The organism is Treponema medium (assembly GCF_017161265.1).
Lineage (GTDB): Bacteria > Spirochaetota > Spirochaetia > Treponematales > Treponemataceae > Treponema > Treponema medium.
The window spans coordinates 1,038,085-1,095,755 of sequence record NZ_CP031393.1 but is presented as its reverse complement, the minus strand read 5'-3'; the positions used below and the strand labels follow the sequence as shown (position 1 = coordinate 1,095,755).

54 protein-coding genes and 1 tRNA gene (2 of these 55 only partly in view) are annotated in these 57,671 nt (G+C 44.3%); 37 read left to right on the top strand and 18 right to left on the bottom strand.

Annotated elements, in window-relative coordinates; all coding sequences use genetic code 11:
• The 4 genes from DWB79_RS04925 to DWB79_RS04910 all read left to right on the top strand — a co-directional run.
• Positions 1–175, top strand: the end of a protein-coding gene (locus tag DWB79_RS04925) for an omptin family outer membrane protease (RefSeq protein WP_016522939.1). The gene continues 866 nt to the left of window position 1, outside the view; 175 of the gene's 1,041 nt are visible here — the last part of the coding sequence; its start codon lies beyond the left edge, outside the window; its stop codon occupies positions 173–175.
• Positions 176–177: 2 nt separating this feature from the next.
• Positions 178–1,695 carry an RNA polymerase factor sigma-54 gene (gene rpoN, locus DWB79_RS04920; protein WP_016522938.1) on the top strand — a complete coding sequence of 506 codons (1,518 nt, stop codon included), beginning with the start codon at positions 178–180 and terminating at the stop codon, positions 1,693–1,695.
• A 154-nt stretch (positions 1,696–1,849) separates the two neighbouring features.
• The gene (locus DWB79_RS04915) at positions 1,850–2,713 is read left to right on the top strand and encodes a hypothetical protein (protein WP_016522937.1); all 864 of its coding nucleotides are present in this window, start codon (positions 1,850–1,852) and stop codon (positions 2,711–2,713) included.
• Positions 2,714–2,787: 74 nt separating this feature from the next.
• Positions 2,788–3,675, top strand: coding sequence for a carbon-nitrogen hydrolase family protein (locus tag DWB79_RS04910; protein ID WP_016522936.1), 888 nt, complete (start codon positions 2,788–2,790; stop codon positions 3,673–3,675).
• A gap of 217 nt (positions 3,676–3,892) precedes the next feature.
• On the opposite strand, the gene DWB79_RS04905 is transcribed toward DWB79_RS04910, so the two are convergent.
• Complete coding sequence (locus DWB79_RS04905) at positions 3,893–4,153, bottom strand: hypothetical protein (protein ID WP_084762273.1); 261 nt, start codon at positions 4,151–4,153, stop codon at positions 3,893–3,895.
• Positions 4,154–4,281: 128 nt separating this feature from the next.
• Here DWB79_RS04905 and DWB79_RS04900 point away from each other — a divergent pair, with 128 nt between their 5' ends.
• Positions 4,282–4,932: a master DNA invertase Mpi family serine-type recombinase gene (locus DWB79_RS04900; RefSeq protein ID WP_016522934.1), complete on the top strand. Its 651-nt coding sequence runs from the start codon at positions 4,282–4,284 to the stop codon at positions 4,930–4,932.
• 456 nt (positions 4,933–5,388) lie between these two features.
• Here DWB79_RS04900 and DWB79_RS04895 read toward each other — a convergent pair whose 3' ends face one another.
• From DWB79_RS04895 to DWB79_RS04885, 3 genes are read right to left on the bottom strand one after another with little or no spacing between them, the layout of a single operon-like run.
• Complete coding sequence (locus DWB79_RS04895; RefSeq protein ID WP_016522932.1) at positions 5,389–9,243, bottom strand: Eco57I restriction-modification methylase domain-containing protein; 3,855 nt, start codon at positions 9,241–9,243, stop codon at positions 5,389–5,391.
• 24 nt (positions 9,244–9,267) lie between these two features.
• A complete protein-coding gene (gene rhuM, locus DWB79_RS04890) occupies positions 9,268–10,284 on the bottom strand; it encodes a RhuM family protein (protein ID WP_016522931.1) in 1,017 nt (338 codons plus the stop codon).
• An 18-nt stretch (positions 10,285–10,302) separates the two neighbouring features.
• Positions 10,303–13,878 carry an SNF2-related protein gene (locus tag DWB79_RS04885; protein WP_016522930.1) on the bottom strand — a complete coding sequence of 1,192 codons (3,576 nt, stop codon included), beginning with the start codon at positions 13,876–13,878 and terminating at the stop codon, positions 10,303–10,305.
• Positions 13,879–14,040: 162 nt separating this feature from the next.
• Here DWB79_RS04885 and DWB79_RS04880 point away from each other — a divergent pair, with 162 nt between their 5' ends.
• The 12 genes from DWB79_RS04880 (at position 14,041) to DWB79_RS04825 (ending at position 22,615) form a co-directional block, all read left to right on the top strand.
• The gene (locus tag DWB79_RS04880) at positions 14,041–15,096 is read left to right on the top strand and encodes a lipoprotein TP_1001-related protein (RefSeq protein WP_016522929.1); all 1,056 of its coding nucleotides are present in this window, start codon (positions 14,041–14,043) and stop codon (positions 15,094–15,096) included.
• Positions 15,097–15,159: 63 nt separating this feature from the next.
• Positions 15,160–16,158, top strand: coding sequence for a VWA domain-containing protein (locus tag DWB79_RS04875; protein ID WP_016522928.1), 999 nt, complete (start codon positions 15,160–15,162; stop codon positions 16,156–16,158).
• Positions 16,158–17,120: a vWA domain-containing protein gene (locus tag DWB79_RS04870; RefSeq protein WP_016522927.1), complete on the top strand. Its 963-nt coding sequence runs from the start codon at positions 16,158–16,160 to the stop codon at positions 17,118–17,120. The genes DWB79_RS04875 and DWB79_RS04870 overlap by 1 nt, the downstream gene beginning before the upstream one ends.
• A 79-nt stretch (positions 17,121–17,199) precedes the next feature.
• Positions 17,200–17,796, top strand: a complete 597-nt coding sequence (locus tag DWB79_RS04865; RefSeq protein WP_252722501.1) for a tetratricopeptide repeat protein — start codon at positions 17,200–17,202, stop codon at positions 17,794–17,796.
• On the top strand, positions 17,748–19,463 hold the full coding sequence (locus DWB79_RS04860; protein WP_016522925.1) for an SH3 domain-containing protein: 1,716 nt from the start codon (positions 17,748–17,750) through the stop codon (positions 19,461–19,463). Before DWB79_RS04865 ends, DWB79_RS04860 begins: the two co-directional genes overlap by 49 nt.
• Positions 19,464–19,543: 80 nt before the next feature.
• Entirely contained in the window at positions 19,544–19,774 is a 231-nt protein-coding gene (locus DWB79_RS04855) for a hypothetical protein (protein ID WP_016522924.1), read from the top strand.
• A 437-nt stretch (positions 19,775–20,211) separates the two neighbouring features.
• The gene (gene infC / locus DWB79_RS04850) at positions 20,212–20,733 is read left to right on the top strand and encodes a translation initiation factor IF-3 (protein ID WP_016522923.1); all 522 of its coding nucleotides are present in this window, start codon (positions 20,212–20,214) and stop codon (positions 20,731–20,733) included.
• Positions 20,734–20,748: 15 nt separating this feature from the next.
• Entirely contained in the window at positions 20,749–20,955 is a 207-nt protein-coding gene (gene rpmI / locus DWB79_RS04845; RefSeq protein ID WP_016522922.1) for a 50S ribosomal protein L35, read from the top strand.
• Positions 20,956–20,979: 24 nt separating this feature from the next.
• Positions 20,980–21,339: a 50S ribosomal protein L20 gene (gene rplT, locus DWB79_RS04840; protein WP_016522921.1), complete on the top strand. Its 360-nt coding sequence runs from the start codon at positions 20,980–20,982 to the stop codon at positions 21,337–21,339.
• A gap of 3 nt (positions 21,340–21,342) precedes the next feature.
• A complete protein-coding gene (locus DWB79_RS12275; protein ID WP_016522920.1) occupies positions 21,343–21,819 on the top strand; it encodes a cell division protein ZapB in 477 nt (158 codons plus the stop codon).
• 2 nt (positions 21,820–21,821) lie between these two features.
• Positions 21,822–22,160 (top strand): cell division protein ZapA, encoded by a 339-nt coding sequence (locus tag DWB79_RS04830; RefSeq protein ID WP_016522919.1) that lies wholly within the window; start codon positions 21,822–21,824, stop codon positions 22,158–22,160.
• Positions 22,157–22,615 (top strand): YaiI/YqxD family protein, encoded by a 459-nt coding sequence (locus DWB79_RS04825; protein ID WP_016522918.1) that lies wholly within the window; start codon positions 22,157–22,159, stop codon positions 22,613–22,615. Before DWB79_RS04830 ends, DWB79_RS04825 begins: the two co-directional genes overlap by 4 nt.
• On the opposite strand, the gene DWB79_RS04820 is transcribed toward DWB79_RS04825, so the two are convergent.
• Entirely contained in the window at positions 22,554–23,837 is a 1,284-nt protein-coding gene (locus DWB79_RS04820) for a GAF and HD-GYP domain-containing protein (protein WP_016522917.1), read from the bottom strand. The two genes, DWB79_RS04825 and DWB79_RS04820, sit on opposite strands and share 62 nt — an antisense overlap.
• Before the next feature lie 199 nt (positions 23,838–24,036).
• Between DWB79_RS04820 and DWB79_RS04815 the strand changes: the two genes are divergently transcribed.
• From DWB79_RS04815 to DWB79_RS04800, 4 genes are all read left to right on the top strand, one after another.
• Complete coding sequence (locus DWB79_RS04815) at positions 24,037–25,476, top strand: aminoacyl-histidine dipeptidase (protein WP_016522916.1); 1,440 nt, start codon at positions 24,037–24,039, stop codon at positions 25,474–25,476.
• 221 nt (positions 25,477–25,697) lie between these two features.
• On the top strand, positions 25,698–27,119 hold the full coding sequence (locus DWB79_RS04810; RefSeq protein WP_016522915.1) for an alanine/glycine:cation symporter family protein: 1,422 nt from the start codon (positions 25,698–25,700) through the stop codon (positions 27,117–27,119).
• Between the two features lie 310 nt (positions 27,120–27,429).
• Positions 27,430–29,085 (top strand): ABC-F family ATP-binding cassette domain-containing protein, encoded by a 1,656-nt coding sequence (locus DWB79_RS04805; protein WP_016522914.1) that lies wholly within the window; start codon positions 27,430–27,432, stop codon positions 29,083–29,085.
• Between the two features lie 409 nt (positions 29,086–29,494).
• A tRNA-Lys gene (locus DWB79_RS04800) sits at positions 29,495–29,567 on the top strand.
• Positions 29,568–29,829: 262 nt separating this feature from the next.
• Here the strand turns inward: DWB79_RS04800 and DWB79_RS04795 are convergent.
• From DWB79_RS04795 to yqeC, 4 genes are read right to left on the bottom strand one after another with little or no spacing between them, the layout of a single operon-like run.
• Positions 29,830–30,123, bottom strand: a complete 294-nt coding sequence (locus DWB79_RS04795; protein WP_016522913.1) for a hypothetical protein — start codon at positions 30,121–30,123, stop codon at positions 29,830–29,832.
• A gap of 11 nt (positions 30,124–30,134) precedes the next feature.
• Positions 30,135–30,680, bottom strand: coding sequence for a 4'-phosphopantetheinyl transferase family protein (locus DWB79_RS04790; protein WP_016522912.1), 546 nt, complete (start codon positions 30,678–30,680; stop codon positions 30,135–30,137).
• Positions 30,681–30,689: 9 nt separating this feature from the next.
• Positions 30,690–31,547, bottom strand: coding sequence for a selenium-dependent molybdenum cofactor biosynthesis protein YqeB (gene yqeB / locus DWB79_RS04785; protein ID WP_245541337.1), 858 nt, complete (start codon positions 31,545–31,547; stop codon positions 30,690–30,692).
• Positions 31,498–32,268 (bottom strand): selenium cofactor biosynthesis protein YqeC, encoded by a 771-nt coding sequence (yqeC, locus tag DWB79_RS12005; protein WP_084762271.1) that lies wholly within the window; start codon positions 32,266–32,268, stop codon positions 31,498–31,500. Before yqeC ends, yqeB begins: the two co-directional genes overlap by 50 nt.
• 459 nt (positions 32,269–32,727) lie before the next feature.
• On the opposite strand from yqeC, the gene rsmI reads away from it, so the two are divergent.
• The 14 genes from rsmI (at position 32,728) to DWB79_RS04715 (ending at position 45,840) form a co-directional block, all read left to right on the top strand.
• Positions 32,728–33,402: a 16S rRNA (cytidine(1402)-2'-O)-methyltransferase gene (rsmI, locus tag DWB79_RS04780; RefSeq protein ID WP_040859049.1), complete on the top strand. Its 675-nt coding sequence runs from the start codon at positions 32,728–32,730 to the stop codon at positions 33,400–33,402.
• Between the two features lie 47 nt (positions 33,403–33,449).
• Positions 33,450–33,734, top strand: coding sequence for a flagellar biosynthesis anti-sigma factor FlgM (locus tag DWB79_RS04775; protein WP_016522908.1), 285 nt, complete (start codon positions 33,450–33,452; stop codon positions 33,732–33,734).
• 103 nt (positions 33,735–33,837) lie between these two features.
• Entirely contained in the window at positions 33,838–34,986 is a 1,149-nt protein-coding gene (locus tag DWB79_RS04770) for an iron-containing alcohol dehydrogenase (protein WP_016522907.1), read from the top strand.
• A gap of 3 nt (positions 34,987–34,989) precedes the next feature.
• Complete coding sequence (locus tag DWB79_RS04765; protein WP_016522906.1) at positions 34,990–35,919, top strand: TrmH family RNA methyltransferase; 930 nt, start codon at positions 34,990–34,992, stop codon at positions 35,917–35,919.
• 21 nt (positions 35,920–35,940) lie between these two features.
• Positions 35,941–36,426, top strand: a complete 486-nt coding sequence (locus DWB79_RS04760; protein WP_016522905.1) for a divergent PAP2 family protein — start codon at positions 35,941–35,943, stop codon at positions 36,424–36,426.
• A 3-nt stretch (positions 36,427–36,429) separates the two neighbouring features.
• Positions 36,430–37,887 carry a hypothetical protein gene (locus tag DWB79_RS04755; RefSeq protein WP_016522904.1) on the top strand — a complete coding sequence of 486 codons (1,458 nt, stop codon included), beginning with the start codon at positions 36,430–36,432 and terminating at the stop codon, positions 37,885–37,887.
• On the top strand, positions 37,884–39,161 hold the full coding sequence (locus tag DWB79_RS04750; protein WP_016522903.1) for a 4Fe-4S dicluster domain-containing protein: 1,278 nt from the start codon (positions 37,884–37,886) through the stop codon (positions 39,159–39,161). Before DWB79_RS04755 ends, DWB79_RS04750 begins: the two co-directional genes overlap by 4 nt.
• Positions 39,151–40,173 carry an RnfABCDGE type electron transport complex subunit D gene (locus DWB79_RS04745; protein WP_016522902.1) on the top strand — a complete coding sequence of 341 codons (1,023 nt, stop codon included), beginning with the start codon at positions 39,151–39,153 and terminating at the stop codon, positions 40,171–40,173. The genes DWB79_RS04750 and DWB79_RS04745 overlap by 11 nt, the downstream gene beginning before the upstream one ends.
• On the top strand, positions 40,170–40,637 hold the full coding sequence (locus tag DWB79_RS04740; RefSeq protein WP_016522901.1) for a hypothetical protein: 468 nt from the start codon (positions 40,170–40,172) through the stop codon (positions 40,635–40,637). The genes DWB79_RS04745 and DWB79_RS04740 overlap by 4 nt, the downstream gene beginning before the upstream one ends.
• 2 nt (positions 40,638–40,639) lie before the next feature.
• The gene (locus tag DWB79_RS04735) at positions 40,640–41,236 is read left to right on the top strand and encodes a hypothetical protein (protein ID WP_016522900.1); all 597 of its coding nucleotides are present in this window, start codon (positions 40,640–40,642) and stop codon (positions 41,234–41,236) included.
• Positions 41,237–41,247: 11 nt separating this feature from the next.
• Positions 41,248–41,811 carry a hypothetical protein gene (locus DWB79_RS04730; protein WP_016522899.1) on the top strand — a complete coding sequence of 188 codons (564 nt, stop codon included), beginning with the start codon at positions 41,248–41,250 and terminating at the stop codon, positions 41,809–41,811.
• 137 nt (positions 41,812–41,948) lie between these two features.
• The gene (locus tag DWB79_RS04725; protein ID WP_016522898.1) at positions 41,949–42,572 is read left to right on the top strand and encodes a TP0733 family outer membrane beta-barrel protein; all 624 of its coding nucleotides are present in this window, start codon (positions 41,949–41,951) and stop codon (positions 42,570–42,572) included.
• Between the two features lie 15 nt (positions 42,573–42,587).
• A complete protein-coding gene (locus tag DWB79_RS04720; RefSeq protein WP_016522897.1) occupies positions 42,588–43,613 on the top strand; it encodes a hypothetical protein in 1,026 nt (341 codons plus the stop codon).
• Positions 43,606–45,840, top strand: coding sequence for an AAA family ATPase (locus tag DWB79_RS04715; RefSeq protein ID WP_016522896.1), 2,235 nt, complete (start codon positions 43,606–43,608; stop codon positions 45,838–45,840). The genes DWB79_RS04720 and DWB79_RS04715 overlap by 8 nt, the downstream gene beginning before the upstream one ends.
• A gap of 50 nt (positions 45,841–45,890) precedes the next feature.
• On the opposite strand, the gene DWB79_RS04710 is transcribed toward DWB79_RS04715, so the two are convergent.
• The 5 genes from DWB79_RS04710 to DWB79_RS04690 all read right to left on the bottom strand — a co-directional run bounded on the left by DWB79_RS04710 (position 45,891) and on the right by DWB79_RS04690 (position 50,588).
• Positions 45,891–46,781 (bottom strand): DUF4340 domain-containing protein, encoded by an 891-nt coding sequence (locus DWB79_RS04710; protein ID WP_016522895.1) that lies wholly within the window; start codon positions 46,779–46,781, stop codon positions 45,891–45,893.
• Positions 46,778–48,346 (bottom strand): Gldg family protein, encoded by a 1,569-nt coding sequence (locus tag DWB79_RS04705; RefSeq protein WP_016522894.1) that lies wholly within the window; start codon positions 48,344–48,346, stop codon positions 46,778–46,780. Before DWB79_RS04705 ends, DWB79_RS04710 begins: the two co-directional genes overlap by 4 nt.
• The gene (locus DWB79_RS04700) at positions 48,343–49,077 is read right to left on the bottom strand and encodes an ABC transporter permease (RefSeq protein ID WP_016522893.1); all 735 of its coding nucleotides are present in this window, start codon (positions 49,075–49,077) and stop codon (positions 48,343–48,345) included. Before DWB79_RS04700 ends, DWB79_RS04705 begins: the two co-directional genes overlap by 4 nt.
• Positions 49,074–49,976 carry an ABC transporter ATP-binding protein gene (locus tag DWB79_RS04695; RefSeq protein ID WP_245541298.1) on the bottom strand — a complete coding sequence of 301 codons (903 nt, stop codon included), beginning with the start codon at positions 49,974–49,976 and terminating at the stop codon, positions 49,074–49,076. The genes DWB79_RS04700 and DWB79_RS04695 overlap by 4 nt, the downstream gene beginning before the upstream one ends.
• Positions 49,977–50,054: 78 nt before the next feature.
• Positions 50,055–50,588 carry a nitroreductase family protein gene (locus DWB79_RS04690; protein ID WP_016522891.1) on the bottom strand — a complete coding sequence of 178 codons (534 nt, stop codon included), beginning with the start codon at positions 50,586–50,588 and terminating at the stop codon, positions 50,055–50,057.
• A 215-nt stretch (positions 50,589–50,803) separates the two neighbouring features.
• Between DWB79_RS04690 and DWB79_RS04685 the strand changes: the two genes are divergently transcribed.
• The gene (locus DWB79_RS04685) at positions 50,804–51,451 is read left to right on the top strand and encodes a YoaK family protein (RefSeq protein ID WP_016522890.1); all 648 of its coding nucleotides are present in this window, start codon (positions 50,804–50,806) and stop codon (positions 51,449–51,451) included.
• Positions 51,452–51,516: 65 nt separating this feature from the next.
• On the opposite strand, the gene DWB79_RS12170 is transcribed toward DWB79_RS04685, so the two are convergent.
• Positions 51,517–51,801: a CC/Se motif family (seleno)protein gene (locus DWB79_RS12170; RefSeq protein WP_276324582.1), complete on the bottom strand. Its 285-nt coding sequence runs from the start codon at positions 51,799–51,801 to the stop codon at positions 51,517–51,519.
• A 392-nt stretch (positions 51,802–52,193) separates the two neighbouring features.
• Here DWB79_RS12170 and DWB79_RS04675 point away from each other — a divergent pair, with 392 nt between their 5' ends.
• Positions 52,194–53,003 carry a hypothetical protein gene (locus DWB79_RS04675; protein ID WP_016522888.1) on the top strand — a complete coding sequence of 270 codons (810 nt, stop codon included), beginning with the start codon at positions 52,194–52,196 and terminating at the stop codon, positions 53,001–53,003.
• Between the two features lie 4 nt (positions 53,004–53,007).
• Here DWB79_RS04675 and DWB79_RS04670 read toward each other — a convergent pair whose 3' ends face one another.
• The 3 genes from DWB79_RS04670 to DWB79_RS04660 all read right to left on the bottom strand — a co-directional run.
• Positions 53,008–54,405, bottom strand: a complete 1,398-nt coding sequence (locus DWB79_RS04670) for a glycoside hydrolase family 3 N-terminal domain-containing protein (RefSeq protein WP_016522887.1) — start codon at positions 54,403–54,405, stop codon at positions 53,008–53,010.
• Between the two features lie 27 nt (positions 54,406–54,432).
• Positions 54,433–56,364 carry a sodium-extruding oxaloacetate decarboxylase subunit alpha gene (gene oadA, locus DWB79_RS04665; RefSeq protein ID WP_016522886.1) on the bottom strand — a complete coding sequence of 644 codons (1,932 nt, stop codon included), beginning with the start codon at positions 56,362–56,364 and terminating at the stop codon, positions 54,433–54,435.
• Between the two features lie 836 nt (positions 56,365–57,200).
• Positions 57,201–57,671, bottom strand: the end of a protein-coding gene (locus DWB79_RS04660) for a glycosyltransferase (RefSeq protein WP_016522885.1). The gene runs 714 nt beyond the window's last position; 471 of the gene's 1,185 nt are visible here — the last part of the coding sequence; its start codon lies off the right edge, out of view; it ends in the stop codon at positions 57,201–57,203.

Sequence of the window (57,671 nt, the reverse complement as noted above, 5' to 3'; positions counted from 1 at the left end):
TGCAGTATTCTGTAATCTTTTTTATCAATATTGTATTTCAATAGAAGGCAACAGTATCGTTTATAACGGTATCACCTCAACTAAACCCTCTTTCTATACACCACCCAATTCTGCAGGCACTTCTCTACGTGGTTGTACCTGCTCAATCGGGTGTGCTTTCCGGATAGGGCGGTAACTATGCAGCAGATGGGGCAAACGCTCGGGCAACGGCTTGAGCAGCGGATGAGTCAAAGTCAGATCCAATCATTAGATATACTGGCAATGCCGGCTATCGAACTCCGTGAAAGAATTGCGGAAGAGCTTGCAGAAAATCCTGCCTTGGAACCCATCCGCGGAACACAACAAACATCTCTACCGCAAAAAGGTCAAGCAAAACAAATTGACTGGAAAGAGACATATTACCACAACGACCGAATCCCGTCAGCGTTTTCAGCAGAAGCAAGCGATGCGTTCCAGACTTTTTTGGAGAACATTCCAGCGCCTCAGCGGCAAAGCTTGCAAAGTCATCTTTTGGAGCAACTGTTTGTTCTCAAGCTCGATCCGCTTACATCCTCTTTTGCCGAACGGATTATCGAGAATTTAACGAATGACGGTTTCCATGTCGTCCCGCTAAACGAACTTTTTAAAACGGAACTCTTAAAAAAAGAAAATGAGAAAGATCTCGCTTTGACGCGGCATAAAATATCGCACGCATTATCGATCGTCCGACAACTTGATCCTATCGGGTGTGCAACGCAAGATTTTAAGCAATCGCTTTTGGTGCAAGCAAAAATATTATTCCATGATAAGACGAAAATCGACCCTGTGTATGCCTATACTATCGATATCTTAGCAAATCATTTTTCTTATTTAGAAAAAGCCCGTCCGTACTCCCTTGTTCGTGCGGTCAATGAGAATGCGGACATCCCTTATAAACTGACACAAGAAAATGCAGAGGATATCCTTGCATTGATTGCTTCGTTACATCCTTTTCCCGGAAGAACGCTCGCTGCTGATATAGCACCCAATGAGTATATTATACCAACAGCCTTCATCGAACGGAACGATCAAGAATTTACCGTAAAAATAAATAATCTTGAAGTACCGCTTCTTACCGTTTCATCTGAATTTCAGGACTTAATAAGCCATGCGAAAGATACCACTGCTAAAAACTATATAAAAGAACAGATTCAAAAGGCAAAAGCTTTTATTGGAAGTTTGAACCAGCGGGAGAAAACAATTATCGATGTACTGCGCAAAATAGTTTCGGCGCAAGAAGCATTCTTTTTAACCGGAGATAAACGGCGATTGGCGCCGCTTACTCAACAGCAGATAGCAAAAGAACTGGATATCCATGAATCTACCGTATCGAGGACGGTTGCCGGAAAATATGTACAATGCCAATGGGGTACCTTTGAAATACAATATTTTTTTACCAATGCCATAGCGGTGCAGCCACAGTCCGGTACTCCTTTGCAGTCTGCAGCTTCTTCGCAAGCCGATGTTTCCGCTTCGTCCGGTACTCCTGCGACGAGGGAAGGGGTTAAGGATTGTATTAAAGAACTGCTGCTCGAAAACGCTGCAAAAGGGGTAAAGCTTTCTGATCAAAAAATTTCCGACTTATTGCAGGAGAAATACGGTATTTCCGTTGCCCGCCGTACCGTCGCAAAATACCGGAAAGAACTCGACATCGGCTCATCATATAACCGCGCGTAGCGGTTCAATACAATTCTTGACAGTATTCTATTTTTTACGCTTTAATAAAGCTTATACAATAGAAAGGCTCTACGGAACCACTTTTCAGAGGCCTTTCTCAGATTACTTTATAGGAATGGCTCGCCAGCCTATCTCTTTCAAGCGAGGTTCATCTATGAAACTAAATCGCATCGTTTTTTTTAGCTATCTTATATTTTTCAGTTCTTTTCTTTTTGCGCAGACGGAAAATACGGCTATGCCCGACCCCAATAACCCTAATTGCATTTATGAAAAAGCACAGCTGGGCGAATTTTTTATCCACATGGCAAAAATTACCAACCCTTCAAAGGGTTCCGCTCCGGCAGTTGAAGTGTTGTTTAATTCCGATTTTCAATGGGAACCTTGCAATCCTGATGACGGTTGGGGACGGGATGACAAAACATATCGCTACCATGAAGAAGAAGTTCCCGGCACTCCCGTTTTTTTCAGCATCACTAATAAGCTAAACGACGTAACCTATTATCGCATAGAAGGGGTTCATCCCTTTGCTCTCCCCCTGTATGATGACCCAGCTGAAGCGGAAATGCTCAAACGTTTCATTTTCTTTAAATTTACGGCTTATGCAGCGAAGGGTGGGCATTTTGAAAATTACCTTAACAATTTAATGTGGGCGGTGGATACCAATACGAAGCTGCTTTACCCGTATGGAATGCCGAGCGATTACAAAAAAATAATTGGAAACAATTATATTCCGCGAAACTGGTTACCTTATGAAACACACCCGAATACGGCTGATGCAAAGTTGAAATTTTATGAATATGATCCCATCGGCTTTATTTCTCTTGAGAAAGACTATAATTTTTTAGGCGTAAAAACAAATGTGTATTTATATGATTGGTGGAACGAATCGGTTGGTGCAGGCTCTTCTATGAAAACAGTAAAACAAAAACGCTTTATGCCCCGCATTTCTGATGAGGCACTTGAAGACTGGACCATCCGCGATGCAGCAAAGCCGGTGAGATCACCTTACAGGCGGTAGTGAGAGTTATGGATACAACTTTCGAGGTAGAAATAAGAAGGTTCTTAAAGATGTAATACAATAAGGAAAAATAAATGTCTAAAATGAAAATAGCTTTACTACAATTAATGCCGGGGACATCTCTTGTTGAAAATATGCATATCGGTATATCAGCTTGTCGCAAGGCAAAAAATATTGGGGCAGATATAGCATTATTTCCTGAAATGTGGAGTATTGGTTACGAAATACCTGAATCTGTCAATGAATTACAGAGTAAAGCAATTAGTAAGAATGATACGTTTATACGTTCATTCTCGGATTTAGCGAAAGAATTACAAATGGCTATCGGTATAACATTTCTTGAAAAGTATGAGCCATTACCAAGAAACAGTATATGTCTGTTTGATAGATTTGGCAAAGAACTATATACCTATGCAAAAGTACATACATGTTCTTTTGGAAATGAAAAAACGTTAATGCCCGGTAATGATTTTTATGTATCTGTATTAGATGCAGAGCATGGTTGTGTAAAAATAGGTTCAATGATTTGTTATGATAGGGAATTTCCTGAGAGTGCACGAATACTCATGCTCAAAGGTGCAGAAATAATACTTGTACCGAATGCCTGTCCAATGGAAATTAATAGGATTTCACAATTAAGAGCAAGAGCATTTGAAAATATGGTTGGCATTGCAACTGTTAATTATCCAAAAGGGAAACCTGATTGTAATGGTCATTCTACAGCATTTGACGGTATTGCCTATAATATTGATGAACCATATTCGCGAGATACATTAATAATAGAAGCCGGGGAAGAAGAAGGAATATATATAGCAACTTTTGATATAGAGGAATTAAGAAAGTATAGAAGTAGAGAAGTTCATGGTAACGCATACCGGCAGCCGGCAAAATATAAGATTTTATTATCAGAAGAGAAACAAGAGCCGTTTATCCGTAAAGATTATAGAAGTTCAGTAAACTAACACCTGCTTCAACGTTATATTTGTTTTGTCTCGAAAGTTGCTTAAAGAGCCTGTACAGCACCGTATGTTTCACAGCAACTTCGCTTTATGCTTACGCTGTCGGCAGAGTCATAAACGCAGGCGGAACGAATGTTAAGTGCTCTCCTGATTTTCCTTGTCCGTACTTGAAAGCATTACCTTCTAATACGCATCCTTTTTATCATTCTGAAATTAAACATTACTCAATGTCCCCATAGGTAGAAATGTCAATAGGTTCAGAAACAAGGCTTTTATTGAAATTTTCCATGCTTGTATCCATCATTTTTAGAGTATTTACTGAAACTTGAAAAGGTTTTGTAAGTTCTCGCGGTTCAAGCAATATTCTGCCATCATCATATTCTTCTACATGGAAGTATTCGTAGGAAGCGTTTCGCAATGTTACCCTTTTTTTTGACTCGATTTTTGCATCATAATATTTTAAGACTGGTATCGACATAATATACCCTCTTATCAGTGGGGAATTCCTCTATTAAACTATAAGCTTAAAGATAAAAAAATCAACACCCCGACGCAATTGAAATGAAAACTGATATACTGGCGTTTATATTACTTGATTGGAGAAGCAGTATGACATACGGGTATATCAGAGTAAGTACGGATAAGCAGACGATTGAAAATCAGAAATTTGAAATTACCAATTTTTGTAAACAGGAAAAGTTGAGTGTAGACGGATGGATTGAAGAAACTATTAGCGGAACAAAAAATTATGATAAGCGTAAGCTGGGGGAACTTTTAAGGATAATCAAAAAAGATGATTTAATCATTTGCGCTGAGCTTTCTCGTCTTGGACGTAATTTGTTTATGATCATGGAAATCCTCAATATCTGTATGAAAAAAGAATGCAGGGTATGGACGATTAAAGACAACTATCGCCTTGGGGATGACATACAAAGTAAAGTTCTTGCATTTGCGTTTGGTTTGAGTGCAGAAATAGAACGGAATTTGATTAGCCAACGGACAAAAGAGGCGTTAAAACTGCGAAAAGCAGAAGGAGTAATATTAGGAAGAAAAACAGGATCAAGAAATGTTCATCTCAATAAAAAATGTTTGCAAAACCATAACTTTATTTTAAGACAATATAATAACGGTGTAAGTATTCCGATAATTGCCGAAATAATTGGTGTTGCAAAAGGTACGCTATATCGCTATTTGGCTTATACTGAAATTAGATTGCCGGAAAAAAAAGAAAATGATACATGGATACGAGGTATTTATTAGACCTAAAATATCCTCCAATTTTTGAAGACTGATATTAAAGCACGATATCAAGGATATACGTTCTTCTTTAAGGAGGGATTTTGTTGGAATAACGTTCTAAATCCTAAAGCAAGATTACTCAAAGTTAAAATGAAATCTGCATCGGTCAATGATGTCGGCTCAATGTCATTAAGTACTTTATTAAAAAATATTCCGAATTATTATCTTGTATGTATCTTGAATTCCGACTTTATATTCGATTATTATCGAGAATTTATAAATTGCACTGTGAATATTCAAATAAACGATATCAAGCAGATTCCTATTATTATACCGACTAAAGAAAGTTTAAAAATGATATCTAAAATCTTTCAGGAAGCTATAGACTTAAAAAAGTCCGTGGTATCTGGTATATCCTTTGAGGAAAATAACTCTCTCGAAGAAATTGAAAAGCAGATTAATACATTCATTAATACTTTATATGCAATATAATTCTTCAACTAGTTTATCAAGTTGTTGTTGAATAGGAATTAACATCTTTTCAGAAGCATATACAGATAGTCCGGATAAAAACTGGTCTCTTTTTATTTCAATTGCTTTCTCATAGATATACTTGAACTGTAATAACTGTTTATTATTTGGAATTACAAGAGGAATTTGCCTTGCATCATTAATTTGAAATGTTTGTGTATTATTTATAAAAACATCTACATAATTGCTCATAAAAGTTGAATTAATAACACTGATAATAAAATATTCCGGAACACTATCAAGTAGTCCATACATACTCATACTTTTTACATCATTTATACTCTTTGTTTTCAGTCTGCATTTTAAAAAAGTTGTATTAATGTCAGTCCAACAAAATCCCTCCTTAAAATTAAACTGAGGATTTCTAACGACGGGCATTCCGACACCTTTTTTGCCTGAATTAGTCTTCAAAAATTGGACATTTTCTTTAGACCAAGCAATTGCAAAAGGTGTTTCCAAGTACCAACGATTTCCATCTTTATCTCCCTTGTCGTATGGAACATAGAACGGCTTTTTTGTATCAATTCCATTTTCTTTTTCGTCATCTGTAAGTGTTTCAACATCTGCAATTTCAGCATCATCGATAAGCTTATAGATATAGCCCTGCCCAAAAATATCACGTCCATATTTTTCTTTTATTGAATCAAATTGTTCTGCTATTTCAGTTTCAGAAAGTGATGCTAAATATTCTTTAATATTGTTTATATTGCCTAATTCTTTTGCCAATTGTGGTTCAGCTTCCATCGCTGCTATTAACTTTTTAGGTCTGCTATTTAGAACATTGGCAGCCCACTTTGAATTTTTTCGTATAGCAATGTATTTACCATTGTTTCCAGTAGCAAGCCCTTGACCGCCCTCTGTCAGACATCCAAGAAGCGCTATATCACCAGGTTTTAAGCTTTCGCGATATTTTTTCAATTCAACTGCATTTTCTGAAATTTTTTTACTGGTCTCAATTTTATTCCACCATCGATCATAAAGTTCCTTTACTCTGGCTCCATATAATTGCCAGATTTTTAAGTTTTTCTCTGTAGGTTTAAAAATAACCATATTTTGGGTGTTTCTATATACTTCTTGCAGAACAGGTTCAAATATTATTGGCTTGTGCAAATTTTCAGATCCGTCAAGAAACTTAATAGTATTTGATTTTTCAAACTGAGTATTCGAAATTTGAATAATGCACGTATCAACAAGAACAGTCTCAAATGGATTGGCGGTATCAAAGACGTATTGAATATTTTTATCAAGAATTAAATTACGCATATTTCGTTTTGTTTGAGTAGTCCAAAATGTTTTTGGAATAATGTAATTCAATGACCCATTTTCTTTTGTTAGTTCTAAACCTTTATATGTAAAAAGATTATATGTATCATCGCTAAATCCAAACTCTGATTCATATTTCTTTTTTGTATCTGTAGAAATACCTTTTGTTGATATATAGGGCGGGTTCCCAATCACAATATCAAAGCCATCTTTAACATTGAACATCCAATCAGCGTCAAAAAAAGAACTTACAGCATTCTGATTATATGGATTCCATACAGCACGCTCTCGTAACTCGTGATCTGTAGATTTATCAAGAGATTTCTTAGTTTTTGCATCTGCTAATTGTTTTCGTTTATCTTTTAATAGCTTTTTCAAATTCTCTCGTTCTTCCTCATTTTTATCTTTTTGAAATAATGTTGTAGGTGCTGAATCGAAAAGACTTTGTTCCATTTGTGCGTCAACCATAATAACTGGAAGGTCTTTAATCTTCACTTCGATAATTTTTATATCACGTTCGAGTGTTTGAACCAGTATCGGATTTATACTTAAAAACTGTGTTGCAAGCATATCTATAATTTCTTGACGTTTTTTTCTATCTTGTTCCCTACATTCATACTTTTCTTTTGCAGTAGATGCTTTAAAATGCTGTGTTCTAATGTATGCCAGTTCATTTTTCAGTTGAGAAAGCGAAGTATTAACAATATCAAGATACTGTGCATCTTCTTGTCTTAATCCGATTAAAGTGTCTGCAGCAACAAATTTGGTTTCAAGATTTGGAAGATGGCTAATACCATAATTATCTTCTGCACTATTATTCTTTTCTTGTTCACAGATAAGGCTGATAAAGAATCTGAGTTTACAAATCTGCACAGCAATCGGTTGAATATCGATACCATAAAGACATTGCTCAATTAAAGTTAATTTTAGTTGATAAACAGATTGTTGAGACTCATGGCTACCGTTACACTTTTTAATAATATGCACTATTTTATGAAGCGCACTCATAGGAAAAGCTCCAGAACCACATGCAGGATCTAATATCTTAACCTTTTTAATAGCCTGTACAATACTATTTTGATTAGCGTAGTCATAATGTTCGATTTCATCATTAAATAATGTATCAATTTGCTCAGGTGTGATTCCTGTTACGGTATGTAAAAGATAGTGCTTGAGCGATTCATCTATCATAAAATCAACAATTTCACGAGGTGTATAGAATGAACCAGAAGCTTTTCGTGCTGTGTCGCGCGTTTCAGGATTATAGGTTCCTAAAAGATTTTCGAATACCTTCCCAAGTAACTCAGGATCGAGCGCAATTTGTACATCGTTTTGAGTATTTTCTTCAACAGTAAAATTATATCGATGAAAAAGATGCAGTAATCCTTCATGGTCATTATCATTTTGCCAAAATAACTGATTGGGAATAAAAGCCATCCATTCCGGCTCACGACTAAATCCATCTGTAAAACACTCTATATTTTTTGTCTTAGTTGCGTCGTCTTTTAGTTCATCAAGACATTCAAACAGACCTCCATTTAGAAAAGGCACAGGCTTAAAGCGTTCAATAATTTTTTCTCTTGGCTCCTTAAAAAATGTCGCTTTACTGTTATCACGATAAAATATTTTTACCCCAAACTGCGTATTATAGGCTATTTTTGTATCGTCAGCAAAAGCGCGATCTTCTATTTTTTTATTCAGTGTTGCAAAAAAGAGATTCTGGATAATGGCATTGTAGTAGTTACCGGATTCTCTACTATCTGGTATAAAATCTGTAAGAACTTTTTGCAGTTCATTTACATCAAAAATCCAAGACGGGATTAAATCTTTTTGCTTAATAAACCAGACAAACATAAGCCGGGTAATCAAACGAATCATGTTTAATTCATTATTTGCCTTTGATTGTTTAACGTTAAAATTCCCATTTGAGTCGCGTGTTGTATCTCCGGAAGGAAATGTAACAACCGATAAAGCCCATTTATACCATTTAAAGAGCTCTGTAAAAAATTCTTTACTCAGCGCTTCCACACTGAATGCATCTAACATATCTGCTACGGTTATATCGCTATCGTCGGCTTTTTTTGCCAGCTTCTGGAAACGTTCTGCAATAGTCCGGCAAGGATGTCCTGTTCCGCACAGGTACGTATACCGCTTTGCACTAGTACTGGTTTTAAGGGTTTCAGCTCGGTGCACAAAACTTACCCGCCACTCATTTTGATTATCAGCAAAATGGAAAAAGATCAGAGCGGATGTATTATCTTCCATAATTTTACGGATACAGTTTTGAATACTAACTCGATTTCGTTTTAAGTGCACCGAAGACTGCACTGTTACATCGGCAAATGTTATAGGAAATGTACCTGAAATCTGTGCTATGATTGAAGCTTGTAAAATAGTCTGTTTATCGGATTCTGCTAAGACAATCGGCGTCGTTTCCCGCAAATCTTTTGCTGTTTTGAAAATAGGAAGGATTATCTCTTCATATATCGTGTCTTTCCCGGGATAAGCTTGTTCAAAAATAGTGCGAAAGTCTATCATAGTGTGTTCCTTAAAAAATTTTATTTATTTTTTTGCCTTTAGCTGTTTTTCTAAATTTTCCAATGCCGCCAATTCAAGACTATCCGATTTATCTGATTCAGCAGCATAAAAAGTCTTGCGCTTTGCATCAAATTCAAGATATATAGCCTCAACTTTCTTTTCCATTTGTTGATGAGAACGAATACCTTTGTCATTTAACAACAAGAAACCATTATCAACTAAAATTTTATCGAAATTCTCCTTCCAATAAAGCATTGTCAAATCTTTACGCATCTTTGCGCGTAATTCTGCTGTTTCTAAGAAAATAATGACAATTCGATTTAAGATATCAAGCTCATCCTTTGTAAGATAGTTTTTTGAAATATAGATATCTTGTTTTCTCACTATAGATCCTTTCCAGCTCGTTAGTGCCATATTAGGCTTTGAACTATCAGCACGACTTAAAATAAGTTCTGCAGCAGTTTTATGTGTAACTGCATAAATGAGCTTATTTTGAGTAACAGCAAAAAAGTTTTGAGTTGCTTTATCGGAACTATCGTAATCAGAAGAAAGAGCAAACAAATCACGAACTTTTTGATAAAATCGTTTTTTCGATGCTCGTATATCGCGAATACGCTCTAGCAGTTCGTCAAAATAATCAGGTCTTCCATCCGGATTTTTAAGGCGATCATCATCCATTACAAAACCTTTATGTAAAAATTCAGTCAAATTTTGATTTGCCCACATCCTGAATTGTGTGCCGCGTTTACTGCGAACTCTAAAACCAATAGCTAAAATCATAGGCAGCGCATAATAGGTAATTTCATAGTTTTTGCCGTCAGAGGCAGTTGTCAAGTAATTCTTGACAACTGATTTTTCATCCAGTTCTTTATCATTGAAAATATTTGCAATATGTAAACTGATATTTTGTTTAGAACTCTCAAAAAGTAAAGCAATCTGTTGCTGATTCATCCATATCATACCATCTTGCGCGTATAATTTTACATTGGTTTTACCATCTTCAGTATTATAAATAATTATTTCATCTTTTTGTTTTATCATACTCGTTCTTCCTTCTCGTTATTCCGTGATAAGCGCTATTGAAAGCGCTGCATTTGCGTCTGTTTGATCGGTATGTTGACATGCTAATTGATAGAGTTCTGTAATGGCTGCTTCCTTATTATCAAACAGCCCATCATCGTCAAAATCTGCTTTTAATACTTTTTTTGCTAATGTTGAATTATGGTGCATAAGTGCATCAGAAATGACATCGAGCATGTTACGCAATTTAGTAGACTTACTCCCTGTGTATAATGTTTGGATTTTACTTCTCGCTTGTGTTATCTCTTTGTTCTGCTTGTTTTTTCTGCCCCGAATAATCAATGCTGCATTTTGCTTATCTTTTTTATAGCATTCCATAATTGCTTCCTGGAGATCCTTTAGTGTGTCTCTATTTATATTGGTCTGTACTGTATCAAATTGTATAAGCGGTTTTAATGCCTCAAAAAACTCCAGTTGGCTCACTTGTTTTACTGCTTCATTTTGAGAAGCAAGATACAAGAAAGATTGTGTAGTACTTTTCCGGTCAGTATGCTCATGTACGGCGGAAAAAGAACCGTGTTCTCCCGTCGTTATAGAAGAAATAACAAGATTGTTTATAGCTTTTAGCCGAGCATACTCCTCCGGATGTTCTTTTTGAAATACCTGTAATTCTGCGATAAATGGCATAATTGGACTTTCTTCATCATCGTCTATTGTGGATAGTGACGGTGGGAAATGTCTAACCTGTTCTTTTTTTGAATAAATTTGAGAATCTTCGCCAAATAACTCATGAAAAGCTTGCAATTTTATATATGTTCTATTTTTAATATTGATATGTGCATCGCCTAATGTAGAAGGATAAAAATTATAATTCCATATTGTTTTTGCGTCCGTACCGATACGGTTAATTCGTCCAAGCCGTTGCATAAGACGTGTCGCATTCCACGGAGAATCATAATTGAGGATTGAATTCGCACGATGTAAGTTTACCCCTTCCGATAGGACATCGGTGGTAATCAGTATCTGATAGTCATCCCGCTGTTCACCTTTGTAATTTGCATCAAAGTTTGCAGCAATGACATCTTTCATTTTATCACGATTTGCCGCAGTGATTGAAAGGACATTACACTGTGGTATCGGCATTTCGCCTAATTTTTGGACCAATGCCCTTTGTGTTGCAATGCATTCGGTAAAAATAATGAGCTTTCGGTTTTTATTTCTACTTTTTTTCAAAAACTGATTCGCCGTTTCAAAAATGAATGTACTCATTTTCGGGTCTGATGTTTGTTTATCCCATTTGCTGCATAAATCTGCGATAAGATGTAAATCATTACGGAGCAGAATAATATAACTTTCATCAAAATCAGTTCTTTTATATTCTCGATTGCTGCCGGTATCGCCATACCCGGAATCTTTTTTGTTTGCTTTTTTTGCTTTATCGGCAAGTATATTAAGACACTGCTCAAATCCGCCCTGTTTTTGCATGGCACCATCGGAGAGTTCTTTATTTACATCTATATCAGGACAAATAAAAATACGGTCTACTTCCCACATTTTAATCATATTTTCTGTGTAGCGGAAGAGATTATGGAGCGATTCCTTAAAAGCTGCTTGGCTACTTTCAAGTCGTTTAACCAAAAATATTTCCATCAACTGTGCAAGCCGGTCTGCAGTATTGCTAACCGTTAAGTTTCTGAACTCATATAATGCCCGATGCTCATCGCTTTTCAGAAATTCAATAGTACGGTAGCGATAATAGCCAAGTCCGTCTTTGCCAGCTTCCGTTCCGAGATCAAGTAGTTGATTTCCTGCTTCGTCCATCTCAATATGACTAACCTGCGGTGCAATAATATTGATGGTTGTGTTAAAAAGCTGCTCCAACGCTCCTTTCATCTCATAAGGGATTTCTATAGGTTTGTGTATTTGAGGAAACTGCAAATTTTGCGTCTTCATATCATCTTGATAGTTTTTTTCAATATCTGTTCGTGTCCGTCTGATGATGAGCGGCTCAACAATATGTTTACGTATATCTTTATTATCCTCAATAAGATTTTTAGTATCTTCTTCTAATTCTTCTTTTGTTTTACGGATTTTTTTTCCATTGATTATTTTATAGAGCTGAATATATTTTTTATAACGGTCTTGCTTTTCTGCAAAGTAACCTTCTAGATCGTTTCCGAATGTACCAAGATTGCACAGGGTTGCATTTTTATGTTCGCGCTGGAACAAATAAATCTGATTCCGTAAATCATACGGAGCATTATTTTGCGGAGTTGCCGAAAGAAGCATTACATAAGGCTGAGGCTGTATGTTTCCTATTAAGGTATCAAGCTTTCGGTACATAAGGGTATCGTTATTTCTAAAGCGATGGCTTTCGTCAACGACAATCATGCTGTATTGTTGTTTTTTTACTACTAAATCAAAATCATGTCCATCAACATAGTCATCACTCTCGCCGCTGTCATCAAGATGCCCGATTGTAGTAAGGTTAATACGCCGTACAATTTTGTTCTGAGGAACTTCGTTTTTGTCAAAATAGTTGATTGAATCAGTCCAGCTTTGTTTAATTGCCGGAGGGGTAATAATGAGTACCGGATGAGCAAAGTTTGTCTCTAAAAGATGCCGCTTTACAATCATCAATGCAGTAAATGTTTTGCCAAGCCCGACAACATCGGCAAGGATAAACCCATGATGCCGCTTCATAATTGAAAAGCCTTGGTTCACTGCGTGATTTTGATAGGTAAGCTGTTTGAAGTCCGGATCGTGGGGAATATAGGAATCCGGATTGATTGTTCCATCGCCGTTTATTACTTCATCAAATTGATCAATCAAAAACTTTATATAGGTTTGATAGGGAGAAAGGACGATATACGGCGTTTCCTGGTGAGCTTGCGCGTGGCGTTCTGTCCTTTCAGTTTCTATTCCTATCTCCGATTTTTTTAAGACCTCCTCCAAAAACGCTCGTGTCCAATCAGATGCTAATGCCCATTTTTCATTGAACCATGTAGTATGCCCTTTTGAAAGATTTATCCCGTCCGGCTTTGCCGAAATTATTTGGGTGTGTGTTTCAAGGTAATCCAGTTCTGAATTTTCTTGTAAGCCTTTTTGGGTAAAATTACTACTGCCGATAATCCCGTATGCGATGCCGGTTCCGTATAAAATATAACACTTGGAATGGAAAAACTGCCGCTTATCATCCTCGCTTACACCGCGAAAAATGCGTATCTCTATTTTCGGGTCATTGAGTCCTTTATGTTGTTCCTTGCAAAAATTCAGTAAAAGCTGTACAGCGGGAATGTATTCAGATTTTACCTTTAAATCGGCAAGATCGGTTTTGATAAAATCCTGCGGATAGTCGGCATCCTTATATTTGACATCGGCACTGTACTGTGCAAAAAGATACGGGTCTTTCCCGATAAGAATCCGCACCCGCGTATCTGCCGACCGCTCTAAGAATGCGCGAAGTTCTGCTGCAATCAGCTGTGTTCCCGGAATATCCCAGTACCCTGTTGCAATGTCGATATGGGTAATGTCGGGGATCTTGATGAGTTCTTTAAGCGTATCAACAAGCTTTAAATGTTCGGAATTATCAATCAGTGTACTGTGTATAGGCATAATACTGTTCCTCGAAAGAAACAGTATACCATAAATTTACCCCATAAGAAAATTTTTCACACTTTTTTCAAAAAATTTCCTTTTTTCCCTCAAAATTCTTAGCCGAAAAGCCGTACGTGTCGCATATAGAGATTAGCTTATAGATATTTAGGAGGCTAACGAATGAAAAAACTCTTTTTTCTTGTATCAATTATCTGCGCGTTGTGCGAAGCAGGGTGTGCAGGTTTTTCCAAACAGCCGATTTTTACCGAGATTATCGGAGAAGAAGCCGAACCTGTCAAAATAGTCAAAACCGCACGGATGGAAAACAATGCCGTGCAGATGTACTTCACCGGTACGGCGGAATTTCTTTCGGCGGAAATCTTTATACCGGAAACGGGAGAAACGCAGGCGTGCAGTACCGAACGTATGGATATCCCCGACGGCTTTACCGATTCCGAAGGACAATCCGGTAAGGTAGATACCTACACCGCCTTTGCGCTTACTCCAACAGCCCCAATCGGAATCGGCGCTCCTTTTGTACTGCGCGGTTCCGTATCGGATACCAAGCACAGCGTTCTTGATTTTGCGCTGCCGTTTGAGGGAGCCAATACGCGCCCTGCAAAACTGCGGATAACCGAAATCCGTCCGTTATACAGCAGCAAACCGAAAAGTGAATTTATTGAGTTCATCGTAATGGAAAGCGGGAACCTTTCCGGCATCACTATCACGAATGTCGGGGATAAGCAAAACCCGCACTATCGGTTCCCCGCCGCAGAAGTTTCCGCTGGTGAGACCATCGTATACCATTGGCGTTCCGTCGAAGAAGGTATCCGCGATGAACTTACCGCTAAAATTATTTCAGGCGGAACGCAATCATGCCCTGCTGCGCGCGATTTTTGGGGACCGTATACGAGCATTCCAAAACGGAACGCCAATGTGATTCTGATAAAAGCCGGAGCAAATGGCGATATTCAAGATGCCATTCTCTACTGTACCGAAAAAGAATTTGCCAAGCGAGGCGCAGCTCCTGCATGGAACGATGAAGAACTGGTACGGGAAGCGGAAGCAGCCGTTGCAAGCGGCGTATGGCGAAGCGGCGCCATTTTAAAGGCAGCCGTTATTGCACCGATAACCGCCTCAAAATCGTTAGTACGCGATGCAAAGTCCGGCGTCAATAAAGCCGAAAGCTGGACACTCCGCGATTCAAAAAAGGTTACGATGGGGAAACCGTATTAATTGGTTACCCTTGCATAAACGCATACAGACCCGTAAAATTAAAGCCGTGATAAGGATATCCGTGTGCTGAATTTTCAACGACCGCTTTCTTTTTTCCTCTTGCTGTTACTGCCGGCTTTTGTGCTGCTCCGGCGGACGGGGAGATTGCAAGCGGTATCAATATCGCTGCCTCTTGGAAATTGGAATGGGTTTGTCCCCGAAAAAAATCTGCGGGTGTATTTTGCGCACCGTATCTCCCAGTACACCCTTGCGGCAGCCTTTGTATTTGCCGTCGCAGCGCTTGCGGAACCGGTACGGCAAACCTCCGAAGCAATGTATGCCGGTTCGGGACAGGCGCTGATGTTTGTCATCGACACCAGCCCCTCGATGGCGGCACAGGACATGGGAACACAGACACGGCTTGAGGCGGCGAAGCAGATTATCAAGTCCTTTGCGGAAAAATATGAAGGTGACTCGTTAGGGCTTACCGCGCTGGGAAGTTCCGCCGCCGTACTCATTCCGCCGACAATCGATCGGCACACGTTTCTGACTCGTTTGGAGCAACTGCAAGTCGGTGAATTCGGCGACGGAACGGCAATCGGTATGGGGCTTGCCTCTGCCGTGCTGCATCTGACACAGTATTCCGCGATTCCCTCACATATCATTCTCTTTACCGACGGAGATAACAACACCGGCGAGGTGCATCCCCGCGCGGCCGCGGATATCATCAAACATAAAAAAATCGGATTTTACATTATCGGATTGGGGAAGTCGGGATATGCGCCGGTTAAGTATATCGATCCGATTCAAAAAAAAGAAATTTCCGGTACGCTCAACACCGTGTTTAATGAAGCGGAGTTACAAAAAATCGCCGGTTACGGTAACGGCCGCTATTTTTCGGCACAGTCACCCGAATTATTAACGGATATTTTTAATCGATTTATTCAAAAAATACCGGCGACGCCTCCTTCAATGACCATACGTAAATACGCGTACCTTGACGGGCTGTTTTTATTGATTGCAATGAGCTGCGCGGTAGGAGCATGGCTGCTCCGCAGAATCGGAATGCAGGCGGTGTCATAATGATTGAATTTGAAAAACCGTTTTTCCTGTTGTTCATCATTGCTATTCTGCCTGCCTGCGCCGTTACGCTGTATCGCATAAAAAAATTAAAAGAAAGCTACGCTGCGGCGGGAGAGATTCACGCCATTATACGGACACTGCGAATCCGAACGGCGTTTTGGAGTATCGGCTGGCTGTTTCTCAGTATTGCTGCAGCCGTACCGCTCTGGGGCACAAAACAAACCACCGTAGTCAAACACGGAAATGCGGTCATCTTTGCCGTCGATATTTCGCGTAGTATGACCGTCGCCGACATCGCACCGAACCGGCTTGAATTTGCAAAGCGTTATGTTTCCTTTTTGATAGAACGCTTACCGGAAACTGCCTGCGGACTCGTTACGATAAAGGGACTGGGTACGCTTGCCGTACCGTTGAGTTTTAATCATCAAAGTGTACTGACTGCAGCGGAAACGCTGTCGCCGTTCAATGCAACTTCGGCCGGTAGTAATCTTGAACATGGGCTGCGTATCGCATTGGAGGCATTCCCCGAAAATCGATTAACCGGAAAAACGGTTGTGCTGTGTACCGACGGCGGTGAAACAATCGGTTCGGTGCCACGTATTCTTCCGCGGTATCGGCAAGAAAATGTTCAACTGATTATTATCGGCTTTGGAACGGAAACAGGCGGCACACTCTCCATCCTGAATGAAAAACACGAATCGGTCGTGCAAAAAAGCGCGTTGGAGGAATCTATTCTTAAACGCTATGCGGAGCAAGCATTGAACGGAAGTTTTTATATTTCTGCTGCTGACCTCGGTTCGGCGCAAAAGGTGCTGCAATCGCTGACGGAAGGCGATGCCGAAAGTGAGAAAATACGATATGTGCAAAAACCGGTACGGCGGACATTCGAGTGTACGGCGATGGCGCTCCTCTTTTTTTGTCTCGGTCTTTGTGCGGGAGGTATCCGTGCTAAAAAAATGTAGGCGTCCGGCTGCCGTCATATCACCCATATCATCACGTTCAACATTATTATCATCGTTATGTAGATCATCATTTTTGTCGGTGAGTTTTATTTTTTTACTGATAACGATGGTCGGTCTATCGGGATGCAGCGCAGAACAGCAAACCAAAATTGCACACGTAAAAGGAACACTCGCATGGATGCGGAGCGATTGGAATGATGCCGTGTTGTGTTTTTATGAGGCTGAAAGTTTAGCGGCGGAATTATCCGATGACACCATAAAACCGTACACGGATTTTGCACTTGCCTCTTCATATCTGATGCAGGGAGAGGATGAGGCTGCATCCGGAAAATTACAAAATATTTCCGAAACGGCACCTGAAATTTTACGGGCGCATCGATTTTATCAACAAGGCATTATTGCGTTTCACTCAAAGGATTATGCGGAAGCAGCGGCATTGTTCCGAAAATCATTGGAGCTGTCCGGCCGCGATACGGCAGCTAAGATTAATTACGAGTTGAGTAAAAAGTTGAGCGACACACAGCAAGAGATGCAGCATCAAGCTCCGCAACAGACGTCCGAAGATCCCGAAGCCGATCTGACGGATTCGATTATCTTAGATATTATTCGCAAAAGAGAGCAAACCGAATGGAAAAAAACACAGCGAGAATCGGAACCGGCGATAAACGATTATTAGGACTTTTAGTATGCAGGCTAGTCGCGAAGACGGCAACAATCTTTTTTTTCTTTTGTGCAGTCGCAATCCTCTATGGGCAGCAAAACGATTATGCCGAGCATTTTATTGAACTCAAAATAGACGGTACCGAATTATCAATTGATCGTGAATTTGAAATTGAAGTTATCATCAAACGAGAGGCTCCGTATTTGCAGAAGAATAATGACAATACGCCGCGATTTATCCTCGAGCAGAGCGCAGATACGGCAGAGCTGATACAGAGCAGTGCAATTCCCGAACGGGACGGCCTGCATTTGCGCTATCGGTATCGTTTTAACAAAACAGGCAGGTTCCGGTTCGAACCGGAGCTGCAATGGAAACGGCAAACGGTCAAGCTTACACCGCTGGATATAACCGTACACCGGCCGCGGCTTTCGGAACATACGCCGTTTGTGTGGATGCTGTATTCTGTAAGCGGTCTGCCGGTTGCGGACGGTGCAGCCCTTGAACAAGGTACGGAATACATCCTGTGTTTAACCGCAGCCTTTTATTCGGCAGGACATACCGAGCACTACCGGCACGCTTTGCAAACCGCCTCTGCTCAAATCGAAGCCGCCCGCCTCGAAGCGCCCCGTTCCGAAGCCGGTCGATCAGGAGTTTCCGGTTCTGCAGGACTTGGCTCCGAATCAACCCAAGCCCAAGATGACCGAAGCGGCGCTGCTGTTCGGGATATGCACAGTGAGCCGCCGTTACCGGCTGAAATAGTCCGTATTGAATGCGCTCCATCCGAAAGCGCTGCGCTGAAACCGCTCACTCTTGCCGAATTGCCGTTTGGTGCGGCTGTTTTAATAAACTTGTCAGCCTTGCCAAATGCGGCAGGTCTGACGGATGCAAGTGTTTCCAGTGCAGTCCTGCCGACTGCATCCGTTCCATGCGAAGATTCCGACGACGAGCGCTATGTTCTTGCCACCTTTAGTTTGATACCCTTGCGGATAGGTATTCAAAGCCTTCCCCAAGCGCAGATATTTTTTACAGCAGGCGGAAAAGCATTCAGTACCTCTGCTGCGTACCGCATCGACCGGCAGAAAATTACCGAGGCCGCCGGTAAAAGCGGCGCGGACGGCTTCACCGCCGCTGCGTTTCAGGCGGGAACGCCTGAAACGCAGTACAGCGGCAGCACTATGACCGAGCAAGAAAAAAGCGCCGCGGCAAAGCAGATAGCCGAATATCGTAAGCAGGAAGCTGCGGCGCTTTTTTCTCCCGCAATCCGTCGTGAACGCAGAAAGTTGGAAGCTGCGTTGGAAATTGCGCATCCGTTGCCGCTGTATCCGCGCCTTCTCGGTATTCTAACGGCGGTAATCTCAGGTATGCTGCTGATCGGTGCAGCAGTGTGCGGTTTCCGCAATAAAAAGCGGGTTATGCTACTTTGTATCATCATCGCATTGTGCAGCGGAACTCTCACCGCCGTATTGTTCCGGCTCATACTGCAGCCGCAGGGCGTGTGCATTGAGGATGCCGGCGAAATAGCGGTGCGGCGGATACCGGAAAATACCGGCACTATTGTGCACCGACTTTCGGCAGGTGAAAGCGTTATTATCATACGCAAAGCGCCGCAATGGTACTACATTAAAACCGTCGGCGGAGTTACCGGCTGGATCGCCCCTCAATCGGTCACACAGTATAATTAACGCAGGACAACGCATTGTCTTGATGTTTTTGATAAAAAATGATAGAAAAGATAAGCTATTGCTTTTTACAGGAGTTTTTTATGAAATGTAGATTTTGTGAACAAGATATAAAATCGGTCGGTCATAATTTAGTATCAGCGACCGGCGATATTGTTTGTCCCAAGAACCCGACAAAAAAGCATATTGCCGTATATGACGGAGTTCATTGTATTCACTGCGGACGTCAAGTAAGCATTCTCGGTGATAGAATTGTTACCTCAGCTGGAATAAGCTGTCCGGCATCCCCATCAGGGCGGCATGTTGTAAAATAGCAGGGAAAAGGGAGCGAAGCAATAGGTTCTTGGCGCTCCCATCTTTAACACAAAAACAGGAAACCGGAATATCGGAAATAAAAAGTATTTATAGATTTCAGCGTTTAGAAAAAGATAAATCTTTCTTTATTTATGATAAAAATATTCAGCTTCTTCAGATATACAAGTTGGCTATGTATTTTAAGGTTCATTCGATTTTTGTGTAATAAGCTTCTTTTGTTCATCGCTTTTTCTTGATTCTTAGAATATCGTATGTATAGAAAAATAGTCCCTGAGCTTAAACGATGGAAAACCTCATTCTACGAAGGTATTTAAAAAAGAACCTGATGTGTTTTGTCTTGGATGATAACCTTGACATATCCAAAGAAAATTCGATATACTTATGACCTATAACTTTATTTTATGTGCATTAAGAAAAATGTACTGGAGGAGAATAGTTGGCGGAGAATAAAGGTTTGCGGATTAATGAACAGATCCGTGTCCGCGAGGTTCGTTTAATTGATGATGCAGGGGAGCAAAAGGGCATTGTTTCCACCCTTGAAGCTCTTAGGATGGCTCAAGACGTTAATCTTGACCTCGTTGAAGTGGCTCCGCAAGCGGATCCTCCCGTTTGCAAGATCTTAGACTATGGAAAGTATCGTTTTGAATTGGAAAAAAAGCTCCGTGATTCCAAGAAAAAACAGAAGCTGCAAGTTCTCAAAGAAATTCGTATGCAGCCTAAGATAAATGACCATGATCTATCTTTTAAAGCACGGCATATACAGGATTTTCTTGATGACGGCGATAAAGTAAAAGTAACAATCCGCTTTCGGGGGCGGGAGTTAGCCCATACCGAGCTGGGGCTGGACGTATTAAATAACGTACTGGCAAAGCTCGGCGGAGATTTAACGGTAGAAAAACCTCCGGCAATGGAAGGGCGCACCATGTCAATGACATTAGCGCCCAAATCAAAGAAATAATTTACGAGGTGTACTATGCCTAAGATGAAGAGTAAGAGTGCCGCAGCAAAACGTTTTAAGTTTACCGGCAGCGGTAAAGTGAAGTACAAGCAAATGAATTTGCGTCATATTTTGACCAAGAAATCCCCGCAACGCAAACGCGATTTGCGCAAAGCTGGAATTTTAGCCGAAGCTGACAGCAAAAAAGTAAGAAAGCAGCTGCTTCCTTATGGCACCAATTAATTTTTGATTATTTAGGAGAATACAATGCCGAGATCGTTATGTTCAAATAAACGCATCCACAGACGCAAGAAGATTTTAAAGCTAGCAAAGGGATTCCGCGGACGCAGAGGTACGAACTATAAAGCTGCAAAAGACGCTGTTGTAAAAGCGCTTACTCATAGCTTTGAAGCACGCCGCGACCGCAAAGGCGATATGCGCCGCTTGTGGATCAGCAGAATAAATGCCGCTGTTCGTGCGGAAGGAATGAGCTATTCACGTTTTATCAATGGAATGGCAAAAGCGGGTATCACTTTAAACCGCAAAGCCTTATCCAATATGGCTATCGAAGATCCGGTCGCTTTTAAAAGCGTTGTCGAACAGTCAAAAAAAGCATTAGGAGCCTAACGTATGTTAAACCTCGATCAAATTAAACAGCTTGAAGCAAGAGTCTCAAAAGCGATTGAGCTGATGCAGACACTCAAAGATGAGAACGATTTATTAAAACTTGAACTGCACGATCGCCAAAAACGAATCGAAGAGTTGGAGAATATAGTACTTGTCTTTAAAAACGACCAAGCTAAGATCGAGGAAGGAATCATCAATGCGCTCAATCACTTGAGCGCATTTGAAGATACCGTGTATCAAGCGGCGAATTCCACCGCGACATCTGCCATATATGGAACGGCTCCGGCAGCAAACGAATCTTCGATAAGTGACGCTGCGGAAACACAGACAGAAACATCAGCGCCTGTTGTAACGGAACAACCGGAACCCATAGCGGATGAACCAACGGAGACGCAGGCTCCCGTTTCCACACCTGAAACAGCAGTACAGTCGGCTCCGCAAGAACCGGTAAATCATTCCAATCAACTGGATATTTTTTAACGATGGCCGAACGCAAAGGGCGGCTGCAAATCGATCTGTTAGGTACGTCATTTGCGCTCGAGGCTGATCAACCCGCTGAATATCTACAGTCCATTTATAATCATTACAAAAAAGTCGTTTCGGAGGTTCAGCAAACATCCGGCGTCAACGATTCTTTGCGTGTGGCGATTATCGCCGGTATCCTGCTTTCGGATGAATTGAGTAAAGAACGGCTCAATCAGCAGGGAACATTTCCGCAAGACGAAGCAGAGGTGTTAATTGAGCAATCGACAAAAAAAATGATTGAAGATATTGATTCGATTATTTACTCACTTGCTCCGTCAAATGATGAACAAGTATGACCCTTTTTGTCGATGCGGATTCCTGTCCGGTACGAATTCGGGAAATTATTTGTAAAACGGCAAAACGACTGCAAGTTCCGGCAGTGTTTGCCGCCAACCGTCCTATCCCTATTCCGAAAAATTCTTATTGCACCTCGGTTATAACCGAAGCCGAAGATCAAGCAGCAGATATGTATATTCTTGCCCATGCTGTGCAGGGGGATATGGTTGTTACCCGTGATATTCCGCTTGCAAAGCAGCTTGTCGATACACACATCAAAGTTATTAACGATAGGGGAATTGTATATACTACCGATAATATCGGCGAGCGCTTATCCATTCGGAATTTTATGTATGAACTATCCGTAAACGGGCTTACCCCCGAACGGACTAAAGCATTCGGAAAGAAAGAAATTATGGAATTTGCCCAAGCGCTCGATCGAGAGACGCAGCGTCTTCTGAAAAACGCTCCTTGATGGCTTGAATCCTCGGTACAATTTCAAAAAAAGCATCGGTGATTTCTGGATCGAATTTTATGCTGCGCAGCCTTTGTACCTCTTCCAAAATTTTATCTTCAGTCCATTCTTCTTTATACACTCGTTTACAAGAAAGCGCATCATAGACATCTGCAAGCGCGGTAATGCGGGCGCCAAGCGGAATTTCTTCACCAATAAGCCCCTGTGCTGCGGTATGTTTTTTATTATATTTTAGTATTCCTCCCGTTTCCAAAGAAATATGACCGGGGTAACCGGTCCCATCCCAGTTTTCGTGGTGTCGCAGCGCAATATCCCTCGACATGGTATCAACCGCCGAGTTACCTGACAAAAACAGCTTTGAACCGCGCCATGTATGGCTCTGCATAATTTGGTATTCTTCCGGTGTGAGTTTGCCGGGTTTTTTAAGTATCGTGTCGGAAATGCCGATTTTACCAACATCGTGCAGCATAGCAGCGATTTTGAGTGCATCTCGGAATTTTTCGCGTTCATGCCGGTGGACATTATGGTTAAATGCCCAGCGGTCATAAATTTCTACCGCATAGTTTGCCACCCGATGCACATGCAGCCCCGTCTCCCGCGGATCATGCAGCTCAGCCATCTGCACCATTCGGAGAATCATCTCGCGGGTTAGCGATGCATGCATAAGCGTTGCCGCAGCATTTGCCGCAAAATGAGAGAGGAACATCTCATCATCGGAAGTAAATGCGCGGATGCGACCATATATGTCAAGCGCATTAATCATCTGTAACACACCCAATACATCGCCGGAAACGGCAATCAACGGTATCGTCAACGTCGATACTGTTTTATAGCCTGTCGCTATATCACTAACAGTACCGAATTTATAATGCTTATCGGGAGAAATGGCATAAACATCAGGTTCATTGATCAACTGTTTGGTCATCGCAGCTGACCCTGCAATCGTCGTGTCATTGATTGGAAACGAAAAAATATGAAACGGAAGCTTTTCTCCCGGCTTTAATCGCTTTTGCAGTGTTGCGTTTTGTGCATAGTGAATAATCAGATGATTTCCTTCCACCAGATAAATGGAACCGGCATCGGCATTCAGCGCCTGCCGCGCCTCAGTTAATATCCTTTCCAGCAAAATATCTTTATCGCGAATACTATATAGCCGGGAAGTAGTCTTCATTATATCAAACAGAATTTCTTCCCGTGTCCTTACCGTCGGTATCGTATTCATACTATTTCCTTTCTACATTACAGTTAACAATATGCGAAACCTGATAATATCATCTAAAATGCGATGTGACAATAAGGACGGGCACCCTGTCAAACGTGTAAAATTATGATACACTATTAACAAACTTTCAGCGTTATCGCGATTCATACTGCGGAAACGACTGAGAGGAATCCACTCTTTCCGCTCAGGAGGAACAATTATGAATATAGAAAACATTCAACCCAAAGAAGTATTCCATTGGTTTGCCGAAATTTCGGCTGTGCCGCGCGGTTCACACAATGAAAAAGCCATCAGCGATTTTTTAGTACGCTTTGCAAAAGAACGTTCGCTTGAAGTGTATCAGGATGAGGCGCTCAACGTCATTATCAAAAAGCCCGGGACGGCCGGATACGAAAAATCCCCTACAGTTATATTGCAGGGACACATGGATATGGTCTGCGAAAAAACGGCGGATTCGAATCACGATTTCCTTAAAGATCCGATCAAGCTGATTGTGGACGGAGACAACCTCCATGCCGACCGCACAACACTCGGCGGCGACGACGGTATCGCGGTCGCTTATGCATTGGCAATTCTCGATTCCAAGTCGCTTGCACATCCGCCGCTTGAGGTCTTAATTACCACAACCGAAGAAGTCGGTATGGATGGGGCACGAGCGTTAAAAGCCGATCATTTGCAGGGGAGAATTCTTTTCAATATCGATTCCGAAGAAGAAGGGGTCTTTTTAGTCAGCTGCGCAGGCGGCGCGAATACCCATGTCGATTTTAAGATCGAAATGGAACCGTTGAAGGGACAGGCGCTCTCCATCAAAGTCGATGGACTGCTCGGCGGGCATTCCGGTATGGAGATTATTAAACAGCGTGCAAACGCCATCAAACTACTGGGACGGATTTTGTCCGCAGTAAAGGCGGAGCAGTTCGTACATATTGTGTCCATTTCGGGCGGTTCAAAGCATAACGCCATTGCAAAAGAAGCGCAGGCGATTATCACCGTCGAGGATGCCGCCCGCGCACAGACAGCGATTGCAAAACTTGCTGAAGCAATCAAGGCGGAATACCGTGTTGCCGACAAAGATATCCGCATCATAGCCGAATCGGCGACAGCTCTGCCTAAGATGATGTATAACGGTACGGTCAGCTCCGGCATCATAGACTTTATGACGATGGCTCCTGACGGGGTACAATACATGAGTATGGATATCCCCGGATTGGTGCAAACCAGCTTGAACAACGGCATTCTTGCCCTTGACGGAGAAACCTTAACGTTTACGATTTCGGTGCGCAGCTCGGTGAAGAGCGAATTGGATGAAATTGTGCAAGTGCTGCGGCTCTGCGCCGAACGTACCGGCGGTATCTTTAACAAGGTATCGGAGTATCCCGCGTGGGAGTATTCGCCGAAGTCGCATGCCCGAGACGTTGCCGTAAAAACATACAAAGACCTTACCGGAAAAGAGCCGGTTGTTTCCGCCGTTCACGCAGGGCTTGAATGCGGGCTTATCAAAAAGACCATCCCCGATATCGATGCCGTCAGCTTCGGCCCGAATTTATACGATGTGCATACCCCGAATGAGCATTTGAGTATTTCCTCAGCCGAGCGGATGTGGAAGTTTATCGTTAAACTTCTGGAAAACATGCGATAAAGAATATAACTTAATGGTTTACGCAGAGAAGCAGAGGGGGGAATAGTTAGGTCTTAGTCGATGCTTTTCTGCGTTCTTCGCATGCTCCGCGGTTTTATTATCTATTTTCCAGTTTTATTAAAAATATTTATAAATAGATAAAAAAATAATTATATACTTGCGAGTGCCGATAATATATGATACGATATACCAAAATTATTAATTGGAGGTTCTATTTATTTATGGAAGCGTTTTTACAAAACCTTACTAATGTAGTCGGCAGCATAAACGGCTTTGTATGGGGGCCATATTTCCTTATTCCCCTACTCTGCGGAACAGGGTTATTTTTTACCATCCGACTTAAAGGCGTACAATTTGCAAAATTCGGAGCTGGATGGCGCAGACTTTTCAGTAATTTTTCATTAAAGGGAGAAACAGCGGGAAAGCACGGTATGAGTTCTTTCCAAGCTGTTGCAACCGCGATTGCTGCGCAAGTCGGTACCGGAAATCTCGTCGGTGCAATGACGGCTTTGATTATGGGCGGCCCGGGAGCAATCTTTTGGATGTGGCTCGCTGCATTAGCAGGTATGGCAACAAACTTTGCCGAAGCCTGTATCGCACAAGTTTACAAAACAAAGGATAATTCGGGGCAGACGGTCGGCGGACCCGCATATTATATTTCACGCGGTTTGGGAAATACAGGCTTTGCAAAATTCCTTGCGGCGTTCTTTGCCATCGCAATTATCCTCGCACTTGGATTTATGGGTAATATGGTTCAAGCGAACTCAATTTCCGATGCCTTCTTAAACGCTTTCTCTGTACCAACATGGATAACCGGAGTTATTCTTGCTGTCATTGCCGGTGTTATTTTTATGGGCGGCGTCAAACGCATTGCATCCGTTACCGAAAAAGTTGTTCCATTGATGGCGATTATCTATATTGTTGTCGGTATCATCGTTATTTTGATGAATGCATCCAACATTCCGGCAATGTTCTCCATGATTTTTAGAGGCGCCTTTAACCCGCGATCCGTTTGGGGTGGAGCTTTAGGATTCGGTATGGGACGGGCAGCCCGTTACGGTATTGCACGCGGTCTTTTTTCCAATGAAGCCGGTATGGGTTCAACACCGCATGCACATGCAGTTGCAACTGTCAATAATCCCGTTGAACAGGGCGTATTGGGAATCGTAGCCGTATTTATCGACACCTTTGTCGTTTTAAATATTACGGTCTTTACAGTACTCAGTGCAGGAATTATCAAGTTTGAAAATGGTCAGCCGGTAATGAAAGGTATTCAGTTGGTTCAGGAGGCTTTCTCTCAGCACTTGTTCGGACATACTTTCGGCTATCTTTTCATTGCAATCTGTTTATTCTTTTTCGCATTCTCCACGATTATCGGTTGGTACTATTTCGGCGAGACCAATATCCGTTATCTGTTCGGCTCAAAAGGATTGATGCCTTATCAGTTGCTGGTCATCGTATTTATCTTCTTAGGCAGCTTGCTAAAAATTGACTTGGTATGGGAGCTGGTAGACTTCTTTAACGGTATTATGGTTATCCCGAACCTTATCAGCTTGTTGTTGCTAAGCGGTACGGTTGCGGCAGTCTTGCATGATTACAATGCAGGTAAGCCGTACGATGTCAATAATTATATCAGAAAGTAGTAACTGGGCATCTTCTAAAAACTCGGTTAGCTTTTAGAAGATGCTTCATCAGCATAGCTGATAACGAGTTTTAATTTAAGTCGTTATATCGCAATAACTTAAATTAAAACATCGAAACAACAAGCGGGCAAACGCATTAGACAGAGTAGATATAAATCGCAAAATCAGGAGGTTAGGCAAGCATTTGAATCGTGAAGAGGTTCAATTCTGCTTGAACAGTCTCCTAATTTTGCGGGGATATCTAAAAAAGGGTTCGATGCGTTTGCCCATCCCGTTCACTCTTTTTTCCTTTTAAGCTATACTGCCCTGTATGATTACAGTAAGCGATGTTAGTTTAAAATTTTCGGAAAAACCTCTTTTTAAAGATGTCAATTTAAAATTTACCCCCGGGAACTGCTACGGCATTATCGGAGCGAACGGGGCAGGCAAGTCAACCTTTCTCAAGTTGCTTTCCGGCGAGTTGGAGCACGATAGCGGAGAAATCAGCATTACGCCGGGTGAGCGGATGGCAGTACTGCGGCAAGATCACTTTGCTTTTGACGAATATTCCGTCAAAGACACCGTATATATGGGTTACCCGCAGCTCTACAAGATTATGAAGGAGCGGGAAGCCATTTACGAAAAAGAAGATTTCAGCGAAGAGGACGGTATCCGCGCCTCGGAGCTTGAGGGTGAGTTTGCCGACATGGGCGGCTGGGAGGCGGAAAATCAGGTAGAACAGATGCTCTCCGGGCTCGGTTTTGAAGAGGCAAACCACGAGCGCATGATGAGCGAGCTGGACGAAAGTCAGAAAGTACGTGTGTTGTTGGCGCAGGCGCTGTTCGGCAATCCTGATATTCTTTTGTTGGACGAACCGACGAACGGTCTCGACCTTGAATCCATCAGCTGGCTGGAGGAGTTTTTAATTGAATTCCCGAATACGGTAATCGTGGTATCGCACGACCGACACTTTCTGAACACCGTGTGTACGCATATTTGCGATATCGACTTTGGAAAAATCCGTATGTACAGCGGTAACTATGACTTCTGGTATCAGATGAGCCAGATTATGCAGCGACAGGCACGCGATCAGCAGAAAAAACGCGAAGAAAAGATGAAAGACCTGCGCGAATTTATCCTGCGCTTTGCATCAAACGCGGCAAAAAGCCGACAAGCAACCAGCCGCAAAAAAGTGTACGACAAACTTGCGCTGGAAGAACTGGAAGTTACCACACGGAAGTTCCCGTACGTTCATTTTAAACCGGATAGAGAAATCGGCAACAATGTTGTCCGCGTAGAAAAGCTCACCTATACCTCTAAAGAAGAAGATTCCGGCAACGGCATTACGTTGCTCAAAGATTTCAGCTTGACCGTGAACCGGACGGACAAAATCGCCTTTGTCGGGCAGGAACATAACTCAAAATCGGCATTCTTCGATATTATTGCCGGTGTTAAAACTGCCGATTCGGGTGATGTGTATTGGGGCCAGACTGTTACGAGTGCCTATCTCAGCAAGGATAATTCCAGCTACTTTGAAACCGATTTGAACATTACCGACTGGCTACGGCAGTTTTCCACCGAACAGGACGAAGCTTATGTGCGCGGCTTTTTAGGACGGATGCTTTTTACCGGCGATGAATCGCTGAAACCTGTCAAGGTGCTTTCCGGAGGGGAAAAGGTACGCTGTATGCTCAGCAAACTGATGCTTTCCGGTGCCAATGTCCTCATTATGGATGAGCCGACTAATCACCTCGACTTGGAAGCAATTACCAGCTTGAACGAAGCACTTGTTGCTTTCCCGGGTGTAGTTCTATTCAACTCGCACGACCACGAATTTATCTCGTCTATCGCAAACCGCATCGTAGAAATCACCCCCGGCGGCGTAATAGACCGGATGATGCCGTTTGATGACTATATCCGCGACGAACAGGTACACGAACTCCGCAATGAATACTACGGCGGTTCTGCAAAGAAGATACTGATTTAATACATATACCTTTCCGTAAGCCTTTTGAAATAGACTGTTAAACAGCGTACATCCGTGTACCTCTCTACCGATGTACGTCCATATACATCGGTAGAGGACAAGTTTTGTTCCAAAACTTGTTTCTGACTTATTCCCCGCCCATCCTTGGGCGTTCTGACGACGAGATTGGTGCTCAGTACCGCCACGGATGGCGGGCGTATTAAGCAGAAACGATGTTTTGCCTTTGGCAAAACTCGCAAGTCAATTTACAACACGGATGTTGTAAATTGACGCAACTCGCTACTGTATAAAACCACGGACATCTATGTCCGTTCTGATACAATGAGTATTTTCATAAGCACATATTTTCAAAAGAGCACTTGACATAGTACTCAATATCCTATATAATCGTCCTGTTATTTAAAGATATGGGCTATTAGCTCAGTAGGTAGAGCAACGCCCTTTTAAGGCGTGGGTCGATGGTTCGAATCCATCATAGCTCAAAAAGACTGCAAGTAATCTTGCAGTCTTTTTTTTATGCGGTTCATTTTGATACAAGGGAACCACTAAAAAAATTATTCATCAAAATTGAATAACTGAACAAAGTGTCAACTTTGGAAGTTGTTCAATTCGTGCGCAGAATGCGCACACGTTAATACGCGATATTTGCGCAAAGCAAACTCGCCGTGTTTTTAAGCGGTGCCATTTATACCGCTTAAAATAAACCTTCATCAAAAAACGCTAAAAACTGATTCGTAATCCGCGTTAGGACTTGTTTTTTTCATCATGCTGCCGTTCCGACCGGATAAATGCTGACAGGATACTGAAAAGAGCAATCGCATGAGCTGCGATAAAGATACCGATGCTGTTTTCGTAGAGGCGCCAACTGCGGATTGCATTCAATCCGACACACATGATACCGGATATATATACGACCCGCCCCAACCAGCGCAGCGGTCGCTTGTTTTTAGCTGCCCGCACGAGATTGATAATCCATGCCATCAACATGATAAGCAAAAGCACGCCAATAGCGCAAAGCATCACAGTATTTTCTTTCATAGGATACCTTCTTAATTTTCTTGTAAAGAAACATTATGAACCGAAACCGGTTGTATATTTCGGCCGCATAAGGAAATGATTATATTGTCCTCCGTCAACGTATAGAGACTGTTGCGAATAGGACAAGATAAAACATCAATACTTTTTGGGGAGCGATGAAACCCCTCTCCCGTATATTTGAGATATGCCTCTTTTTGTGTCCACAACTCGTAAAACCGTTTATCAAACAGTGCCATATTTCGATGCAGATAATGGTTTTCGGAATCGGTAAAACAACGGCTTGCAACATTCGGTTTTGCAGCGCGTAGCCGTTCAATGTCAGCTCCGATCTCATCATCGGATAACGCAATGAGGCATACCCCATACGTATACGATAAACTGAAGTATAGCGCTGCATTTTTCAGGTACGGCTTTCCGTACTTTCCATATTCAAACCGGAGCTGTTCTGAGCAATGAGGAATCCGTTCGGCAAGCGCAGTCTTCAGCAATTCCCTTGCCTGTGCGCGTTCTTGTTCAGAGGATAATCCGTTGTGTCGGCAAATCCACAGCTCCGTCATGATGCTATTTCACGGTACGATACCGCGAGAAAGCAGCGCCGTCAATACCGCTCCGCCAAGTGAACGCGCCTTGTCGGAAATGGTAAAGCAGTTATTCAATTCGGTAAGGCGCGGGTCTATGTCCGCCATTTTGAGACCGCTGTGGACGACAAACCCATCTGGAAGCATACCGCGGATTATTCCGTTAAGCGAAGCGGCAACATCGGTAACACTGCCGTCGGTATGTATGATGCGGGCAATGGTTTCGCCTCGGGTAACTGACTCGCCGATATCGCGCATAACGCGCAGGGTGCCTGCCGCCGGCGCATGGATAACCCGCAAGGCGCTTTCTCCGCCGACCAGTCCGGGAACGCCGGTATTGGGGAGTGCCGCCCCTTGATAAATCAAGCGCGCTAAATTATGCCCGCGCATGGTTTCGATAACGATGTGCGCATCTTTTCCTGCGGTAAAGCCCGGCCCCAACGCAATCACAAGCGGCGCCATATCAAGGTGCGTTCCGCAATTTTTCTTCGCAATGATGGCATCCACAACGGCGGCAGGCTGCAACTCACCGATCAACTCTCCCGTAGGGTCAACCGCAATGGGAATAAAGCTTAAACGGTTTGCTTTAGAACCGGCAGCAGCGCCGGTTTCGGCCGCAAGAGTATTGATACCGGTTGCAATCACCTCTGTGCCTGATAGGACAGCTGTAATCGCCTCTGTATCGGATTGGGTATCCGATTCGCTATCCTTTGCAGATAAAATTCTTGCGACTTGATCTTTTGCAATCAGGCGCGCTTCGATTCCTTCTATTGTGCAATGCCCAAGCCTAACAGCCTCACTGAACGCAACGGTGCGGCGGATGGCGGATGGGTTTGCGGTTTCCAATGCAAGGACACGAAAACCGCAAATATGGATTGCTGCCAGTACCCCGCTGGCCAAATCGCCTGCCCCGCGCACGATAATAAGCGGTGCGGATTGCTTCATGTTCGCTCCTCGGCGCAATACAGAGTACAAAACAAATTCCGTGCGCCTTTAAAAAAAGACCGTTCGGGTGAAAAACCGCTTGCATAATATGGGTAAGCCGCAATGGTTTATTCATCTTTGCGGAAGTAATGTTTAAAAATCGTTCCGTCCGGTGTACCCATGTTTCATTCACCGGCTTGCCGAGCGTCCGTGTTGAAATAAGCCCTACCGTCTTTGTGGTACGGGGATGAATGACAGGTTCGGTATCGTTCCACCCCTTGACCGCCCGCCGTTTACTGCCGTCCGCTTCAATTAAAACCACATCATAGCTATCACAGAGACTATCGATGACTTCCGGCGGCGGAGCGCTCAACTTTTCTCCCGTTTCCGTACCGAAAAAAGATACGGCAGCATTAAGCCGTTCTTTTTCGCGTACGCCCATCTTTGTTGTAGTAGTTACTGCAACGCGCAATCCCTGCGCCGCGAGTTCATTTGCCGTTGTAATCATAGAGGTAGTTTTGCCGCCGCTCCCGATAAAAGACACGACATCGCCGCGGCAGATATGGAGTTTTTCCGTGAGGGGGCATATACTTCTATGATTAAAATTGCGAATACGGCATAGTCGATCTATGCGTGCCGGCATGCTCTACATCCGAGAATGCGCACGTGTTTGTCCGTTTTACCGCGGTCAAATAGCCGCGCAATGAGGTATGAATCGGTCGGAACGGGCGCCTTACACACAGGACAAAAGCGGTCTGCATCGGGTTCTATCATCGGATAACAGTGAGGACACCCATAGATTGAACATAATCGGTCGGTTCCTTCCGATGGGTAAACCTTTGTTTTTAGCTGTTCACCTCTTTTTAGTACAGTACAGCAAATAGGGCAGACGCCGGGCGCGCCCGGTTTTCCTTTCGGTAAATATTTGGCAGTTCCTGTTTTTTTACTGTTGAAAGTAAACAAAAAATAAGCGACTATCATTAATAGTATACCGATAAACACCAATATGAACCATGAAAGCGGTGAAAGCAACGTACCCATACCAATAAGATACACGATTCATGGACTTGCGGCAACCTATAAAACGCAGTATACTTTTATAGTGGCATCGTTATATGTAGTTGGAACACCGATTGGAAATTTAGGCGATATTACAGTACGGGCATTGGAAATTTTCAAAACGGCTGACTATATTGCCTGCGAGGATACGCGGCATACGCTGGGACTTTTAACTCATTTTGAGATACGGAAGCCGCTTATTTCGTGCAGGGCGCAGAATGAGGCGGAAGCTGCGCAGAAAATTATCGGGCTATTGGCTGATGGAAAGAATGTCGCTTATGCGAGCGATGCAGGTACTCCGGCTTTGAGCGATCCCGGAGCCGTTCTCGTTAAACTGGTACGTGAGGCAGGGTATCCTGTCGTCCCAATCCCGGGCGCTTCCGCATTTGCGGCTATGGTCAGCATTGCAGGAACAGGCGACTCGTCGGTGCTTTTTGAAGGATTCTTATCCCCTAAACAAGGGCGGAGGAAACGGCGGCTGCAGGAGCTTTTCGATATGCAAACGGGTTTTGTACTCTATGAATCCCCGTTCAGAATTATCAAGCTCTTACAAGATATTGCCGATATTGACAGCAAGAGGCAGGTAGTGGTCGGCCGCGAGTTGACCAAACTGCATGAAGAAATTTTATCCGGTTCGGTATCGGATATTTTACATACATTACAGGAGCGGCAATCGATAAAAGGCGAGTTTTCGGTTTTTGTATCCGGAAAGGCTTAATTTTTTCGATAAAAATGCCGATAAAAGCTATGGAAGGCGGAAAAAACATGACGATTGATAGACTAAACGGAATTGATCCTGTAAAACCTGTACAACCTATTCAACGGACGCAAAGGACTAAAGTATTCGGTAAAACCGATGCCGTTTCCGTTTCAAATGAAGCACGGGTATTATCAGATGCAAATATCGCATTGGAAGCGGTGAGAAATGCACCGGACATTCGTGAAGATAAGGTTGCTGAGGTAAAGAAAAAGCTTGCAGATCCTTCATATATAAATAATGCTCTCTTGGAACTCGTTGCTGACAGGATATTAGACGATTACGGTCTCTAGAAGAATACGGCACACAGTTAAACTGTATAGTGCCGTTTCAACGCAGTTGTAATCGCTAATATATTTTCTCCCGAAAAACCTGAAATAAAGGCGGAATACGAGTATGTCTAATTTTACCTTTAAACTTACATCAAATATTATCCTCGGAAGTTACTCCATAGCAAAAATTGGCGCGGAAGCCGTTCAGTTTGGAAAAAAATTCTTATTTATTGTTGATCCGTTGCTGCACGAAACCGGTATTGCAAAAAAAGTTATTGATGCATTGGAAGAAAGGGGAATATCCGTTCTTGTATTTGACGGTGTAAAACGTTCCGCCGACTCGGATATTATCGAAAATGCATTAAGTCTCGCACGCGGAGTTTTTATCGATGCCGTTATTGCCTCCGGCGGTATGGGACCGGTTGCAGTCGGTCGTGCTGTTGCCTCGTTATACAATGAGTCCGGTTCAATTTATGATTTTATTGAAGGAAAACCCTGTACGGCAGAACCGCTTCCTTTTATCGAAGCTCCCGCTACATGCAGGGAACCGTTCACCTTTACTCCGTTCAGTCCGATTGTTGACGCTCGTTCACGGAAAATTCATCTGTTAAAAGTACGGAAAGACCTCTGTAAACTCTGCGTCTTCGATACCGCTTGCTATTCAAACCTTGCGCCAAATGCAACAACGGCAACTATTCTTCAGGGCGTCGGCATTGCGTTTGAAGGCTATACCTCTTCAAAAACAAACTTTTTGTCGGAAACGATTTTAGGGAAAGCAATCGACCGCTTTTTGTTGTCGCTTGATCCGCAGCACGGACGTTCTACCGGCGCTTCCCGCGAAACGGTTATTGCGGAAGCTGCCTGTTTAACCGCTATCGGTATTTCTTTTTCCAGTCCGGGATTAGGCAGCGCCATCGCCCTTGCATGTGCAAGCCGCTATAATATCTCAAGCTCGGTAGTCGGAACCATCCTTTTGCCGTATATCCTTACGAATGCGCAAACATCGAATCTCGATAAACTCTTAAAGATCGGGCGGATGCTGAATGTCGATACGCGCGGTGTCGATCCGCTTTATGTAGCAAAGGCCGCTATCGAGGAAATCCGCCGCCGTTTAGCTCAGGCTAATCTGCCCACTCGTTTAAAAGATATCGGTTTATCCATTGAGCAGCTGGTTGCTATTTCCGAAGATGCCGTTTCGCTCAGTTTTATGAATTATATCCCAAAACCGATGCGAAGCGACGATGTGTTTGAGCTGCTTAAACAAGCATATTAACACATGATCGAGCTTTTTAAGCTTGTCCGGCTCCCCACTACTCAAAAGATACGCAAGATTATTAAAATCATCGAGACTCTCGAAACCGAATGCGTTGCAGTCCCTTCGGATTTACCGTATTCGGTCGTTTCTCTTTCCTGCGATTCATTTTATATCGAAGGGCTTTGCACCCACCTTGCATCAATGTATCCGTCCGATTCCGTTATTACCGCTGCCGTTAAAACTTATACTTCTACCTTACATGCGGACGTGCTCACCGTCGGAGATTACCGTATACTGTTTAATACGCTGCGTCATGCGCTGTATCGACAGAGCGGTGTGCAGCCCTCCGAATGGGATTTAATCGCTCCGGGGCTGCGTTACGGTACCGGCATACCGAAGTACGATACAACCGCGCCGAATCCGGCAGCGCCTGATGCAGAAACACAGATCGACGCACCTCCGGCAGCGATTCCGGTAACGCGCCCCTTTTATCCGGGTGTATATGTGTATGCCGAAGATATCCGCGCCCCCTTTAACCTCGGTTCTATATTCCGTACTGCGGAGGCTTTCGGTGCAGAAAAGCTGCTCCTGTCGGAGGGTTGCGTTTCGCCCGAACAACCTCGTGCACAGCGGTCGGCGATGGGGTGCACTCACTTTCTGCCGTGGGAGTATTGTCCGCTTGAAGCTCTGCCTGCCGACTTACCCGTCTTTGCGCTTGAAACAGGCGGCACTCCGATTACTTCTTTTTCTTTCCCCAAGCACGGCATTGTCCTGCTCGGCTCCGAAGAACTGGGGCTTAGCGCAGAAGCCCTTAAAAGCGTTTCCGCCGGTATTGTCAGCATCCCGATGAAGGGCATTAAAGCCTCGCTCAATGTTGCAGTCGCATTTGGCATTCTTATGCAATATTGGATAGCCTCTTTAAAAGATACGGTGCTTGACAAAAGCTTATAATTATACAAAACTGTGCATAAGATGCAGGTTTTTTTTACACAAGTTAAAATTGTAGCTCAAAACCCGATTTTTTTAGCGGCGATTACAAGCTGGCTTTTGAGCCAATTTATCAAAACATTCATCGGATTTTGCGGATCATCAGTACATTCTCTGCCGGTCTTTTTCGACTTATTGGTATGGCGCACAGGAGGTATGCCCTCAAGTCACTCTGCTCTTGTGACAGCTCTCTCGACTGCAATCGGTTTTAAACAGGGCGTTTCTTCGGATTTATTTATTTTTTCTATCTTTTATGCGATGATTGTTATTAGGGACGCAATGGGGGTTCGCCGCTCAAGCGGACTTCAAGCAAAAATGTTAAACGAAGTAGGCGCTAAAATGGCCGAAACAATGAACATACCGTTTAAACCCGTGAAAGAAGTTCAAGGTCATACTCCCGTTGAAGTCTTTGCCGGTATGATCCTCGGTGTTGTAATCGGAAGTTATTTTTCACTCTATTATACAGCATAACCCATGAAGCGGCTGAACGGTTTTTTATATTTCTTGTCGGCGTTCATCGCAACCGGAATTCTCTTGCTTTTTATCATCTTTCCTCTCCGTTTTTATGCTCCTGCATGGGATGGATACCGGATAACAGTGGTTCCATGCTCGGACGATATTGAACAGTATGTTTCTGCTGCGGAAGAAGCCGGTATATCAGGGATTGCCTCGGAGTTTTCCGTTTCAAACCGCTTTTCATTACTAGGAACCGGTCGGCATGAACGCTTTCCATTTACCGATATCGACCGTTATACCCGATGGTTCCGCGATGACGACGGCGGATACCAATATCTTTATCTTCCGTATACTTCGATTTTTAAATACCTTTCGTTCTATTTTTCGCTCTACGGTAAACGAGCTCATTTCTTTCTTGAAGCCGCTATTCCATATAGTCCAATACAAGGGCTGCTTGCGCTTATTCTATTTGCCTACTGCATTGCCAATTCCCGTAAAAAACTGCTGTTTTTTGCCGCTGCGTTCAGCTTTGTCTGTTATGCTTTCTGTATTAAAAGCAGTTTATCGTCTGCAACCGCCTTGTTAAGTATATTGACTGCCGCATATTGGCTGGAGGCACTTGAAAACGAATTGACTATTCAGTGGAAGCAGCTTAAAGAGCGGATAAAGCATAATATATTCATGCTGATTCTTCCTGCTGCCCCGCTGTTGACTGCGGCTATCGACGGAATAGTTTCTTTATGCTTTTTCCTACTGGCGCTGCTGTTATCGGCAAGTATACTCTTTTCCGTATACAGCTTTTTACAGCTGAAAGAGACGTATTGGGAGCAGTACCGTCAACATCCTTCGTTAAAGCTGTTTGCCATGCATCCGCAATCATGGGCACAGTTTTGGAATACACGATATGCAATCACTGCAACCGTCTTAACCGGCTGTTTGCTGCTGGTGTCTGCGATTATACCGCTTGTCTTCTCAACGAACCGTTTAAGTCCCGCTGCCGCTAAATTGAATGCGCCTCAGCCGGTTTCACGGCAGCCGATTCCGTTTACCGATTCCGGCTTTTTTACCGTGCAGGCATCGCGGCCGCAAGATTATCTCCCTGATTTAAGTAACTATATAGAAGATTATTGGTATACGGCTGTTTTACCCTACCTGAATGTGCATGAACCGCTGCAGCCGCTTACTCCGAATATGCGGGTGTATTTTTATTCCTTTTATGAGGATTCAGAGGGGAAGCTGCATCGTGAAGAAAGAGTTATCTATTCCTTCGATACAGTGTTTATTCTCCGTGCATTAAGAAATGAACGGTTGGTACTGCTCCCGTTAGAGAAGATGCTGATAGCTCAAGCCGGTTTTTCCGCTGCCGCCTATCGTCCTTTATATGTATCCGCACTGGAGCCGCTTACTGCATTTTTTATTATCCTCGGCACATTGTTATTTCCCTGTGTTCTGATTATAATGAGCAAGATACGATGATGGAATTTATACGATTTAAACGAGGACAACAGCAGGCAAAATATATCCGCTTAGAGCCTCAATTTGAAGGAAATGCTTTTTTGCCGCAGTATACGTTGGTACCGCTTGCATCAAAAACACAAATGAGCAGCCTTCCGCTGGTCTCCGTCGGAGATTTTGTGAATGAAGGACAGATGGTTGCCCGTGCAGGGAACAGCTCGTCGGCGCACGTTCATGCTTCGGTTCCCGGTATTGTTTCGGGAATTGTCGATACGCAGCTTCCAAATGGTCATTCATTCCGCGGACTTCATATCAAAACAGGGGGAAGCTTCAGCATACTGGGTAAACAACGCACTCCGTATCTGTGGAAGCAAAGCGATCAGATAGGGTTGATTCATTTCCTCGATCTTGCCGGTTTAGTCAATACCTCAGGAGAAACGATTTCTCTTGCCGAAGACATTAGAGCAGCGGTAAAGCAAGGTGTAAAAACACTAACCGTTATGCTTTACGATAAAGATCCTACCTGTATGCTGGATTCTTTTTTAGCCCGCCGGTTTATCCGTGAAGTTGCAGAAGGAATCGGCATTATCGCTCAGGCGATGGGCGCCACAAAAATCATCGTTGAAACAGGTACGGAAAAAAAAGACCGTGCCCTTTTTGATACAATCGGAACCGTTATTTCCGACCGTGATCTTGCACATCTCACCATCCCGCAAACCTATCCTGCTGGGAATACCTATACACGTTCAGCCGAAAAAGATGCTGTCGTGATCGATGCTTCAACTGCTTTGTCGGTCTATGAATCGGTGCAACACAACCAACCGATGTTGACGACGTATTTACTCCTTACCGGCAAGACATTGGAACACGCCACGGTTATTAAAGTACGCATTGGTACACCGATTGGGCACTTGATAGAAGAATGCGGCGGCTTCAAAAGCAAAAATACGCATATCATTCTTAACGGTTTATTGCGCGGAACGTTGGTTGACAGTTTAGACTTACCGGTCGGCAAGGGGATTAAATCGATCCATGCGGTTGGGAAAGATATTGATATTCAACAACAACTGGATGAATGCGACCATTGTGGCCAATGCCTGCGGAGCTGCCCTGCTTATATCGACCCCATAAATACGGTACGTCATATTCAAAGAGAGCGGTACACCGCCGAAACGCTGCGTTCTATTGCATTATGCAGCAGTTGTGCCTGTTGTTCGGCTGTGTGTCCGGTACGTATTCCGTTAAGCGCGATTATCAAATCGGCAGCAGAAAGAGGAGATAGTTATGCCGTATAACCGTACAATGTCCGCTCCTGCGCCCTACGTCTATACCGGCATAAATGCACGACATACGGCTATACTCGTGCTGAGTCTCCTATCGCTTCAGCTTATCGCGATGGGCATTATGCACGATTTTGTAAGTATCTTTCTGGTCATATCCGCCGGAGCGGCAGCAACGCTTGCGTCTTTTCTTATCGGTTATATGCAAGGAAAAGGTTCCTTTGATATCTATGCACTCGTAACCGGATTGTTGATAGGCTTTTTCTTACCGGTTAATGGAGGTTTCGTTTTTAGCTTTTTGATTGCGTTTATGAGTTATTTTTTCAGCTGGGGTGTTTTCGGCGGAAAAGGTTCCTCATGGATTAATCCGGTTATGCTTGCCGCCTGCATTGCTGCAGTGTGCAAGCCAGATTGCTTTGTACAGCCGGTCAGCTTCGATCGGATAATCTCCGGCGGCAGTGTTTTTGCAGCACTGGACGGTTCCGGTTTGTTGCAGACACCCACCGATCAGTATATAACATCAATGTTTAATTCGACATTTCTGCACGGGGTTGATGTAACGCTGCCGGAAGGGTATATCAGTCTTTTCCTTCATTATCCATCCGCCGTACCGGCTTTCCGCTATAATCTCTTAACGTTATGTTCTTCAATCGTATTGCTGTCAGTAAAAACAATTCATAAAACACTTCCTTTTACCTTTTTGATCGTTTACGGTCTGCTTGTATATTTATTTCCCTCCGCAGCGCAGGCAAGTGCATACGGACAGGGGGATATATTATCTGCGATATTGACGAGTGGCGCTCTTTTTTCGGCCTTTTTTGTCATGAATGACAGCGGCTCTATTCCCTGTTCTTGGGAAGGAAGATTCATTACCGGTATACTGACCGGCATCTTCGCTTTTTGTATTGCGGGTCCCGGTGCGATACCGGCCGGTATTCCTTTCGCCGTTTTATTTGTTGATTGCCTCACCCCCCTCATCGAGTGGCTCGAAGCATATTTTTATAAAAGAAGACGAGGTGCATTATGACCGATGCTGCAAAACACCTTTTAAAAAAATATGCCGCACTTGCCGGAATTTTGCTTGTATTCTTAGCCTCATTTTTCGGGCTGTCGTATCTACGGAAAAAAGCGGATGCCCAATGTCTGACTGCCGCTGCAGAAAAGCTTTGTTGTGCATATCCGGGATTTAAAGGGCAGCAAATAACTATCATAGGGCATGATAATTCAGGATTATCCGGTTTGCCGTTTAGAGCTGTATTGTCCGCAACATACTCCGGACGTGAATCGTTTGTATTTATGCTTCCGATAACAGGCAAGTACGGCGTTTATCCTGCCGTCTTTTTTTATGAACACTCAATCGGTTGCGTCTTCTGCGGGCTTGCCGGGGTTGACGCCCTGCCGGAGCAGGCGGAAGGGTACGGGATAACACAGTCAACAATCGCAATGCACCAAAATAAAATCGACATGTTGATGAAGAAGCAGGAGCGATAGTTATGGTCAATAAATCGGTTGTCTTTTTTTTAGGCTTATGTCCGATCATCCCCCTCGCAGCTCATTTTGCTGAAGGTCTAATCTTTATTGCGGAATTTTGGTTTCTTTTGGCTATCGGAATAGTGAGCAAGATGTTTATCAATTATTTTAAAATTGATAAATTTTCTCAGATTATACTCTACCTTGATATTATTCTTGCGGCAGCATTGTATGCACAAATTGTAGGGGTAATTTTTCCTGTCATAGCAATTAGCCTTGAAAGATACATATATATGGTTGGGTTTTCGTATATACTGATTATCAGTATCGGTATGTATGATTCAAGCCAATATCCATTTGAAATGCCGATACTCTATTCAATTCTCTTAGCGGCTGTCTCGATATTGCGGGAACTCGTTGTGTTCGGTACGGTTTCTTTACCTATTCGCTCCGGCTTATTCAGTATTACGCTTATCCCGTTCCCTTTGCCACTTAAATTTTGGGGGAGCAGCGCCGGTGTTCTTATGATGCTGGGTATTGCACTTTGGCTTTTCCGAAGTTTTCATAAGGGTGAACTTTTGCCGTTCAAAACCGATGAATCGTATCGGAACGGTCAATAGGGAGACGTCGTATGTTTATTGCATCCTTAGTCTTTTTTTATACTTTTCCTGCTTCATTAGTCTTTTTGTATGGTATTGGTTTGGAACGCCTTTCGATGAATGCGCGTTCAACCCGCGTAGTGATTCCGTTTATTTTACGAGAGGGCGCGGTGATGCTCATTTCTGCGTCACTCAGCTGGCTGCTTGAATTCTCTCTTTTATTACCGCTTGATATCGTAGATATAACGCCGATTGCTGCATTGATAATCATATATCTGTGCGATCTGACCTTACATCGAATACTTTTAAAACGTACGGAAAGTCGGTTGATACGGGAGCGTTTGTTTTCGGGCGGCACTGTTATTTTTGCTCTCTATCAAGCTTTTACCTATATTGAACTGATTGCTATTCTGGTGAGCGCCTTAGTAAGTATGTTTGTTTGGTCGTTTGTGCTTTGTGCCGTCAAACGGAGAGTTGAGGAAAGTAATGTCAGTGCACAGTGGAAAAATGCACCACTATTACTGATCAGCATGGGGCTGATTGCATTAGCGCTCTATGCATGGGACATCGCATGGCTAACACCAGCGCTTCTGTAACTTATAGTGCAGAGCGATTGTTTAACACCGCCTTACAAAACAAGTTTGATGTTGTTTTATCGGGAACCTTTGAAAATCTATACCTGAGTTTTTAGAGATACCCAATCCTATAAAATGAGATGGAGTTGAATTCCTTTATGAAACGTTGTTGGTTATTTTTCTTTTTTTCTGTTTTGATATGGAATACCTTTGCGCAAGAAGCTGCCGAAACTCAAGAAACGGAAACGCCGTCTGCGCAAGCCCCTATTACCGCTTATGTCTATGAACCGATTCGAAAGGGCGATCAGTTTATCCGTATGGGTTTACAGCTGGGGATACCGCTTTTTAATACCTCGCCGAATAAATTTGCGATTAAAACTAATATCTATCCGGGCGGCAGTATTTTCCTCGGTTATACTCACTATCTGACGAAAGGGGTCTCGATCGGCGGTGATATTGCTTTTACATTTCACTTAACACGCGGCAGCAATCTCTATTTTGCTATTCCTTTTACAATCAATGCAGGATACACTTTTGCAATCGAAAAATTCCGTATTCCGCTCACGTTCGGGATCGGCGGTGACTTTCAGTCTTATAACGGTACACGGTATTTCAGCCTGTTCTTTAGACCACAGGCGGGCGTTTTCTATCAGTATTCTCCTGAATGGTCGTTCGGCGGCGAATTATCATGGGATATTGTTCCGCAGTGGTATAAAGACAAAAGCCTCACTCGTACGGGCAATTTCTTAAATATCGGTTTTGCCGCCCGATATCACTTCTAAAAAAGGAACAGAACTATGAAGAAAAGAATTTTTGCTATCGCTTTTGTAATTTCTTTTGTAATTGGTTTATCAGCATGTAAAAATCCACCGATATTCGCTGCGATAGAGCAGGAGGTAAAACTCAATCCTGCTTCCGTTAAAGGATTAATCCGCGGAATAGTTGAGATTAGCGATACGTTATATGCTTCAAACGGAGAAATATATTACAAGGCAAAGGGAAACAGAGGAAAATGGTCGAAGATGAGCGGGAGCCCCTCGGGTCTTTGTACGGGGCTTGCCGCCGACGACACCAATAAGCTTCTCTATGCCGCATTCGGGCAAGGCGATACCTTTACGATTCATAAGTATGACACGACCGCTTCATCTTGGAGTAAGGTGTCCGGAGTGACAGCGCAGTCTGTTATTGGAACGAATATTGTGTTTGCAATTAAATCAGAAGAGAGCGGTAAGACAACAACCTATACGATAAGTACCATTGAGAATGGTGCGGTATCAAGCACATGGTCAAACGGAAAATTTCCAGTAGGCGCAGCACGTGAATACTGCTTGTTGGAAGACGGTCTTTACGATAAAACGGGTGCAAAGGTAGCCGGTGGTCCTTCATCGGAATTAAAAGGTATTTGTGAAGGTCCCTCAAGTTCGGCTGTCTTCGTTTTTGACAATAGCAAGTTGTACTGTTACGACGGCAGTGATTGGACAGACACCAAACATAAGGTAAGTGCCCCGCAAAGTATTACCTATTTGCCGAGCAAGCAGTTAGTGCTGATCAGCGGTATAAAGGGCTTTGGAGAAATTAAACTCGCAGGCGCTGATCTTACCGGTGCGCAATCGATTCAAGCGGGTTCTACAGATTCTTCTGTCCCGCCTGCGAATATTCATCAATATAATAACAGCGTCGGGAAATATACGATCAATCTCATCAAGGCGTTTGATACCGATACCGGTTATATCGTCTATGTCGGTGTAAACGATCCCAACGCGAAATATACCGGCTTGTGGGGGCTCTATAAGCCGGAGCGAATAGAATGGAACCGTGAGTAAAGATTTATTCGAGACAGCAGCGGCGGCGGAACGGCTCCCGCTTGCTGCACGAATGCGTCCCCGCAGTCTTGACGAATATATCGGGCAGGAACACATTGTCGGGAAAGGACGGCTTTTAAGAAGAGCTATCCAAGCGGACAGGCTCTCGTCCGTTATCTTTTTTGGGCCGCCGGGGACGGGAAAAACCACCCTTGCCCAAGTTATTGCCAATCATACCAAAAGTAATTTTTTAAGTTTAAACGCCGTCCTTGCAGGCGTGCAGCAGATACGTGATGCGATTGCATCGGCGGAGCAATATAAAAACCTCTACGGGAAACCGACTATTCTTTTTGTCGATGAAGTACACCGATGGAACCGCGCCCAACAGGATGCTTTGCTGCCGTGGGTAGAAAACGGAACCGTTATTTTTATCGGTGCGACAACCGAAAATCCTTTTTTTGAAGTGAATAAAGCCTTAGTGAGCCGCAGTCGGGTATTTCAGCTCAAGGCGCTTACCGATGCCGACCTGTACCGGACGGTGGAACGATGCTTGCAGGATACAGAACGGGGTTACGGAAAGTGGAAGGTCTCTTTTGCCGAAGGCGCATTGGAACATCTTGTCGAAACCGCCGCAGGCGATGCGCGCAGTCTCTTAAATGCGCTTGAGTTAGCCGTTGAAACCTCTACCGAGCACTGGCCGCCGTCTGCCGGTACGGAAATCATCATCGATATGCAGGCCGCTGAGGAAAGTATCCAGCAAAAAGCGGTGCTCTACGATAAGGACGGCGATTACCACTACGATATCATCAGTGCCTTTATAAAATCCATCCGAGGGAGCGATCCCGATGCTGCTCTTTACTGGCTTGCCCGAATGGTGCGGGCAGGGGAGTCCCCTCACTTTATCTTTCGGCGTATGCTTATTTCCGCCTGCGAGGATATCGGACTTGCCGATCCTCACGCACTGACCGTTGTTACAAGCGCAGCGGCAGCTTTTGACCGTATCGGTTTGCCGGAGGGTAGGTACCACCTCACCCACGCGGCATTGTATCTTGCAACATGCCCCAAATCGAACAGCTCGCTCGGTTTTTTTGATGCCCTTAAGGCGGTAGAAAAGGAACAAACCGAGGTGCCGAACCATTTGAAAGACGCAAACCGCGACGGTGAATCGCTCGGACACGGGGAAGGGTATCTGTATCCCCATGCCTACCGCGACCACTGGATTGCGCAGCAGTATCTGCCCGACGAACTGATCGGCAGGGTGTTTTACACCCCCGGATACACCGGCTACGAAGAAAAGATACGGAATGAGGTGCTGGCAAAGCGGGAAACGCAGCTGGCTGCCATATATGAGGCTGCCGAGGGAAAGAAAGCTGCCTTTACGGTTGAAGACTGGCAGGCACGGACGGAAGGCAGCAGCGCCGAAATACTGGAGCAGATACGGGACACCCTTATCGGGCTGGTAAACCTATCCGCCGATGACCGCGTGTTGGTGTACAGGGCTGACGGGGGGCTTTTGCTGTGGCCGAGTACCCGTATCACCCTTAACGGATGTACCGCAGGAATCTTTGAACACCAAGAAGCCTTGCAATCCGCACAGCGGTACGCGGAAACCTTTGAATTTTTAAACCGTCCGATTATGACCATTATTCCAGCCTGTACCCACCCTAGTGAAAAAACACCTGCCGCTACTCAGCTCGATGAAAAAGCTGCGGCTTCGCCAGATGGTAAGGTTCTTTTTCCCGAACTGGCGTTTGATGCCGTCCTTTCGTATAATCCCGCTGCGACTGCGGACGGTTTTGCAGCGTTCTTTTCCCGTATCGCGCAAGAGCATACCGACGGTGCGCGTATCATTTTTGCATTCGCGCTTCCGCAACAGGGACTCAGGCTGTCGGTACTGCTCCCGTCTGACGAATCCGTAAATCGTTTTTCGGCTGCCGAAGCAGCATTTTTTTCCGACAGCCGAAATACACGTACTGCATGGACGGAGAACACCGTTGCGGGTATCGCTGAAAAAGCGGGTTACCGCATACAGTTGCTGAAAAAGATAGATTATCAGGAACGGCGGTTGGTAACACAGGCGGAACTCGACCGTTGGTTCTCAGCTGAATCTGAATACGGCACGGCAATCCGCATCGCTTTTGGTTCGGAAAAAGGAACGCTCGAAAAAATCATTCAGCAGCTGGAACAGCGGTGTAGAAAACCTGCCGTGTATACCCGCACCGTCGTATACATGAGTGTTTCCCTTTAGAGGAACTCCACCATAACGGCGTTTTACCCAATCCTTAGTTTCTATTCTTATTACGAATTACATATCGCATCGATATGCCGGAGCAGCTGTTCGCAGGTATACCCGCTGATGAGGTAGGCATTTGAGTTGCGGCTGTCGAAGAATACATAGTCGCCGCTTTGCAGAGGTGTAAACGAAAAGCGTAGCTCCGTGCCGTCGCCGAGCGCTAAACGCACCCGTGCCGTTTGAGGACTTTGCAATGGCGACGCGCTGTATATATCGATACAGGAGAATTTTTCTAAAAAGTTTTCCAATGCGCGAAACGCATCGCCGTTCGCTTCCGTTCTGATTACAGTGTGATTTTCGTACTCCAAACCTTGGATGCCCGTGCTGCGGAAAAGCGCCGCATATATCTGTAAGTCGAGCCAGAACGGAGCGGCGACCGTTAAAAAAGGTTCAAACGCATTATCGATTAAAAACACCTTGACGCTTGCTCCCGTCCGCACATACCGACCGGCACCGGCTGCATCGGTCATCCCGAAAAAGAGTTCCGAAAGAATGGTTTTATCCTTCCGCACAAAGACAATACGCGAAGCGTGTCCGTCATCGATTTGGTAATCGGGATAATCCTGCGGGCGTGCCGATATGGGGAGAAAGGAGCGGTCGGCGCCGAGCAGCGAAAAAAAGCGGTCGATAATTTCCTGCCTGACCGGATAGCTGCCGTTTGTCGTGCGGAGATAAAAGCGGGGGCCGTCTTTAATCAGCGTCATTTCGCCCATCTCTACCGGTTCAGCCCTTGTCGGAATAGAAAACCGGATTTCCGCAACCTCGCGGATATCCGGTTCATGCATCAAGCTGCTCGAAAAAACGCCCGCCCGGGAAAGCCGGTGTAAAAAGCTCAGCGCATAGCCGCAGAGCAGCACGCAGAGGATGATAAACAGAACTTTTGTTTCTTTTTTCATGCGTGGTTCCTCCGCCGGATGATATACAGCGCGGCTCCTACACCGATAATCAGCAGGGGTACAAGCACGAGATTAAAGATACGGGCAGCGGCGATAATGCGGTTAAACACTGCCTCACTTTCAAAATAGCGGAAGGGCAAAACCGCAGGCTGTTTATTTTTCAGCTGCAAAAGCGCATCCTGCCGCGCAATCCAGTACACGGTATTCACCATAAAGTCTAGATTCGCATCGGAATTTGTGTATTCTACAGCGGAACTTACGCAATACTCATCCGCAACTACCAAAAGCCGCGCATTATCTGCACCGCTGATACCGCTCACCGTATTGACGCCCCGCTCGCTGAAGGCTGCAAGCGGATAGGCTGCATGTTCTCCATTCGCGGCTGCGGCAAGCTGAGTTCCGTGCGGGTCGGTGTTATACGGCGGCTGTTGCAGCGCCGACCGAGTGCTTGAAACAAGCAGTGGAAGCGGCGTCTTTCCCCGCGCGGCAGTACAAACTACCTCCGACGGCCAGAAAAACTGCACGGGCTTTGCCGCAGATAGCAGCGGAGGAATCGCTTCCGCCTCCTGTCGGAACACCTGAACCCAAAACGGATAGTTGATATGCTCGTACCGAGCGCCGTCGGCGGCCGGTAATGTCATGCGGAAGTTTACGGGATCCAGCACAAGATTAGTCTGCACCGCAAAGCCGGAGCGGGCGAGCAGTTCAAGCAGTCCGTCATCTTTTTTGGGTGTTGCCTCCCAGCTGCCGCCGATATCCACGGTGTTTGCGGACACAAAAAAGACGGCGGAACCATGCCTGTTAATGAAGGTATCGACGGCCGTCAGCATATCGGCATCAAAATAGGAAGAGCCGATTACCAATAGCGGAATTTCGGGGTGCAGCTCAGGATAAGGCTTGGTCAGCATAATCGGTACAAAACCCGCATACTCAAGCCACGGCAACACATACTTATAATTGCCCGCTGCACCGTTTTCTGTGCCGCCTTCGGGAAGCGCAACATAGACGGAACGGTCGAGTTTTCTTCCCTGCGCATCCTGATTCATCTCGGTAATGAAACGCGCAATATCAGCTTCAAGGGTGTAGATATCGGAGAGGAACGGAATAACGCGGCTTTCCCCGCGGTACTCGCACAGCAATCCCGAATAGAGGTTTTGTAGTACCTGCGTATTGTTGCTGTTCCGCTCAATTTGCCGAGCGACAATGCCGAGCTGATTCAGCTGCTGCGGGGAAAGCGCCTCCGTATCCTTGTATATAATGAGACAGCGTCCGTCCGCAGTACGCTGATATTCTGCGAGGATGTCTTCGACATATTGCAGCGACGGCAGGAACCCGTCAATATTATACGAGCGGAACCATGTAATCGTTACCGTTCCTTCGAGGCTGTTCAGTATCGATCGGGTATAGGCTGAAAGCGAATAGGTGTGCTGTTGTGTCATATCAAGCCGGGCATAGAGCCGCTGTGAGAGCAGCGCTGCCGTTACTATGATGGCGCCTAGCAGCAGGGCTTGAATACGGTACTCTTTTACGCTGCGCATTTTTATGCTTATCGATTTTGTGTTCATCGGCTTTCCTCCTGAACGTACAGTAAAAAGACCGAAAGCCCCTGCGCCGCAACGATGAGCAATATATAGAAGAAGAAATCACGGGTGTCGAAAATACCGCGCGCAGCCGATTCAAAATGAAGCGTAAAAGAGCAATAGCGCAGTATTTTTACAATGGCTGACGGGAGCGGCAAAACTTGAGCAAGCACGTGGCTTGCGGTAAAAAAGATACCGGTAAAAAAGCTGAGCAAAAAGCTGACGGCGGTGTGCGCAGAGATATTTGAAAGTGCGAGCGACCATGCGGTAAAGGCTGCGCCGAAGAAGAGGACGGCACAATACGAAAGAAAAAACGGAAAAAAATCAAAATAGACAAGCGGAATCACCGAAAGCGGAATCACCATCGTAAGCGTGGCGGCTCCTGCAAAACAGACGAGCAGGGCTGCATATTTTGCCGCGGCAAGCAGGCGTTTATCCACCGGATAGGCGGCAAGGAGGCGGTCGGTGCCGTGCTTTTTTTCATCAGCCCAGCTGTTCATCGCAAGCAGAGGAATGACAATACAGAACAGGAACGGCAGATTGAGAAAAAAGGAGCGGAAATCCGACAGCCCTGCTGAAAACCAGTACCCTGAACCCACGAACGGGAGCGCCGCTCCGAGGTAAAGCACAAGCGCCGCCGCATAGAGCGCAGGGCTGTATATGAGGGTATGCAGTTCCTTGTTAAAAAGCGCCTTAAACGCCGGGAATCGATTCATCGCCGCCCCCGCTTACCGGCTTCCGATTGTTCGGCACCTGCCGCAGATGATGGCGTTTCTGAATATGAGCGCTTCCGTCCCGCGGCTTCGGAAGCGGCAGATTCACGGAACTCGCGGGTGGTAACTCCGGCGTACTGTTCAAAGGTTTTGAACAAAAGCGTATCGGAAGCAGCATCTTCTTCAATGCCGAAGTCCTCGTATAAACGCTCAGCAAGTTCCGCCCGTGTTCCTCCGGCAATCTGCCGTCCCTTGTGGAGCAGGATATGCTGCGAGCATATCCGTCCGGCCAGCTCAAGCTGATGGGTGCAAAGGATGACCGCCGCATACGTGGATAGCGCGAGTATCTTTTTTTCAAAGTCTTTCAGCTGGAACGGATCAAGACCGGACGCGGGTTCGTCCAAGAGGACGAGGCGGGGGTGATGGATAATCGCTTGCGCAAGCCCTACCCGCTGCCGGTATCCCTTCGATAACTCTTTAATCCGTTTGGCGTATACCTCTTGCAGATCGGTAAACTCAACCGCCTCGTCAAGCAGGTCTTGCTGTATGCTGTTACCGAAGCCGCGCATTTGCAGCGTAAAAAGCAAGAACTCCCGTACCGTCATCGAATCATAGAGCGGGTTTTGCTCATATAAAATCCCGATATTCCGCTTAGCCTCGATCGGTTCGTTCAAAATAGAGTATCCGCAAATCGATACGTCTCCGGAAGAGGGCAAGCGGTATCCGCTAATGCTGTTCAATACCGTACTTTTCCCCGCTCCGTTTAATCCGAGCAAGGAGTAGATACCTCCAGCCTCCGCGGTAAAACTGATGTGTTCGCAGCCGGTTTGCTGCTTCTTTCCTGTGCCGTAATATTTACAGATGTCTTGTACTTCAAGGATAATCACTATCGCCTCTGCCATTAGGATCTGCTTGCAGCTTCAATACTTTTATTGCTTATTAGAAACCTCTAAAAATCTAACCGAGTTTTTAGAGACGCCCTATTCTTTGAATACCGTAATATCGTCCACGGTTTTCCGTTTCGGCATCGGCGGCTCTTCGGCAGCATAGCCTACGGCAATAACAGCAACGATGATTTGATTTTCATCAATATTAAAAAACTTTCTGATTGCCGCCTCATCGTAAATTCCCATGATGAGCGTTGCAAGCCCCAACTCATGCGCTTTAAGGCAGAGGTTCATCGCCTGCATTCCATGGTCGTAATATTGAAAGCCGTCTTTAAGGTGCGTTTCATATTCACCGTCCCGTGTAAAGCCTGAACGCTTGTTGACCACTGTAGACACAATCAAGACCGGCGCGTTTTGCACATTTCGCTGATTAAAATCCGCAAGACATTTTGCAAGCTCTTTTTCAGCATTACCTTCCGCCACATAATAGCGCGAAACTTGAGAATTTTTCCACGAAGGAGCCAGAGTCGCCGCCTGAATAATTTCCCGCACCAGCTCATGCGATACAGGCTGATTTGTATATTTGCGCACGCTTCGACGCTGTTCCATACATGTTTGTAAATCCATACGGATACCTCCTGATGAGAATGTACTATATCACTTTTCGGATAATCAACAAACCCCGCGCAGAACATCTGAGTATAGTTGTTCTTATAAGGGGTTACAGTTTGCTTTAATACCCTTTGTTATGACGCAGAACGTAGCTGAAAAACAGCAGGTATTAAATCCCCGTACGAATAAATCACGTAGCTTTTTTATCAAAATCAGATTATAGTATTTGAGTGAACAAAAGACACAATCTTATTCTAACGATATTAATACATCTGCTAACTTTTATCGCAGGATTTCTGAACGGTGTATTTTTTATTACAGCCGGTACGGCAGTCAGCCATCATACCGGTACTATTACTCGTGTAGCGCTTACTCTTTCCAAAGGAGCTGTTGCGGAGGCTGCCGCCTTTTTATTGCTTATTCTTTCTTTTTATATCGGAGCATGTATCTCCGGTATGCTTTTTCATAAGAGTGATTGCACATTCTCAAAACGCTACGGTATTCTTTTATTGGTTTTCTCAACAGTGTTTTTCGCGATCGCTGTTATAAGGCCGCCATTACGTATTGTCCTTTCAATAACATGTATGGTACTCGGCATACAAAACGGCATGTTCATTCCGTATAATGGTATATTGATACGCACCTCGCATTTCAGCGGCTATTTAACGGATGCAGGTATTGCAATGGGGAAGGTTCTCCGTGGAAAACGGCAAGAGCTGCTGCGCAGTGTACACTATCTGTCCGGTATTATATATTTTGCCGCCGGTGCAGCCGCTTCTGCATTTATACCTTCCGCTTTGTTTTTTTATATCATTGCAGTTCTCTATTTCTTTACTGCGGTATTTTATTTTGCTTTTCTTGGAAAATCTATAACCTAAGTATAATGCGGTGGGAGATTTTAGAATCCCCGAAGGTACTCATCCTGCGGGGATAATTTCTGCGGCTAATATGCCATCCCTTCTACTGCTAAAGAATCCATCCACAACATCTTAACCACTGTAACGGTAAGGGTGCCATTTTCGGTTTGAGTACCCTTGCGTACATAGACGGTAATGCCGTCAGCAGTAAAGGTGTCGTAGTCATCGAGCGAATCAGGCGAACCGGCAAACACGGCCGGTTGAGGTACGACGCCGCCTCACGTGCGGCATCCACCTAAGTAGGTATACACGCTGGTTTCATTGTGTTTTGCAAGAAAAGCTCTTGCTTTTTCATCAACAGTAACTGTCATAGTTTCTCCCATAAAAAGTCAAGAAGAAAGTATCAACTTTCGATTGACTTTTTACGCACGTTCGCAACGAAGTGAGAACGTGCATATAATATACAAGTTTGCGTTTAAGCAAACTTGGGTAACTAAAAGCCGTGCTATTTGTACGGATTTTAGTTTACACTCCTTTTTCTTCAATACATTAAAACATTAAAGAAATTTTTCAATTATAGGATTTATTCCTAGTTATAGAGATAATATAAAAAATTTTTGACTTTTCGTCAAATCTATTAAAAAAAATGTCAGGGTAAACTCATCAGGCATTTTTATATTTACTCGTTTGATGTGGCTGCTCGTAATAAGCAATCTGCAGATCACTTGACAAAGTCTAAAAATAACAGAAACATAATCATATTATGTTATATACTAAACATTCATTATGCTTTGCACTGCTGTCCGTTTGTATTGCAGCGGTGTTTCTTCCTCTCTATAGTGCTGAAGCAAAGAGTTCTATCAGTTCAACAGAGGGAATAGCAGAACATGAGAAAAAGGTTTTATATGGAGATGTTTCTCGAAGTTCGCCTTTTTCTGAGCAAGAATATGACCAGCTTATTTTAAAAATGTATGTTAGTCCCGCCAATACTCCGTTGTATTGGTTCGAAAAAGGTGAATGGCAATTAAAAGAAGATAATTGTTGGGTGTCAGGGGGCGAGGATGAGATTGTTTCTCCCTACCAATTAAATATGATAAAACGAGTTCATTATTATAGGTACAAAAATATGCATCCGCTTGACTCCACATATTATGCACAAGATGAAGATACTGTAAACTTCCTAAAAAGATTCTGTTTTTATCGGTTTACGGGAAAGACCCTGTTACCATGGCTAGATGTCTATCTTTTTGCGTTGGATATGCATACAGGTCTTATCTTTTACTATGCACTTCCAAGCAGGTTTGATAAAATTTTAGGAAATACCGTTCCACGGGATTGGGTCACACTTGAAAAGCACCCTTATGTAAAGGAAAAATTTCCCAATAAAAAATTTTATGAATTTGATCCAATTGGTGTTATGCAGACAAACGGAAAGATTTGTTTATATGATTGGATTACTGAACAACACAAACGAAAAGATTCTGATATCGGTGTCTATATCCCGCATCTTGATGACTACAAAGACATTGCTTCACAAGTCTCTTCAGGCTATTCTCCGTATCGGATAAACTAAGTTCTTAACGAGGTTCCTTTCCGTATACGGCAGCAGCTTCTTTTGCGTGTCGAAATTTTTCCCAATCAGGTGTATGCGGTATAAAGAAGTCGTCGGAAGTAATAGGTTTACTTGTATCGATGAGTTTCACTTTTTGTTTGGCGGTTAAAATGTGCAACACTGCTTCGTCAAGCCGCTTTGCAAACGCGGTATCGGTGCGGGCTTTTTCGGCAATGGCTGTAATCAGCGGATAGATTTTAGACATTGAACACATAACCATATCGCAGCCGGCAGCGATTGCACCCACTGCATTTTCTTCAGGCGAAGCTCCATTCTGTCTTAATGCCTGCATTGCAATATCGTCGGTGATGATAAGACCGGAAAAGCCCAAGTCATTACGGAGCAGGGCAATTCCCTTTGCGGAAAAACAGAACGGCACTGCTTCAATTGCCGGTACCGTAATATGGGAAATGAGCGCCGCTGCCGCACCGTCCGTAATTGAAGGTCGGAATACTGAGCAATAGCGGCTGAGGAAGGCTTCATAGTCAACAGTTAATTCGGCAGCACCTTTGTGTAAATCCGCGGCGCCGTTGCCGGGAAAGTGTTTGACTGCCGCAAGAATACCGGCTCCCTGCATACCCCGCACTGCAGCGGCGGCGTATTGCCCCGCTTGTTCGGGATCCGGGCTGAATGTCCGCGTACCGAGCGCCGCTGCAACGTCTTCCGTTCCTGCTTCTGCAACCGGTGCCAGATTAAGATGGAGACCTAGTTCCCGCATTTGTTGTCCCAATAACCGATAGAGCTCCTCCGTTTCCTCGACGGAAAAACGCTTGCCGACTTCCTCTGCAGCGGGCAGCGGGGCGGTGATGCGGCGGGTTCGGTACACGGTACCGCCTTCGTTATCAAGCGCAAAAAGCGGCGGGATAAAAGTATGACTTGAATGGCGCGCCGCTTCCTGAAAGCCTTGTACGGCCGATTCCAAAAAGTCTGCAACTGCTTGGGGCGTGTCTGCGATATTATATCCGAACAAAAGCACGGCTCCCGGAACGGTTCCTTTAAACGATGCGATGCTTTTTGCATCCGCCGTTTTGCTCCCCGCAATATTGACCATCAGTACTTGCGCCGCTTTTTCTTCAAGCGAAAGCTGAGAAACAACGGCACGTAGGGACGCCTCATTTTGAGATGAGGCCGTATATTCGGAAGCTGCCGTTGATACGGTAAGATTGCAGGGCTGTACGGCTCTATTACCGATATGTTCGGGAGAGCTGCCGTTCTGCGTTGATGTTGGCGCCGCTTGTGTTGAGAGAGGAGCCGCTTGTACCAAGGCAGCAAAAGGCTGCGCAAATAAAGCGGGGATGATAAAAAAGAAAACAGCTGCAGCCGTCAAACAACAGCTGCAGCATATTTTTTTTATTGCTAACATAGAAAAGCTATACCGGCGGAGTGGCTGTTAGCGGATTTCTGCGAGCGAGTCGCCTTCTGCAACTTGAGTACCGGCGGCTGCCACAAAGTGAATAACACCCGCCTTATGTGCATTGATTTCCAATTCCATCTTCATCGATTCGAGCATCATGACTGTTTGCCCTTCGCTTACCTGCGAGCCTTCTGCAACGCTGTACCGTAATAGCGTACCGGCAACGGGAGCGGTAAGTTTTTCGCTGCCTGTTCCGGTTGAGGTTTGTGCGGATGCAGCGGGCTGTTGTGTTGCCGGTTTTGATACCGGTGCTGCTTGCGCTGCGGCAGGGGTTGCCGATGTGGTCGATGCCGAAGCTGGTTGGGCGACTGCTTTCGAAGCTGAGTTTGCGGGCGTTGCCGATTTTGATGCCGGTGCCGAAGCTGCGGTAGCCGTTTTTTGCGTAGATGCAGAGGATGCGTTCTCTTTTACACTTACTGCATAATCAGTACCGTTTACGGTGAATATTCCGTTAGATGAAGAAACCGCATAATCGGTTCCGTTTACCGTTACCGTATACGAGCCGCTGCTTGCACTGCCTGCTACTTTTTTCTCTGCCGTCGGTGCCGTAAACACAACAGGACCTTTACTGCGCTCTTTAAAGAATTTGGGCGCAACCTTGGGGAACATCGCGTAAGTCAAAACATCTTCGATGGAATTGCCCGCCCCGTTTTCTTTTGCTTCGGCTTTTATTTTATCCAGCTCATTGGGAATGAGGTCGGCAGGACGCGCTGTTACAGGGGCTTCTACTTTTGCTTCTGCCAAAGCGATTTTTACCAGTTCTTCGTTGCACGGAGCGGGAGTTTTACCATACCGGCCAATAAGCAGGTCGCGGGTCTCTGCGGTCAGTTTTTTATACCGTCCGAACAGCACATTGAATACCGACTGAGTACCGACAATCTGGCTAGTCGGAGTAACAAGCGGAATATAGCCGCAGTCCTTTTGAACAATCGGGATTTCTTTTAATACCGCATCCATTTTGTCGGAGGCTTTCAGGTCGCGCAGCTGATTTTCGAGGTTGGAAAGCATACCGCCCGGAACCTGCGACACAAGGATACGGGTATCCGCACCGAGGAAGCTCGATTCAAACTGAGCGTAATGCTTGCGCACTTCACGGAAGTAGGCCGCAATTTCAAGGAGCAAGTTAATATCCAAACCGGTATCCCATTCGGTGCCGCGGAAAATTTCTACCATAGTTTCTGTCGGACTGTGGGATGTCCCCATCGACATGGACGAAATCGCGGTATCCAAGATATCCGCTCCGGCTTCCGCTGCTTTAAGCAGTGTCGCTACGGAAAGCCCTGTTGTTGCATGGGTATGAATATTGATCGGAATACTCGTCTTCTTTTTAATCGCCGTTACTAAATCGAATGCTTCCATCGGCTTTAAAAGCCCTGCCATATCTTTAATACAGATGGAATCGGCACCGAATTCCGTATACGTTTTTGCCAGTTCCGCATATTTTTCGATAGTATGATATGGGGTTGTTGCAAAGGAGATAGCCATCTGAACATGCTTACCGGTTTTCTTTGCTGCATCCGCCGCACGTTTAAGGTTGCGCGGATCATTAAGCGCATCAAAGATGCGGAACACACCGACACCGTTATCGGCAGAAGCTTTCACAAACGCATCGACGACATCATCGGCATAGTGCCGGTAACCCAATAAGTTTTGTCCGCGCAGCAACATCATAATGGGAGTATTCGGCAGCGCTTTATGCAAAGAACGCAGTCGCTCCCACGGATCTTCATTTAAAAAACGGATACATGAATCGAACGTCGCTCCGCCCCATGCTTCAAGGCTCCAATACCCGACGCTGTCCAGCTTATTGCAAATAGGCAGCATATCTGCAGTTGTCATGCGCGTTGCATGTAAAGATTGATGCGCATCCCTTAATACCAGATCGGAAATCCGAACTTTGTGTGCCATACATTACTCCTATGCGGTTCATCTAATGAACATTAAAATATAATGATATTGCTTATTGGTGCTTTTTGCAAGGTATACACCTTTTGCAAACAGGGTAAACGCATCAGGTCGTTTTTTTAACACCTCCGCGGAAAAATTGAGACTATTCGACCGAACTGCCAAGGATGGCAGTGGTTCCATACAGTAGTGATGTTTTGTGCACGCACAAAACTCGCCTTCAACTGTTGTACACGGATGTACAACAGTTGAAGATGGTTCAAATGGTCTCACAGTCTCAATTTTTCCACGGTTTTTACCTACTCACCTGATGCGTTTACCCGTCTGCTGGACAAATGTGCGAAATTTTATTTCCTTAAAATGCAACAGTTGAACAAAATATGAATTTTGGAAACTGTTGCATTCGTGCGCGAAAAGCGCACACATCAATACGCAAGTTTTCGAAAGAAAACTTGACGGTTAAGGTGAGCGGCGCCATTGTAGACGCTCACCTTATACCTATGAAATTTCGCACAGAAGGAAGGCAACCTCTGAAAATATTTTATAATGCGGTTGCCCTGCTTTTGCAAATATGCGGGGCACTTTTTACAAAAGGCTTACGGAAAGACTGGTTTCAGAAATCATAGCCTCATTATTCTGTAGTTGGTTTCTAAAGCTTTTAGAGGTTCTCATAAGTTGTGTTAGGAAGGGTAAAGACGAGAATCGCGCGACTAATCAACACCCCCGACGCGGCATGTGAGATAACCCTTTGCATAAATCCAAGCAAAGACTAATCGGCGGATTTATGTGTTGTAAAATTCAGTTAGGAACCTCTAAAAACAAAAGTTTTTAGAAGTTCCCTAGTATGAGCGATTGGTTTCTGCCAATACCCGTTGGTACACTTCGACAATTTTTTTTGTCATTGTCTGATAATTGTCCTGTAACGCGGCTGTGCTTATTTCTTCTTTGAGGGTTTTGCTATCCTTAGCGCTTCGTTTTTTGTCATACAGATTGTGTAGAATTTTATTAAACGCGGCTGAATCTTTAAAGGCGAAACCGGTTACTCCTTCAATATATTGATCTTCATTTTCTTCGTCATACAGATGAACTACAGGTATGCCGCAGGCAATCGCTTCAAGAGCCGAAACCGAATGGTTTTCCGAAAGCGAGGTCATAATGTATGCATCACATAAGTGGTAATAGTATTTGATATTCTCATGCAGTACGGCACCGGTAAAGATAACCGAATGGGTAAGGCCATAATCTTTTGCCTGCTGTTCAAGTTCTGCTCTAGCAGGACCGTTTCCGATTATAAATAATTTAGCATTCGG

Excerpts from the sequence above, each read along its gene's own strand:
- rpoN (WP_016522938.1), top strand. The coding sequence starts at position 178 with ATGCAGCAGATGGGGCAAACGCTCGGGCAACGGCTTGAGCAGCGGATG.
- DWB79_RS04915 (WP_016522937.1), top strand. The coding sequence starts at position 1,850 with ATGAAACTAAATCGCATCGTTTTTTTTAGCTATCTTATATTTTTCAGT.
- DWB79_RS04910 (WP_016522936.1), top strand. The coding sequence starts at position 2,788 with ATGTCTAAAATGAAAATAGCTTTACTACAATTAATGCCGGGGACATCT.
- DWB79_RS04900 (WP_016522934.1), top strand. The coding sequence starts at position 4,282 with ATGACATACGGGTATATCAGAGTAAGTACGGATAAGCAGACGATTGAA.
- DWB79_RS04895 (WP_016522932.1), bottom strand. The coding sequence starts at position 9,243 with ATGATAGACTTTCGCACTATTTTTGAACAAGCTTATCCCGGGAAAGAC.
- rhuM (WP_016522931.1), bottom strand. The coding sequence starts at position 10,284 with ATGATAAAACAAAAAGATGAAATAATTATTTATAATACTGAAGATGGT.
- DWB79_RS04885 (WP_016522930.1), bottom strand. The coding sequence starts at position 13,878 with ATGCCTATACACAGTACACTGATTGATAATTCCGAACATTTAAAGCTT.
- DWB79_RS04880 (WP_016522929.1), top strand. The coding sequence starts at position 14,041 with ATGAAAAAACTCTTTTTTCTTGTATCAATTATCTGCGCGTTGTGCGAA.
- DWB79_RS04870 (WP_016522927.1), top strand. The coding sequence starts at position 16,158 with ATGATTGAATTTGAAAAACCGTTTTTCCTGTTGTTCATCATTGCTATT.
- DWB79_RS04860 (WP_016522925.1), top strand. The coding sequence starts at position 17,748 with ATGGAAAAAAACACAGCGAGAATCGGAACCGGCGATAAACGATTATTA.
- DWB79_RS04855 (WP_016522924.1), top strand. The coding sequence starts at position 19,544 with ATGAAATGTAGATTTTGTGAACAAGATATAAAATCGGTCGGTCATAAT.
- rpmI (WP_016522922.1), top strand. The coding sequence starts at position 20,749 with ATGCCTAAGATGAAGAGTAAGAGTGCCGCAGCAAAACGTTTTAAGTTT.
- rplT (WP_016522921.1), top strand. The coding sequence starts at position 20,980 with ATGCCGAGATCGTTATGTTCAAATAAACGCATCCACAGACGCAAGAAG.
- DWB79_RS12275 (WP_016522920.1), top strand. The coding sequence starts at position 21,343 with ATGTTAAACCTCGATCAAATTAAACAGCTTGAAGCAAGAGTCTCAAAA.
- DWB79_RS04830 (WP_016522919.1), top strand. The coding sequence starts at position 21,822 with ATGGCCGAACGCAAAGGGCGGCTGCAAATCGATCTGTTAGGTACGTCA.
- DWB79_RS04825 (WP_016522918.1), top strand. The coding sequence starts at position 22,157 with ATGACCCTTTTTGTCGATGCGGATTCCTGTCCGGTACGAATTCGGGAA.
- DWB79_RS04820 (WP_016522917.1), bottom strand. The coding sequence starts at position 23,837 with ATGAATACGATACCGACGGTAAGGACACGGGAAGAAATTCTGTTTGAT.
- DWB79_RS04815 (WP_016522916.1), top strand. The coding sequence starts at position 24,037 with ATGAATATAGAAAACATTCAACCCAAAGAAGTATTCCATTGGTTTGCC.
- DWB79_RS04810 (WP_016522915.1), top strand. The coding sequence starts at position 25,698 with ATGGAAGCGTTTTTACAAAACCTTACTAATGTAGTCGGCAGCATAAAC.
- DWB79_RS04805 (WP_016522914.1), top strand. The coding sequence starts at position 27,430 with ATGATTACAGTAAGCGATGTTAGTTTAAAATTTTCGGAAAAACCTCTT.
- DWB79_RS04795 (WP_016522913.1), bottom strand. The coding sequence starts at position 30,123 with ATGAAAGAAAATACTGTGATGCTTTGCGCTATTGGCGTGCTTTTGCTT.
- DWB79_RS04790 (WP_016522912.1), bottom strand. The coding sequence starts at position 30,680 with ATGACGGAGCTGTGGATTTGCCGACACAACGGATTATCCTCTGAACAA.
- yqeC (WP_084762271.1), bottom strand. The coding sequence starts at position 32,268 with ATGCCGGCACGCATAGATCGACTATGCCGTATTCGCAATTTTAATCAT.
- DWB79_RS04775 (WP_016522908.1), top strand. The coding sequence starts at position 33,450 with ATGACGATTGATAGACTAAACGGAATTGATCCTGTAAAACCTGTACAA.
- DWB79_RS04770 (WP_016522907.1), top strand. The coding sequence starts at position 33,838 with ATGTCTAATTTTACCTTTAAACTTACATCAAATATTATCCTCGGAAGT.
- DWB79_RS04765 (WP_016522906.1), top strand. The coding sequence starts at position 34,990 with ATGATCGAGCTTTTTAAGCTTGTCCGGCTCCCCACTACTCAAAAGATA.
- DWB79_RS04760 (WP_016522905.1), top strand. The coding sequence starts at position 35,941 with ATGCAGGTTTTTTTTACACAAGTTAAAATTGTAGCTCAAAACCCGATT.
- DWB79_RS04755 (WP_016522904.1), top strand. The coding sequence starts at position 36,430 with ATGAAGCGGCTGAACGGTTTTTTATATTTCTTGTCGGCGTTCATCGCA.
- DWB79_RS04750 (WP_016522903.1), top strand. The coding sequence starts at position 37,884 with ATGATGGAATTTATACGATTTAAACGAGGACAACAGCAGGCAAAATAT.
- DWB79_RS04745 (WP_016522902.1), top strand. The coding sequence starts at position 39,151 with ATGCCGTATAACCGTACAATGTCCGCTCCTGCGCCCTACGTCTATACC.
- DWB79_RS04740 (WP_016522901.1), top strand. The coding sequence starts at position 40,170 with ATGACCGATGCTGCAAAACACCTTTTAAAAAAATATGCCGCACTTGCC.
- DWB79_RS04735 (WP_016522900.1), top strand. The coding sequence starts at position 40,640 with ATGGTCAATAAATCGGTTGTCTTTTTTTTAGGCTTATGTCCGATCATC.
- DWB79_RS04730 (WP_016522899.1), top strand. The coding sequence starts at position 41,248 with ATGTTTATTGCATCCTTAGTCTTTTTTTATACTTTTCCTGCTTCATTA.
- DWB79_RS04725 (WP_016522898.1), top strand. The coding sequence starts at position 41,949 with ATGAAACGTTGTTGGTTATTTTTCTTTTTTTCTGTTTTGATATGGAAT.
- DWB79_RS04720 (WP_016522897.1), top strand. The coding sequence starts at position 42,588 with ATGAAGAAAAGAATTTTTGCTATCGCTTTTGTAATTTCTTTTGTAATT.
- DWB79_RS04710 (WP_016522895.1), bottom strand. The coding sequence starts at position 46,781 with ATGAAAAAAGAAACAAAAGTTCTGTTTATCATCCTCTGCGTGCTGCTC.
- DWB79_RS04705 (WP_016522894.1), bottom strand. The coding sequence starts at position 48,346 with ATGAACACAAAATCGATAAGCATAAAAATGCGCAGCGTAAAAGAGTAC.
- DWB79_RS04700 (WP_016522893.1), bottom strand. The coding sequence starts at position 49,077 with ATGAATCGATTCCCGGCGTTTAAGGCGCTTTTTAACAAGGAACTGCAT.
- DWB79_RS04695 (WP_245541298.1), bottom strand. The coding sequence starts at position 49,976 with ATGGCAGAGGCGATAGTGATTATCCTTGAAGTACAAGACATCTGTAAA.
- DWB79_RS04690 (WP_016522891.1), bottom strand. The coding sequence starts at position 50,588 with ATGGATTTACAAACATGTATGGAACAGCGTCGAAGCGTGCGCAAATAT.
- DWB79_RS04675 (WP_016522888.1), top strand. The coding sequence starts at position 52,194 with ATGTTATATACTAAACATTCATTATGCTTTGCACTGCTGTCCGTTTGT.
- DWB79_RS04670 (WP_016522887.1), bottom strand. The coding sequence starts at position 54,405 with ATGTTAGCAATAAAAAAAATATGCTGCAGCTGTTGTTTGACGGCTGCA.
- oadA (WP_016522886.1), bottom strand. The coding sequence starts at position 56,364 with ATGGCACACAAAGTTCGGATTTCCGATCTGGTATTAAGGGATGCGCAT.